Below are 56,085 nucleotides of genomic sequence, written 5' to 3'. Positions count from 1 at the left end.
ACTGGTTTATAAACATGATTTTGTCAGCTATAAGGCTCGCACGTTACTGGCTCTCGACCAGGTCAGCGTATGGACTATGCCGATGAGCTATGCCATAGATCGAGCAAAAGCAGCATTCGATGTTGGCGTTGAAACGGGTGACAGGACTTCGGCCTGTCTGGCTCTGCGCCATCTGATCATGAACTATCTGGCTCGTGGCGATCACCTTGATGGGGTTTACACTTCTATCACACGCGGGATGTTATTTGTCAGAAAGGCACAGTTCCGGGATGTGGAAGTGATTCTCGGCATGCAGCTGGACTATGTTATGTTTCTGAGAAAGCCACAGGGAAACTCGTTCAGTGGCGATAATTTTCTGACGCCGGTACCCGAAGTCGTGAAGCCTGAGCAGGCTGTTGAGCCAGTGTTTCTGATGCAGTTCTGGTTACGACTCTATAAGGCCATGGCATACTTTTTCGCCTGCGAATATGCACCAGCAACTCGCTGGTTCAAAGATGCCGGGCAGTTTACCGCATTTATTCCCGGGCATGTTCACATGTTGGATTATCATCTTTACAGCGCACTGTCACTAACGGTGCCTTTAAATACGGGGACCATGACAGAAGAGTTACGACATCAGTTGCAACTTCATCTTGAGCAGATCGTGACATGGTCGAACGAAAACAGCAGGACATTCTCCGATAAGGAGGCGTTGCTGCGTGCCGAACTTCATCGACTGGAGGGGGATACAGGCCTGGCCCTGGAGCTGTATGAAAAGGCCATGACGTTATCACGAGAAGGTCAGTTTCCGCATATTAACGCTCTTGCCTGTGAGCTTGCTGCGCGTATGGTATATGCACTTAACATGCCTTTTGCCGGTGATAGCTATATTAAGGGTGCCATCGCTGCGTGGGATCGGTGGGGCGCGGGGGCAAAAGTGCATCAGTTAGAAACGCAGTACCCGGCGCTGGCAAGTCACTCATCCCAGACTGCGCTGAGCACCGTACCCTTTGAGCAAAGTGCAGTTATCAGTGATCTGCAGAGTATAGTGACAGTTATGCGTGCGTTAACTGAAGAGATTAATCTGGACCGGCTCATCCATATTCTTATGGTAATACTCGTTGAGCGGGCCGGTGCTCAGCACTGTATGCTGATTCGTCTTATTGATGGTAACACTCCGGAAATCCAGGCAAGAGCCTCGACGACCTCCGAGGGCGTTAAGGTCAAAATTGTTCAGGAGTTGCCGAGCGCAACCGATCTCCCTCTTTCAATATTGTCAGCGGTTATCCGCACGGGCCAGGAGATCCGCACCGGGAAACCAGAAGTCTTCAGCCCGTTTAGCCATGATAGCTATCTGGTTGCATCGGGCGCGGCGGTGATGTGCGTCCCCATGTTCAGGCAGGCGCAGATGGTGGGAGTCATCTATCTGGAAAACCGGCTGATGCCTGATGTCTTTACCGCAGAGCATTCCAGGATAGTATCCATGCTAGGAGCTCAGGCAGCCGTGTCTCTCGAAACAGCCCGGCTTTATGCCGGGTTGCTCGAAGAAAACATACAGCGCAGAAAGATTGAAAAGCAGCTTCGTGCCAGCCAGACCTCTCTGATGCTGGGAGAAAAAATAAGTCATACCGGGACATGGCACTGGCTGATCGAACCCGATATCCAGTATATCTCTGATGAGTATAAGCGCATTATGGGATTGCCAGAGAGTCAGATGACAACCTCAATGGCTGAGTTTCAGAGCCGGGTGCATCCTGACGATCTTCCCCACCTGAAAGCGCAAATTGAGTCATGGGCACTTAAGGGCAAAGTGATGCAGGCTGAATTTCGCATCGTTCGTGATAACGGAGAGTGTCGCTATATAAAAGGCATCGGTGAGCCAAATGAAAACTGGCCTGAGGTCCGCGAGTATTTTGGCACCCTGACCGACATTACCTCCCAGCGTCAGGCGGAAGACGCGGTCAGGAGCGCTCAGATCGATCTTGCCCGGGTGGCCCGGGCATCGACAGTTGGGCAGTTGACCTCATCAATTGCACATGAAATTAATCAGCCGCTGATGTCGATTGTATCGAATGCGGGAGCCAGCCAGAGATGGCTGAAACGCGAACCCGTCAATCTGGAAAATATAAGCCAGGGGCTGAGTGAGATAATCCGGGAAGGTCAGCGGGCAGGTAATATTATACGCGGTCTTCAGGCTCTGACGCGCAATCAGATGACTGATTTTTCCCTCTCAAACATGCATCAAATTGTACATGACATCATCTTACTGGCCCGACTGGAACTTGAACGCCGGAACGTGTCTCTTGAACTAAATTTGGCGGCGGTCAACGACAGGATATTCTGTGAGAACGTTCAGATTCAGCAGGTTATGATTAATCTTGTGATTAACGCCATCGAGGCGATGTCCGTAAAAGCTGGCCCGCGCAATCTGCGGATTGCCACGTCTCATCCTTTGCCAGACATGATTCGAATTGATGTTGTGGATAATGGCACCGGTATGACAGATGAGGTTATCGACAAAATCTTTGATTCGTTTTATACCACCAAGCCGGAAGGGATGGGGATGGGGCTAACCATAAGTCACGGAATTATTAAACGACACGGTGGTGAACTCAACGCAGAGAACCGGGAGGAAGGTGGCAGTCTGTTCTGGTTCACCCTGCCTCTGCAATGCCAGAATATTTCTGATATCCGTCAGGAAGGGGATATGGGAGAATTGTCCGGAATAAGTCAATGCTGATAAGGGCTTTCAGGAGCTAGTTGTCATCAGTCAGCCCCAGTTTTTCCGACATCCGTACGAGTTCCGGGACAGACCTGACCATCATTTTTTCCATAACTCTGCGTTTGTGAACTTTCGCAGTAATTTCACTGATCCCCATTTCTGCGGCTATCTGCTTGTTGAGAAGCCCTCTGATAATAAACTTCATCAACTCTTTTTCACGAGGTGTGAGTGTATGATAACGACCCGTGATTTCCAGCTTCTCTCTGGACAAGTGGGCACTTTTTTCTGACAGTTTAAGAGCATCTTCAATGACTCTGATGAGTTCATCAGGCATAACTGGTTTGGTCAGAAATTCAAACGCACCTGCTTTCATGGCCCGGACTGTAATCGGGATTGTGCCATGGCCGGTGAGGAAAATGGTGGGGATAGAATGCCCCCGTTCGGTGAGATAAACATTGACCTCGAAACCATCCAATCCGGGCATGTTCAAATCCACTATCAGGCAGCCAGGGGTTTTGTATTCCGCCAGGTTCAGAAAATCGGAGGGGGAGGTAAAGGCTGAAATGTCATACCCCTCCGAACTGAGAAGGTTTTGCAGTGAGGTGACAACAGATTCATCATCGTCAACAAGATATACAGTTTTATCCATAGCAACTCATTATGACTGTCAGGTGTTCTGTTTTTTTACTGGCAGCTCAATATAACCCTTAATGAATTTACGCAACACCCTCAATCCTGACAAATTGTCACATTCATTAATGTTTTATGCCATTTGCACTTACAAATAAAATAGATTGCAGTGACCTGGTAGATGTGGCCACCTGAATCGCGGTCATATCACCGCCTCAGGCCCAAAAACAAGTGCTATCAAGAACCGCCCGGGCAACTCGCTGCTCACTTCAGGTTACTGGTTCCGAAAGAAAGAGGGCAGCCGCTGAGAATTGGCCGCGTTATTGTGGTGCCTTTTGCCAGCAGGAGACATTTGAGACATCAACGGCTGAAACAGACTTTACCGATCACTGCAGTACGCTTTCCGGAAAGGGCTGTGTGTCTGTGTCGGCACAAGGGCATTTACAGGGATTTTAGGCGGTTCAGGGCTTTATCGCTTGTACCGACCCCTGCTGTGAGGATGGTATAGAGCATATCGGAACAAGGTACAGGGAAGTGAAAGTGGCGAAACAGGGCGCTTCGCCACGCAGTGATTAGCCGGCAGTCATCTGTCGGTCATCAACATATTTACGCTGGTCAGGTGCCGGAGGCACGTACTGATACATCCATGTTTCGCTCAGTGTCTCTCCCTGCGAACGCAGGAACAGCCGCATGTTGACCGGTGCGGTAGAATCACTGTTCGGGTACCAGTCGAACAGAATCCGGTAGGCTTTGAGGGGTTCAACATACAGAATCTCAACCTGTTTAAAGGTGCCGGAGGAGAGTGTGATGACCGGTTCAATACCTTTAGGTGCAGCAGCCTGCAAGTCGCCACCGACAAAATCGACCGCGAAACGGCGGCACCAGACTTCCGGAAAATGTTCGCCCGGAGCCCAGCCTTCAGGAAAACCACCGATACCGGTTCGGGTAGCCGCGACCCGTGCCAGTGGACTTTGTACCGGCGGCAGCCCGCTCCAGTAGAGTTTATAGCCGAAACTCAGTTCGCTGCCGGCGGTGACAGGGGCTTCAGGTTTCCAGAAGCAGACAATATTATCCAGTGTCTCACCGGTGGTCGGGATTTCCATCAGGTTAATGGCACCTTTACCCCATTTGCCAACGGGTTCTACCCACAGGCTTGGACGTTTGTCATACCAGCCAATCACATCCTGATAGTCATTAAAGTCATGATCCAGCTGCAGTAAACCAAAACCACGCGGGTTTTCATCATTAAAACTGTTGAAGGTCAGGCGCTGAGGATTATTCAGTGGCCGGGCAATCCACTCTCCCTTGCCTGTCCACATGGCCAGACGGTCGGAATCGTGGATCTGAGGATGATAGGTGTTACACATCCGACGGTCATTGGTTCCGCAACTGAACATGCTGGTCATGGGTGCGATACCTAACTGTTCGATGGCTTTACGGGCATACAGGTTGTTTTCAACAGTCATTACCACGCGATCTTTTTCGCAATCAATGGTGAATTTAAAGGCCCCGGTGATACTGGCACCGTCCAGTAAGGCGTAGACTACGAAACTGGTGTCTTGCGGTTTTGGGGTTTCAAACCAGAATGCCGTGAAATCCGGGAACTCTTCGTGATTAGTGAAGGTATCAATTGCCACACCACGGGCAGATAAACCGTACTGATAAGTATCATCGACGGCACGGAAATAGCTGGCGCCGAGGAAAGATACGATATCGCGGCGCGCCAGTTCGGGCTTTTTAAACGCCCGGAACCCGGCAAAACCCAGGTCGTTTTTTCCCACCAGTTGTTTTACGTCAACATGCGCATTGTTATAGCTGAACAGCTCAGGGCGGAAGTGAATTTCCCTCGCCTGACGGCTGGAAGGGTCTACCGAAAACATCCTGATGCGACGTTTAAAGCCCATGCCAACATGGAAAAACTGTACATCCAGCTGACGGTCCGGAATATTATTCCACAAGGAGTGCCCGGCATCGTACTGAATAGCGTTGTAATCCTGTGGCGTCAGATTGGCCAGTGTTTCAGGTAACGGACCCGGAGCCCCTCCCCAGGGCTGTTTTGCCAGAGCAGCTGCCTGTTGTTTCAGTTGGTTAAAATCGAATTGCCGGGCATGTCCGTCGGCGATACCGTCAGCCGCCCAGGCGGAGTTTGCCAGCAGGGAAGATAATCCTGTCATGGTCCCGAGGGCGGAAACCGCCAGCGAGCCTTTCATAAACATTCTGCGATTCATACCGGAAACATTTTCCTTGGTTATTCTGGTGTATATTGGCTGCGGCGACAAAGTCACTGCAAATTGCGCCGGTGAATGGTGTTCATCCACTACGACAGGGCACCGCTTCTAAAATTCATTGCTAAGAAATTTATCAGAATAATCAGAGAAAAGGTGCATTTTCCAGCGGCCAGTCAGGTTATTTTACTTTCCGGACTCATGATGAGCGCAGGGCTTACTCTCCTGTGATGCTGAGATGGTCGTTTTCAATGGCCTTGGTTGCCTGAGCTTGTAATCACTCGCGGACAGTATTTTAATGAGTCTCTTTGTCAATTCCCATAGCCCGAAGCAGCCTGTGTCAGTGGCTGCAGCGGACTCAGCCACGTTAACTGTTCAGGAGCTGTAAGTTGAATATTGAAATGCTGTCTACCGGCGATGAAGTGCTGTACGGTCAAATCACCGATACCAATGCTGTCTGGCTGGCGGATACTTTTTTTTCTCACGGTCTGGTAATGACCCACCGCTCGACAGTAGGTGACCAACTGGATGCTCTGGTGGAAGAGTTACAGCAACGTAGTCTGCAGGCCGATGTGCTGATTGTTAACGGCGGGCTGGGACCCACCAGCGATGATCTGAGTGCCCGGGCGGCAGCCATTGCCTGCGGCGTTGAACTTGAACTGAATCAACAGTGGTTGCAGCGAATTGAAGCATTTTTCACAGAACGGGGGCTGACGATGGCCGCTTCTAACCGCAAACAGGCCGAAATTCCACAGCATGCCGAAATGATGGATAACCGGGTAGGCACAGCCTGCGGTTTTGCGGTGACCCTGAATAATTGTCGGATCTTTTTCACCCCCGGGGTGCCGTCAGAATTTAAGGTAATGGTCACCGAACAGATTCTGCCACGGCTGGCTGAACAATTCGGCCTGCCGGAGAAACCCCTCTGCCTGCGACTGACGACTTTTGGCCGTGGCGAAAGTGATCTGGCGGCGCAACTGGACAGTTTAGTATTGCCACAAGGCGTCTCTCTTGGATACCGGGCAGCCATGCCAGTGGTGGAAATTAAACTGACCGGACCCGGCAGTGAGACGGTAGCCATGAACAACTGCTGGCAAACTATCCGTCAGCAACTGGCTGACTGGATTCTGTTTGAAGGAACTGAAGGGCTGCCGGCTGTACTGGCACGTGAAATCAGCCAGCGTGATTTAACCCTGTCGGTGAGTGAGAAATTTACGGCCGGATATCTTCACTGGTCACTGGCATCGGCCGGTGTGCCGTTGCAGGGCGGTGATTTGCCGGCCGCGGGCGTCGAGAACCTGACTGAACTGGCAGAGCGCACGGTACTGTTGGCTGAGCATCAACAGGCATCTCTGGCTCTGGCCGTCGGTGAACTGAATAACGAGTCGCTGGGGATTTGTCTGGTGACTCCACAGGGTACTGAAGCACAGCAGCTAACCTTTAATACTCAGCGACACTCGCTGTTAGCCCGTCAGGAGCTGATCAGTACGGTTGCGATGAATATGCTACTACGTTGGCTGCAGGGGAAAAATTCTCCGGCCAGCCACAGCTGGCTGGAAGTGACCGGTCATTTACTTCTTCCTTAATCTCTTTGGCAGCGTGCCGCTGCTTTTCCTGAAAGGTTGTGACAATGCAGATAAATGATATTTCATTTGGTGTGACCGACTGGCAGACAGTACCCGGAGAAAATCATGCCGGTGAGCAAGGGATGGCTGTCTGGAAAACCCGGCAGTTTGGTGATATCCGGGTCAGAGAAGTGACTTATTCTGCCGGTTACCTGGCCGATCACTGGTGTAAAAAAGGCCATATTCTGTTCTGTCTGGAAGGTGAGATGGTCACTGAACTTGAGGATGGCAGGACATTTACCCTGAAAGCCGGTATGAGCTATCAGGTGGCGGATCACGCCGAGGCACATCGTTCCTCAACGGTCAGTGGTGCACGGTTATTTATTGTCGACTAATGGGCGGATGAATCCGCTATCGCCGGTTTGGTCCGGCGATAGCTGCAGGCTAAAGTTCCAGTTCAATATCGCCGACGGGTCGACAGCAGCAGGGTAAAATTTCACCCTGGCCGACAAATGCCAGCGGTTCACTACGATAGCAGACCTTGCCTTTGCGTAGTTTCAGGCGACATGATCCACAATAGCCTTCCCGGCACTGATACTCTACCGGCAGCTGATGTGCTTCAAGTGCGCTCAGCAGGTTAGGGTAGGCGTTTTCAACACACTCAAGCTCACGCCCTGAGCGGCTGAGCAGGATGACACTGGACTTATCCATTATTAAAGCTGGAAGTCGTTAAAATCATCAGCACCGACTTCAGAGTCGATTTGACCGACCAGATAAGAACTGACTTCCACTTCCTGTGGAGCAACCTGAACGTTGTCCGAAACCAGCCAGGAATTGATCCACGGGATCGGGTTGGAACGGGTCTGGAATGGCAGATCCAGTCCGACAGCCTGCATACGGATATTAGTAATATATTCAATATACTGGCAGAGAATATCTTTGTTCAGACCAATCATTGAACCGTCACGAAACAGATATTCAGCCCACTCTTTTTCCTGAATGGCGGCTTTCTTAAATAACTCATAGCATTGCTCCTGGCATTCAGCAGCAATCTCTTTCATTTCCGGGTCATCTTCACCGCTGCGCATCAGGTTCAGCATATGCTGGGTGCCTGTCAGGTGCAGAGCTTCATCACGGGCAATCAGACGAATAATTTTGGCGTTACCTTCCATCAGTTCACGTTCAGCAAAAGCGAACGAACAGGCGAAACTGACATAAAAACGGATAGCTTCCAGCGCATTGACACTCATCAGGCACAGATAGAGCTGTTTCTTCAGGGTACGCAGGTTAACAACAATCTCTTTACCGTCCACCTGGTGGGTGCCTTCACCCAGCAAGTGCCAGTAGTTGGTCATCTCGATCAGATCATCATAATACCCGGTGATGTCTTCAGCGCGCTTAAGAATTTGTTCATTAGTCACAATATCGTCAAACACCAGCGCCGGGTCGGTCACGATATTCCGGATGATATGGGTGTAAGAGCGGGAGTGAATAGTTTCAGAAAACGCCCAGGTTTCAATCCAGGTTTCCAGCTCAGGAATAGAGACCAGCGGCAGTAATGCCACGTTCGGGCTGCGGCCCTGAATAGAATCCAACAGCGTCTGATATTTCAGATTGCTGATAAAAATGTGCTTTTCATGCTCAGGCAATGACTGATAGTCAATCCGGTCACGGGCAACATCAACTTCTTCAGGACGCCAGAAAAAAGAGAGTTGTTTCTCGATCAGTTTTTCGAAAATATCATATTTTTGCTGATCAAAACGGGCAACATTCACCGACTGTCCAAAAAACATCGGTTCTTTTAACTGGTCATTTTTGTTTTGCGAGAATGTGGTATAGGCCATAAGCAGACATCCGATAGATACAGGCTAACGTTTTAGCGGTTAAATAGCTAAAGTCAGGGGCCGGTGACGGCCCCTGGCAGAGGTTTAAATCTTGCAGGCGCCGCCTTCACAACCGTCATCGGCGGGTGCCAGGTCATCCTGAGCATCTTCAGCACCGTCACGGGTGTTCTGGTAATAGAGCGTCTTAACGCCAAATTTGTAGGCGGTCAGCAGGTCTTTTAACAGCTGTTTCATTGGGACCTTACCGTTAGCAAACCGGGAAGGGTCATAGTTGGTGTTTGCCGAAATCGACTGGTCGACAAATTTCTGCATCACACCCACCAGTTGCAGGTAACCGTCGTTCGATGGCATTTCCCACAGCAGCTCATAGTTATTTTTCAGCTCTTCATAATCGGGTACTACCTGACGCAGTATACCGTCTTTAGAGGCTTTAATACTGACATGCCCGCGCGGTGGCTCAATGCCATTGGTTGCATTGGAAATCTGAGACGATGTCTCTGAAGGCATCAGCGCAGACAGAGTCGAGTTACGCAGGCCATAAGTTTTGACAGATTCTCTCAGTGATTCCCAGTCCAGATGCAATGGTTCATTACAGATAGCATCGAGATCCGCTTTGTAAGTATCAATCGGAAGCACGCCGGCCGCATAAGTGGTTTCATTAAACCACGGGCAGGCACCCTGTTCTTTAGCCAGTTCGTTAGAAGCTTTCAGCAGGTAGTACTGAATAGCTTCAAAGGTTTTGTGTGTCAGGTTATTCGCGCTACCATCAGAATAACGTTTACCGTGTTTCGCCAGGTAGTAAGCATAGTTAATCACGCCAATACCCAGAGTACGACGACCCATTGCTCCGCGTTGTGCGGCAGGGATCGGGTAGTCCTGATAATCCAGCAGGGCATCCAGAGCACGTACCGCGAGCACCGCCAGATCTTCCAGTTCATCAAGATGACTGATGGCTCCGAGGTTGAATGCCGACAGGGTACACAAAGCGATTTCGCCATTCTCGTCGTTGACATCTTCCAGCGGCCGTGTAGGCAAGGCAATTTCAAGACACAGGTTTGACTGACGCACAGGAGCAACTGCCGGATCAAACGGACTGTGGGTGTTGCAGTGGTCAACGTTTTGAATATAAATACGTCCGGTTGAAGCTCGTTCCTGCATCATCAGTGAGAACAGTTCTACCGCTTTAATCCGTTGTTTACGGATGCTGCTGTCCTGCTCATATTTGACATACAGGCGTTCGAATTCATCCTGGTCAGCAAAGAAGGCATCATAGAGGCCAGGCACGTCCGACGGGCTGAACAGGGTGATGTCTTCGCCTTTGAGTAAACGCTGGTACATTAGTTTGTTGAGCTGCACGCCGTAGTCCATATGACGAACACGGTTTCCTTCCACACCACGGTTGTTTTTTAACACCAACAGGCTTTCTACTTCCAGGTGCCAGAGCGGATAGAACAGTGTGGCCGCACCGCCACGAACGCCCCCCTGGGAGCAGGATTTTACTGCTGTCTGGAAGTGTTTATAGAACGGAATACATCCGGTGTGGAATGCTTCCCCGCCGCGAATCGGGCTACCCAGCGCACGAATACGACCGGCATTAATTCCGATACCAGCACGTTGTGAGACATATTTCACAATGGCACTGGACGTGGCATTAATTGAATCCAGGCTGTCACCACATTCAATTAACACACAGGAGCTGAACTGGCGGGTCGGGGTACGGACACCCGCCATAATTGGAGTTGGAAGTGAAATCTTAAAAGTGGATACCGCGTCGTAAAAACGCTTGATGTAATCAAGACGGGTTTCACGTGGGTATGCCGAAAACAGGCAGGCAGCCACCAGAATATACAGGAACTGCGCACTCTCATAGATCTCACCGCTCACACGGTTCTGAACCAGGTATTTGCCTTCCAGCTGTTTTACTGCGGCATAAGAGAAGGTCATATCGCGCCAGTGGTCAATAAATCCGTCCATTTGCGCAAACTCTTCTGCCGTGTAATCTTCCAGCAGATGGTTATCATATTTACCGCGTTCGACCATAGCAGTGACGTGGTCATACAGCGCCGGAGGCTCAAACTGACCGTAGGCTTTCTTACGCAGGTGGAAAATTGCCAGTCGTGCCGCGAGATACTGATAATCCGGAGCATCCCGGGAAATCAGGTCCGCGGCTGCTTTGATGATAGTTTCATGGATATCGGAAGTTTTGATTCCGTCATAAAACTGAATATGTGAGCGTAACTCGACCTGCGAGACCGAGACATTGTGAAGACCTTCTGCTGCCCAATCGAGTACCCGGTGTATTTTATCGAGATTGATTCGTTCCTGGCTTCCATCGCGTTTCGTAACGAGCAGACTTTGGTTCATGTCGCGTTTACCTATCTATGCATGAGTATCAGTGAGTTATATATTTCGCGTAGTTATGCACAGCATTTTCTTTGTGAATAAAACTGTGGATAACCACTACATGTAGGGGCTGTGTAGAAAATATATAACAAGATAGGCTTTATTCTAGTGACTTCCCCGGACTTAACAAGAGGAAAAATAGATGGTGAACCGGCTTGTAATTTTCGAATTTTTCCCCAGGCCGCATGAGTAAAGGCACTCTCTGATGTCAATAATCGAAAGAAAAAATTTCTTTTTGCGATCGGTCGCCGGTTTTTCATTCAGCAGGGGGAGGCGGGAGGTCATTTATCTGTCTAAAGCCATCAAACAGGGTGACAGTCACTGCATCAGCCTCCGGCAGGCATATTTTGTCGTCCTGCCGGAGCGTTTTCAGGCAAAAATCACCAAAGGATGATGATCAGACCTTTTCCGGACAACTGGTGTGAATCATATAGTTAACATCCACGCCATGTCCCAGCCGGAACTGGTGAGTCAGCGGATTGTAATGCAGCCCGATCATCCCTTCTTCACGTAACGGGGTTTCGTCTACCCAGTTCAGCAGTTCTGCCGGTCGGATAAACTTTTTAATATCGTGGGTACCACGCGGAACCATACGTAAAACATATTCAGCACCAAATATGGCCATCAGCCAGGCCTTCGGATTACGATTAATGGTAGAGAAAAATACCTGACCACCCGGTTTTACCAGTCTGGCACAGGCATGAACCACCGAGCGCGGGTCGGGAACATGCTCCAGCATTTCCATGCAGGTCACCACATCATACTGTCCGGCGAACAGACCAGCGTGCTCTTCAACGGTACGTTGCACATAATCCACGCTGACACCACTTTCCAGTGCATGCAGGCGGGCGACTTCCAGAGGTTCGGCTCCCATATCGAGCCCGGTAACATCGGCGCCTTCACGGGCCATGCTTTCCGCCAGAATTCCGCCGCCGCAGCCAACATCCAGAACTTTCTTACCGAACAAGCCCTGGCTATTTTGGCTAATATAGCCGAGGCGCAGGGGATTAATACGGTGCAGAGGCTTGAACTCGCCTTCCATATCCCACCATCTGGAGGCCACTGCTTCAAATTTGGCAATTTCCTGATGGTCGACATTCTGCTGTTTTTCCGCTGAAGGCATATTCATGGGTATCTACTCCTGACAAAATTTTCCCGAGTATAAACGCTTACCGAGCTTGCGGCACCCTCCGCTTGTCTATCTGCGTAACTAATCTGATGCTAAGGTGCACCGCAGGGCGGGAATGTGATATGATTTGGGGTCTGAATAGTCGGCAATATCTAGAGGGATATCGGCTCCATGAGCGACTTAGCAAGAGAAATCACCCCGGTTAATATCGAGGAAGAATTAAAAAATTCTTATCTTGATTATGCCATGTCGGTCATCGTTGGCCGTGCGTTACCTGATGTGCGAGATGGTCTGAAACCAGTACACCGTCGTGTGCTGTTTGCCATGAACGAACTGGGTAATGACTGGAACAAAGCCTACAAAAAATCTGCCCGTGTTGTCGGGGATGTCATCGGTAAATACCACCCGCATGGTGACTCTGCGGTCTATGAAACCATTGTTCGTATGGCACAACCGTTTTCACTTCGCTACATGCTGGTTGACGGTCAGGGGAACTTTGGTTCGATCGACGGTGACTCCGCGGCAGCAATGCGTTATACCGAAATTCGAATGTCCAAAATTGCCCATGAATTACTGGCTGACCTGGACAAAGAGACTGTTGATTTTGTACCTAACTATGACGGTACAGAACAAATCCCGGAAGTTATGCCGACCAGGGTGCCGAACCTGCTGGTAAATGGTTCTTCCGGAATCGCGGTTGGGATGGCGACCAATATACCTCCGCACAACCTTAATGAAGTGATTAACGGGTGCCTGGCGCTGATTGATGATAGTGAAATCACTGTCGAAGGGCTGATGGAACATATTCCTGGTCCGGATTTCCCGACCGCCGCCATAATTAATGGCCGCAGGGGGATTGAAGAAGCCTACCGTACTGGCCGCGGTAAAATTTATATCCGCGGTCGTGGTGAAGTCGAGACTGATGCTAAAACCGGCCGTGAAACGATTATCGTGCATGAAATCCCTTATCAGGTGAATAAAGCACGGCTGATCGAAAAAATTGCTGAGCTGGTTAAAGAGAAGCGTATTGAAGGTATCAGTGCACTTCGTGATGAATCAGATAAAGATGGTATGCGCATCGTTATTGAAGTAAAACGCGATGCCGTCGGTGAAGTGGTTCTGAATAATCTTTATTCTCTGACCCAGTTACAGACCTCTTTCGGTATCAACATGGTGGCGCTGCATCAGGGCCAGCCAAAGATTATGCCGCTGAAAGATATTCTGGAAGCTTTTGTCCGCCACCGTCGTGAAGTCGTTACCCGGCGTACCATCTATGAACTGCGTAAAGCCCGCGATCGTGCGCATATCCTTGAAGGCCTGGCCATTGCATTGGCGAATATCGATCCGGTGATCGAATTAATTCGTAACGCCCCCTCTCCGGCTGAAGCAAAAGCGGCATTGATCGCCAAAGCCTGGGACCTGGGTAACGTTGCTGCGATGCTGGAAAAAGCCGGCGATGATGCTGCCCGACCGGAGTGGCTGGAACCTGAATACGGAATTCGTGACGGTGCTTACTACCTGACAGAGCAGCAGGCTCAGGCCATTCTGGATTTGCGTTTGCAGAAACTGACTGGCATGGAGCATGAAAAACTGCTGGATGAGTACAAACAGTTACTCCAGGAGATTGCTGAGCTGATTTTCATTCTGCAGGACTCGAATCGTCTGATGGAAGTGATTCGTGAAGAGCTGGTGGCTGTCCGTGAACAATTCGGAGACGAACGTCGAACAGAAATCACCGCTAATTCTGCAGATATCAATATTGAAGATCTGATTAATGAAGAAGATGTGGTCGTTACTCTGTCACATCAGGGCTATGTCAAATATCAGCCACTGACCGACTATGAAGCACAACGTCGTGGTGGGAAAGGTAAGTCTGCCGCCAGAATTAAAGAAGAAGACTTTATTGATCGTCTGCTGGTGGCAAACACCCATGATACGATTCTTTGTTTCTCCAGCCGGGGTCGCCTGTACTGGATGAAGGTCTACCAGTTACCGGAAGCCAGCCGTGGCGCCCGTGGACGGCCCATCGTCAACCTGCTGCCGCTGGAATCCAATGAGCGTATTACGGCGATTCTGCCGGTACGTGAATATTCTGAAGGCCTGAATATTTTCATGGCAACCGCCAGCGGCACGGTGAAGAAAACGTCACTGACCGAATTCAGCCGCCCACGCAGTGCCGGTATCATTGCGGTAAACCTGCGGGATGACGATGAACTGATTGGTGTGGCGCTGACCGACGGTAACGATGAAGCCATGCTGTTCTCAGCTGCCGGTAAAGTCGTACGCTTCTCTGAGCAGGCGGTCAGACCGATGGGACGTACCGCTTCCGGTGTCCGCGGAATTAAACTGGCTGAAACTGACAGGGTTGTATCGCTGATTATTCCGCGTGAAGACGGGGCAATTCTGACCGTGACTCAAAACGGTTATGGTAAACGTACTGCAAATCAGGAATATCCGACCAAGTCCCGTGCGACTCAGGGGGTTATCTCGATTAAAGTGACAGATCGTAATGGTCCGGTGATTGGTGCAGTTCAGGTGGTCGACAGTGATCAAATCATGATGATCACTGATGCCGGAACGCTGGTAAGAACCCGTGTATCTGAGGTCAGCGTGGTGGGTCGTAATACCCAGGGCGTCATTCTGATTCGTACTGCGGAAGACGAGAATGTGGTAGGTCTGCAACGCGTGGCCGAACCGGTTGAAGAAGAAGAACTGGATGCTATTGATGGTACAGTGGCAGAAGGGGATGACGATCTCGCCCAGGAACCGGAAACCGATGATGATGCTGAGCCCGAAGACGAATAAATCTCTGCGGGTTGCAAAGTAGTAAAAAGAGGCATCGCTGGCGATGCCTCTTTCATTACCGGCTATTATCACCGCATTTACCTTGGCCGGACCTGTTAAACATGACGGTATGTGTTAGTCTTACTCGTATCAGAGATTGCTGTAACTTTGTACTGATGATCTGCCGGGACTGTTCCCGATATCATTTCATTTGCGTCGGCCTTTTGCAGTGAGTTCCCATTGAAATACCTTGTCTCTTTTCGCACCACGCTACGGGTTTCCCGTTATCTGTTTCGTATTCTGGCACTGTTACTCTGGTTACTTGGGGGGCTGCTGAGTGCATTCTATCTGCTGAATGTTCTGCACGAAAAAGAGTCTGATATCCGGGAGCAGCTGTCCGCGAATTATAATCAGGCAGGATGGTTTATTGCCCATACCAATGAGGCGATGCGAGAACTGAAATACATCACTGAAGGGCAACTGAATAAAACGCCGGATGATGACACTACCTTTACCCTGAGCAGTGGTAACAAAAACTTCTCACCTCAGTTTTCCCCCTTATTTAGTGATGATGACTGCACAGCAATCAACGCTGACTGGAGGGCTACGCTAAATACGTTGGGCGGTTTTTTGAATTACTGGGAAAGCCAGTATGTCTCTTCTTATGAAATGAGCCGGATTTTTCTGCTGAACAGCGGCAGTAATTGCCTGGCGACTTTTTCATTCAGTACCAGTGAAGTCAATCAGGATACCAGTACTAATTCTCTTCAGGAAAATGTACTGCGATTTCACAATAGCAGTCCTGCCGAACAACGTAATCCGGTGTACTGGATTGAGCCGGGTAATCAGCCCGGAGTCGGGGCTTTTTACATGATGATGCCGGTCTATACCGGTAACCAGCCGGTGGCGTTACTGAGCTTTGAACAGAACCTGCGGTTAGATGAACTGGTGACACCCGGCGGAGCTGCGGTCACTACATCGATTATCGATGATGACGATCAACTGATGCTCTCGACTGACAGAACAGTCAGCAGCCATATGTTTGATAATCTACCGGATGACAAACAATGGTTTGGGTATCTGGACGGTTATCAGCAACTGGTGCTAAAGCAATCACTCGCGCCCAGCCCGTTCAGCATCATCTATTCTCTGCCCACCGGACTGTTGTTTAATCAGATGAAACTGATGATCATCAATGCGATTTTACTGAACATTTTCAGTGCATTAATACTCATCGCGCTGGCTATGATCTTTGAACGCCGTATGTTATTACCGGCAGAAGATAATGCTGTCCGGCTGGAAGAACACGAGCAATTTAACCGAAAAATTGTCGCTTCGGCGCCGGTTGGGATTTGCATTTTGCGTACCAGCGATGGCAGTAACATACTGAGCAATGAACTGGCTCACAATTATCTGACGTTACTGACCACAGAAGATAAACAACGGCTGACAGAAATTATTGGCGGGCAGCAGGTGAACTTTGTGGATGTGCTCACCGGTTCAAATACCAATCTGCAAATCAGCTTTGTGCACAGCCGTTATCGTAATGAAAACGTGGCTATCTGTGTTTTGGTCGATGTCAGTGCCAGGATAAAGATGGAGCAGTCGTTGCAGGAAATGGCGGATTCTGCGGAACAGGCCAGTCAGTCTAAATCGATGTTCCTTGCGACCGTCAGCCACGAGTTGCGTACTCCATTGTACGGAATTATCGGCAACCTGGATTTGCTGAAAACTCGCGAAATGCCTAAAAGCTCTGAAGCACTGGTCAGTGCTATGACTAACTCTTCTGATCTTCTGCTGAAAATTATTAATGATATTCTCGACTTTTCTAAAATTGAATCTGAGCAGTTAAAAATTGAGCCGGGGGCGTTCTCGCCACATGAAATGGTCGGTCATATCATCTCCAACTATTTATCACTGGTGGTAAAAAAAAGACTGACGCTATATTGCCTGATAGAGCATGATGTCCCGTCTTCGTTGTATGGCGATGCCATGCGATTACAGCAGGTGGTTTCTAACCTGCTGAGTAATGCGATCAAATTTACCCATACCGGCTGTATTATTCTGCATATATATCAACAGCAAGGGTATCTGGCATTCCGTGTTCGTGATACCGGGGTAGGTATTCCGTCACGCGATGTTTTACGCTTGTTTGACCCGTTCTTCCAGGTTGGCACGGGTGTACAAAGGAATTTCCAGGGAACGGGCCTGGGTCTGGCTATCTGTGAAAAACTGATCAATATGATGGACGGTGATATTGAAGTGGAATCAGAGCCAGGTATGGGTAGCCAGTTTACAGTACGCATTCCTGTCTATCAGGGAGTATGGACGGCGACTGACGACGATCTTGCCGGCAAAAGGGTACTACTGATGCTAAAAAATAGTACCTTTGCTGAATATCTGCAGCGGCAGTTGCAGGCCTGGTCGATGATAATCCTGACCAATCCGCAACAACTGACGGCAGATGACATTATTCTCACGGATTGTGACCGCGGAGGAGATGAAGTCTGCAAAGCCCGGATCTGTTTTAGCAGTGAATATACTGACTTCCCCGGAGAGATTCAGCCAGGGGTTTGGGTGATTCCAACATCGATGCCACATGAAATCCCTGAACTGTTGAAACGTATTTTCCGGCCGATCAGTGAAGTGAAACTATTGTCTGAACAGTTATCAGGTAGTGCAGCCGGGGTCAGTAACGAAGATATCCTGATTCTGGTGGTCGATGATCACCCGATAAACCGGATGCTATTGTCCGGTCAGTTACATACTCTGGGGTATCAGGTAAAAACGGCTCAGGATGGCGTAGATGCTCTGAATGTACTGAAGCGCATTGAGGCTGATATTGTGCTCAGCGATGTGAATATGCCGAATATGGATGGCTATAGCCTGACTCAGACGCTACGGGAGATGGGGTTCCGGCGGCCAATTGTTGGGGTTACCGCGAATGCATTAGCCGACGAGAAGCAGCGCTGTTTGCAGGCGGGGATGGATGACTGTTTGTCGAAACCTGTGACCCTGCAGGAACTAAAAACCATTCTTACCGGGTACGCTCAGCAGGTCAGGACCGGACGGTCAACGGGTGTTTGACCGGAGAGAATAGCCCACCTGCCGCCAGGGCAGGGGGCTTACTCGCTTATCAGTCTTTAGGCAGTGTCGCGCTGACAGAAGAAAGATAGTTCAGCAATGCGATATCGTTATCGACACCCAGTTTCATCATGGCTGATTTTTTCTGACTGCTGATGGTTTTGATACTGCGGTTAAGTTTACGGGCAATTTCGGTGACCAGAAAACCCTCGGCAAATAACCGCAACACTTCACTCTCTTTTGGTGATAGTCGTTTGTCTCCGTAACCCCCTGCACTGATTTTTTCCAGCAACTTTGCCACAGATTCCGGGGTATATTTTTTCCCCTTTTGCAGTGCAGCCAGGGCTTTAGGCAAATCAGTCGGTGCGCCTTGTTTCAGTACAATACCTTCAATATCCAGATCCAGTACTGAACTCAGAATTGCCGGATTATTGTTCATGGTCAGAACAATGATGGCCAGGTCAGGGTAATGGCGTTTGATGTACTTGATCAGGGTGATTCCATCGCCGTATTTATCTCCCGGCATTGACAGGTCGGTAATCAGTACATTGGCTTCAAGTTTAGATAAGCTATTGATAAGGGTAGTCGAATCTTCAAATTCACCGACCACATTCACCCACTCCAGTTGCTCCAGAGATTTACGGATCCCGAACAATACAATCGGGTGATCATCGGCAATAATTACGTTTAAGTTATCCATTTTTTTGGCTACCTTACTGCAACAGTGTTTGGACGTAGTGTTCAATATCACTGGTAGTATTTTTAATGTTTAAATCGTTGCGCTCTTTAATAAAACGCTCCAACTGTTCACACAGTGTTTTGCCATCTTCCAGACCCAGCATAGCAAAAACACCTTTCAGGCGGTGAGCAGTCAGGGCGAGCGCAGCATAATCTTTATTATCGAGCTCAAGATATAATTTGTTGACATCATCGGGCACAGTATCCTTAAATATCTGAAAATACTCGGGTTCACTGAGTAATTGTTCCCTTTCTTTTTCAGGAGCATCCTCCATCTCGTCCTTGGTCATTTGTTTTTCAATCAGTGTCAGCAATGCTTCCAACATTGCCTGATTCAGATTGTAATTCACCTTGTATTGCTGTGAGGTGATTGCTGAGTAGCCAGGTTCTGAACCGGTGATCAGCAGTGCCCATCCTGACAGCCTTGCAGGTACATCGGTCACCAGAAAATCGAAGTCCTGACCCGGTACTCTGTCGTCGGCAATCAGGCACTTGGCTCCCCAGAACTCCAACTGTCGGCTGACAATTTTATAGATATCATCAACCACCACATCAACCAATACTGTTATTCCGTCCAGTATCTTCTCTTCTCTGAGAATGGTTGGCTGCTCTACGGGAAGAGATATCAATACACTAAAATGAGTACCGATATCTGGCTTAGAGATAATATCCAGCCGTCCGTTCAAATTCTGGCAAAACTGACGACAAAAAAATAAATCCATACTGTTGGATTTTTCATCGTTCAGCGTGCTGACTTCTCCGCTGAAAGGAAAATCAGCATTTGCCAGCTCATTCTTATTCAGACCCTGACCAGTATCTACAATATTTATCAATAGTCGATCAGTATGTTCCGGGCTTGCGCTAATTCGGACAGAAATTTTGCCCCAACGGGTGGTTCCGAAGGAATACCAGAGCAGTGTCAGCAGAATTTTGCGTAAGATCTCCCGGTCACCGACCCTGACTTCATCCGCCGGACGCAAATTATTGACAATGATCTCCAGACCGCGCAGGTTCATCGCCGGCAGAATCTCCATGGCAATGTCATCCAGCAGTTGCTGAAGCAGGAAGGGTTGCAAATCAGGTGACCATTGATGATTTTCCAGCTGGTTCAGCAGAATAGTATTATCGGTCAGCCTGACCAAATGTTCTGCGGAATCGATCAGCGATTGCCAGACGGAGGAGGGCAGAGAAGACTGCACCTGCTGAATTTGTTGCGACAAATGCTGGAGTGGTTCGCGGAATGCATTACCAATATTGTCGAGTAGCTGGCGGCGCATCTCATGATTCTTATCCAGAATTCGCTGAGCATTTTGCAGCTTCTTATTGACCAGTATCTCACGGTCCTGATTACGGATCATAAAAAAGCAATACTGAGGCGAACACTGACTCTGTTGGTGTCTGACCTCGTAGACTTCATTATTGATAGTCACCTGCAACATGCCCTGAACATTGTCAGACAGGGTAACGATTTTTTGCAGATTGAGGTGTGGGATTAGTTGTGATGCTGTCTCATTGCTGACTACTTCCCTGTGTGCATTAAAATCATAGATAAGGAAACCCAACGGCAGACTTTCCACCATCTCTTTATTCATTCTGCGTAACAGATCAACTTCCGGGTCAGCAGATTTCTCTGCCGGCGCTGGAGCATTCCGCAGTAATATGCTGGCCGTAAGGGAGAGTATCAGCAGCAACAGACACAGGCTTAATGAGAAAGAGAAATGGTGCAATGTGGCGGCGAGCAGAGTCATTAATGACAGGTTATAGGTGACGACCAGCGGAGCGCCGCTCAGAGAAGATGCCAAATTGACCGAAGCGGAGGCCAGATTGACCCGGTCTGAACTACTGCTGCTGTCTGAGTTACCGGATGAATTCTCGATACTGTGAAATACTAAGCGGGAAGCATCAAGTTCAGCGCTCAGCATATCCTTCACTGGCAAATCAAACGCCACCACGGTCGCCAGATGGCCTGGTTGATTAAAGGTGGTTCTGATAGTGAAGTAGTAATCATTGCTGTCAGGCATGTGTCGCAACGCAGAAAAACTCTCACGCTCATCCAGCATATTTGCCTGTTGCAGCATTTCGGCTCTGCGGGCCGATACCAGTCCGGTAATACTTTCACCATTATAGCGGCTAATCATATCCTTTAATGGCAGGGTTGAAATCATCGTTAAGCTGTTGTCCTGGCCATTCAGGTAATACATAGACCAGGTGCTTTTCTTTAATGCCCACAGGGTATCAAGAAAATCAGATGCCTTGCGTGCCCCTGTCAGTGTATTGCTGTCGTGAGAACCAAAAATGAGCGCTTCTGTTCTTTGTTTATCTTCATCGGGTGCATAAATATCCGGGCGTAACCGGGTTTCCTGGATTGTGGCGTTATCATCATTATCACTGTCGGGCGCAGAGTTTTGTGCCTCATAGATTTGCCAGGTGGCAAAACGGTAATTATCAATCCGTAACTGAGCTTCCCGGACAAAGTTTTCCAGAAGAGCCTGCTGATGACGTAACTGGACGCCCAGGCTGTCATAGATGATACCCAGCATAATAGCGACAACAATCACGCTGATAAATATCATTGATTTAAATAACTGGTTAGGCAGCAGGGCAATTTTTTTTCCGAGCATAAAGATACTGGACCTGAGATAAAATGACATTTCACACAGAAGGCGGGCAGTTGACAGTGGCAGTCAGCAGGACATCTCAGACAGCGACTTCGTTACTTTACAAATACCAGACCGGAGGCGGTATAAGCAGGCCCGGAACGATTAGCGTAAACCATGGCTAAAAATATCCTCAATGACCCTGGAAGTAAAGCTAACGGCCGAAATAAGCCCTGATATTTCTTTGCTGTCGGGTAAAATCTGACCTGCCAGCGCGTGGTTTTTTTCTGGATAATAAAATCCGAATAGTAAAGGTTTTTTGGATATTGTTATCAGAAAATACCGAAAAAAACACTGCCATAATTAGGACATCTTCTGCCGATAAACTGTATGCCTGTTCAGATGCTGGCAGCGAATATTTAAAATCAGCTGGCAGGGATAATTTCACCCTGTGATATTTTCACCAATAAATAATAAACCTCTGATGATTAGTCGAAGGCATAGCCAGAATTCAGTGAGATCAGTGCCGTACGGGTAGGTGCCTGTTATCAGGTAAAAAAAAACCGGACACGAAGTCCGGTAGGGAATAATTAAAGCAAAACTCATTCGGGGTGAATGAAGGTAATAATAAAATAAATGATGATAGCAGGAACAATTATATTCCTCTCTTAGCAATTTAATTTATCATTCAGTGCTGTAATTTTTAACATTCAGGCACTATTGAGAACATTTTACTTTTTTGACAAATAGTGCGCAATTCTTTTCATAAATAAACTTTTGGTTGATTTAACCTTTAGTGCTCATTAAAAAAGAACCTGGAGTAAAAAAGTTCTGTGGAATTTACATTTTGAAATTAATCGGAAATAAATTGAAGCAGATTAGCTCTTTTAGTATCATTTAGACGATAGATTATTTTTTGCTCTAAATTAACATGACATAGAAAGCAGTAACTTTACTTTTTATACTATTTTCCTGAGTCGATGTCTGACGTTACGGGTCTCATTCGAGGGTAATTACATGAAGCTTAGCGTTCTTTCACTGATGGTTCCTGCACTGCTCGTTGCAGGTTCTGCCAGTGCTGCTGAAATTTATAACAAAGATGGCAACAAATTAGATCTTTTCGGTAAAGTTGACGGTTTGCACTATTTTTCAAGCGATGATGGTTCAGATGGCGACCAGTCGTACTTACGTTTTGGTTTTAAAGGTGAAACTCAGATCAGCGACCAACTCACCGGTTATGGTGAATGGGAATATCAGGTTGCCCTGAACAATGCGGAATCTGATGGTAGCGCAGATACTTATACTCGTGTTGGTTTTGCCGGTCTGAAATTTGATAATGATGGTTCTTTAGATTACGGCCGTAATTACGGCGTTCTGTATGATATTGCTGGCTGGACAGACGTACTGCCTGAGTTCGGTGGTGATACCTACGGCGCTGATAACTTTATGTTCCAGCGTTCCAGCGGATTACTCACCTATCGTAATACTGACTTCTGGGGACTGATCAACGGCCTGAATATTGCTGTTCAGTACCAGGGCAAAAATGGCAGCTCCAGTGAAAGTGTTAACGGTCGTGATGTGTTAGGACAGAACGGCGACGGATGGGGGATGAGCGCGACCTATGATCTCGGTCAGGGCTTCTCGCTGGGTGGTGCTATGTTCTCCTCTGACCGTACTGACGAGCAGAACACCTATACTACAGGCGGCAACCATATTCTGGGGCAGGGGGATAAAGCTCAGGCTTACACCGGTGGTCTGAAATATGACGCCAATAATATCTACCTGGCCGCAATGTACACCCGGTCTTATAACGCCACCCGTTTTGGCGGGAGTGATTCAACGGCTTATGGTTATGCGGATAAAGCGGATAACTGGGAATTAGTCGCTCAGTATCAGTTTGACTTTGGTCTGCGTCCATCACTGGCATTTGTTTCTTCGCGCGGAACCAGCGTTCAGGGTTATGGCTCTCAGAACCTGAAAAAGTATGTTGATGTGGGTGCAACCTACTACTTCAACAAAAATATGTCGACCTATGTGGATTACCAGATTAACCTGCTTAAAGACAACCAGTTCACTGACGATGCTGGCATAAATACTGATAACATCGTGGCTACAGGCCTGGTGTACCAGTTCTGATATAACAACGGGGAATGGATAGTGTCCATTCCCCGTCTTTTCCGCTGTTAAGTTTCACGTTTACATCCTGCGTTTTTCGACTCCATAGCGATTAAAATTTTCCGCCGCATCTGCATACAATTGCTGATGGCTACCTTCCAGTGCAGATCCTGCCTGGGTAAATACCGCAAACGATAACCATTGTGTCCACAGTAGTTTTGCCTGTTGCCGGACAGAGGAAGTTTTTTTCATCTTTGCACCTCGCCAGTTGTTAATCTTGCGTAATATTCTGTGCAAAATATGTGCCAGCCAATAGCACGGATATTCACGGTACATCCACCGGCCTTTTGTTAACATAGCGCCTCTTTTTAGTGCGCGCCTGCGCTGTTATGGCCGGTGGGTTTACGGCAAGCTTTTTATATTTATTCCGGGATGCAAATTTCATGAACGTTTTTTCCTGCAGGAGTCTGTTGCTCTGTTTAATCCTCGTCTTAGCCGGATGCGATAATTCAGGTTCTTCCACAGAACAGAATCTGATTATGGCCGGTAAGACCATGGGAACTGTCTGGCGGGTATCGGTTGCCGATGTGCCTGCATCCCGCCGTGATCAGTTACAGAAACTCATCCAGCAGCAACTAGATCATGATGATCAGGAGTTGTCCACATGGAAGCCGGACTCGGCTTTATCCCGGTTCAATCAGTATCAGGGGTCTGATCCATGGCCGGTCAGTGAGGCTATGGCAGATATTGTGACAATGGCGCTGCGTATTGGCGCGAAAACTGGTGGAGCGATGGATATCACAGTCGGGCCGTTAGTTAATCTTTGGGGCTTTGGTCCGACAAAAGCGCCGCAGCATACTCCGACACAGGCACAGATCGATCAGGCAAAGGCGTTGACCGGACTGCAACACCTCAAAGTGATCCAGACGTTTAAAGGACAGGCATTACAGAAAGATTTGCCAGGATTGTATGTGGACCTTTCCACCATGGGAGAGGGGTATGCAACAGATCATCTGGCAAGACTCATGGAGTCACAGGGTATCACTAATTACCTGGTTTCTGTCGGGGGAGCTTTGCTCTCCCGGGGGCATAATGCTCAGGGCAACCCCTGGCGTGTAGCCATCGAGAAACCCACTGACCTGGAAAATGTGGCGCAGGCAGTGGTCAATCTGCAGGGGCATGGCATCAGTACTTCCGGGAATTACCGCAATTATTACGAACTGGATGGGCACCGGATCTCGCATATTATTGATCCATCGACCGGCAGGCCGATAGAGCATAAACTGGCCTCAGTCACAGTCATTGCTACTACGGCCAGTGAGGCTGATGGCTGGGATACCGGTCTGATGGTTCTGGGAACCGAAAAAGCCAAAGCACTGGCCCTGAAACAGCATCTGGCTGTGTTTTTGATTAGCCGTGAGGGTGATAAATTTGAAACCTGGGCTTCACCATTGTTTAAAACCTTTTTGATATCCGAAGAGAAATAATCTGCAGAGGACATGATGCTGGACCTGTTTGAAGGTGAAGCGCCGTGGCAGGAGACGCTGGCAGAAGATGCGGTGATCCTGCGGCGTTACGCAAAAGAAGATGATCAATGGCTGTTTAGTCAGATCCTGTCGATTGCCAGACAGCAGCCATTTCAGCATCGGATCACTCCGGGAGGGTTCCGAATGTCTGTTGCCATGACCCATTGCGGGGCCCGTGGCTGGGCGGCCGATTTATCGCAGGAGAAAGCAGGTTCACCCAGGCCACAGCTTCCGGAAGCGTTACGTGATTACGCTTCCCAAACAGCGGCCAGCGCAGGGTTCAGAGGATTTCTGCCTGACTCCTGCCTGATGAACCGCTATGTTGTCGGCAGTAAACTCTCATTACATCAGGATAAAGATGAAAAGGATTTGCGTCAGCCCATAGTGTCCGTGTCACTGGGGTTACCGGCCGTGTTTCTGTTTGGTGGTTTTGAACGCAGCGATCCCACCACCAAAGTGATGCTGGAGCACGGTGATGTGGTCGTTTGGGGAGGAAGATCACGACTCCGGTTTCACGGGATTCAGCCCCTGAAGCCGGGCTGGCATCCTTTGACGGAAGAGTTTCGCTATAATATGACGTTTCGTTGTGCCGGCTGACGGCGGGTCACTGATTGATCCAGGTAAAAACACATTGTCTGGTCAGGGCAAAGCGGGCTTGAAAGCACGTACTCTGCGGATAACGTGTTGAGAGTGTCTCGTCCAGCTGCAGGGTAGCAGTTTGTTGCTGTTCATCAAGAGCCAGTAATCGTACCTGCAGAAAATCAATATAATGTCGAACCTCCGGCCACAGAGCCTTATATAAACTTTCTTTCAGGGAAAATAACAAAGTGGTGGCCTGTGCCAGAGGCAGAGAAAGCGAACTGAGCAGTTTTTTTTCACCATCATCCATTAGAATGTTACTGGTTTCTTCGGCCAGTTCCTGATTCATCCAGTGTTCAACATCAATACCTACGGCCCTTTTTTCGGTATCGGCAAGTGCAAAGACCAGTCCGGCAGTATGCGAAAGTGATGCGGTAAATGCGGAAGGCCAGCAGGGAGCACGATCAGCATCGTTGGTCAGGATAAATTCAGCCACGCCGCATAATGCTGCAATTTCCCGGACCAGCCAACGACTGGCGAGATACTCCGCCTGACGTTTGCGTGCCGCACGCTGAATCGCTGGCGGGCAGGGGATCCTAAGTATAGCAAACAAATCCGGAGTAAAGGCCTGCATATCAAAAGCTGCACAGGCGATGAACGGGGAAGAGGACGTCAGCGCTGCCCGGGTAATAAATTTACCTGCAGGCAGAGCTAACGGATGGCTTACAAACGCCGGAAATTCGGCAGATGATATTGTCATGACTGGATGTATTGTCAGCTTCAGGGGAGCGGAAAGGACCGGCGCTCCCTCCACCGGCGCCCGGATTATAGTACAGCCGACTGAAAATGACTTAACAGATAGCGCTGCCGCCCCTGAGAATCAAAATTATGGGTTGCCAGCCAGGAGTTAAATGCCGGCGACAATCTTTGCCATTCACTGTCGATGATCGAATACCATGCTGTGTCCCTGCTACGACCTTTGTAAACCACAGCCTGGCGGAAAATACCCTCAAAACTGAATCCCAGACGTGAGGCTGCTTTACGGGAAGGGGCATTAAGATGATCGCATTTCCATTCATAACGCCGATAACCCAGCGTTTCAAAAACATGCTTCATCAGCAAACACTGAGCTTCAGTGGAAAGAGGGGTACGCTGCAGTCGCGGGGAGAACATCACATGTCCCACTTCCACCACGCCGTTGCCGGCATCCGCCCTCATCAGAGACAGAGAACCGATAGCTTTTCCTGTCTTGTTATCTGTTACCGCAAAATGCAGCGGATCCTGACTTCGGGCCGCATTGGCAATAAATTGCTGAAATGGTTCGAAAGAATCAAAAGGACCCGCAGCCAGGTAAGTCCACAGACTGTCGCTGTCATCCGAACAGTGGAAAGCCTGATATAACTCTTGTGTATGTCGGTCCGCATCCAGTGGCTGTAGTTGGCAATACTGGCCTGCTAAAGTCACCCGGGAAGGCAATGGCCTTGGCTGCCAGCCATCAATGATCTGTCCAATCGGTTGTCCGTACTGATTGATTCTGTCAGACATCAGTCATTACTCTGTCTCTGGTGGTTCGGATAGTCACTATACCATATCAGTAGCAGATGATTTGAGCAGAATAACAGAGAACATCTGCGAAAATACCGTGAGCTATCTGCTCATCACTCCTGAAGGGATGGTAAACTGACGCTTACAGAAGCCAAAACCGTCATACAGGATCTGAATCCGGGAAATAGTTAATGACTCTTGATGATATGCGCATATTTGTCACCATTGTAAACACCGGCAGCTTTACCAGTGCGGCGGAGCGTTTGATGTTGTCAAAACAGTTTGTCAGTCGCCGGGTGGCGGCACTTGAAACCGGACTGTCCGCTCAGTTACTGGTACGAAATACCCGACGGTTATCGGTCACTGATGTCGGACAGGTTTTTTTTCAGCATGCCAGCCGTATCCTGGATGAGGTCAGGCAGGCTGAAGAGGCTATTTCGTTGCGCCAGAGTCAGCTGGTGGGCAGCTTCAGGATTAGCCTGCCACATACCTACGGGCTGAAACATATTGCGCCGTTGCTTTCCCGCTTTCAGCATCAGAACCCGGCAGTCAACCTGAATATTGAGATTAATGACCGGTTTGTCGATTTAGTGGGGGAGGGATTTGATATGGCGCTCAGAATCGGTGTTCTCGCCGACTCCAGCCTGATCGCCCGCAAGCTGGCTGTTTTACCCATGGTTATCTGTGGTAGCCCGGAATATCTGCAACTGGCAGGACTCCCCGCTGAACCGAATGAATTAGCCAGCCATCGCTGTTTGTTGTACGGAAAAGAAGGTCTGCATGGCTGGAATTTACCGGTTCAGGGGAAAAACCAGTTGTTTCCGGTGAAGGGACCAGTATCCAGCAATAATGGTGAAGTCCTCAGGGAATCTGCAGAAGCCGGGCTGGGGCTGGCTCTGCTGCCCCGTTTTATTGTGGAAGAGGCGATACAGGCAGGGCGTCTCATGCCGGTACTGGCTGATTACACGCCACCGGGACTCACGCTAAACGCCATGTATCCTCAGCATCGCCAGCACAGCCCGGTGATTCGCGCTTTACTGTCATTTATTAGTGAACACATCTCTTCCGAGCCAGTACGTAAGGGCTGAACGCTGCATCACGACAGGCGATAGCCTGTCGAACCAGTCAGCCTGACTTCAGCCAAAATTTTGCTTATCATAGACAAAAAAACTGAATGATATTTCAGGACAGGCTTTGTATCTTATTTTCAGCCGAAAACCCTGATTATTTGGCGGTGTTTTTTTGCATATCACCCTGAAATTCATGTGATTTATATTATATTATTCACTCACATTTTTATGATTTCTCCCTGACTTATCTATGGTGAATACTGAATTTTTACGATAATTGTCAACCTGAGTGTGATAATAAGTAATGTTTAAGAGTATTGATGTTCAGTATGGTTGATGTAAGATATCTTCATTCCGCAGGCAGTCGGATCAGTCGTAAAGGCAGCTGCTTCCGGTTAAGTTACAGGTAAGGTTATGATGTCAGCGCGGTTGAATAAGGCAACGTAAACAATATAGGGCTAAGTTCAATGCAGCACTTTGGTGGGCTCGTTTTCGGGACACATCATTGATGGTAGCGAAAGTAGCCGGAGACTCTGAAACCGGCGACAAGTGATAACTTTGGGAATTTAAAAAATTTTGCTTATAAATACACTTTCCAAACCGGAAAGTCGGGGGATAAGCGCTTTAAAAGGTGAGGTGATAAAATGCAATATCTGTCATTAGAAAAATATCGTAATGGTCTGCTGCTGCTGACTCGTGTACTGTTAATGATTCTGTTTGTGTTATTTGGCTGGCAGAAGCTGACCGGATTTGAAGGGACCATCGGCTATATGGCCTCTGTTGGTGCTCCGTTACCCTCTGTGGCTGCAGTGATTGCGGTAGTGGTAGAACTGGGATTTGGTATTCTGATTATCCTCGGCTTTTATACCCGTCCGCTGGCGATTATTCTGGCCATTTATACCGTTGCGACTGGTTTGTTGGGTCACCAGTACTGGCATATGACAGGCATGGAACAGTACGGTGCGATGATTAACTTCTACAAAAATATCAGTATTGCGGGTGGCTTCCTGGCGCTGGCACTGGCCGGACCTGGTAAATATTCGATTGACCGTAAATAATTTCCAGTTCTGAGATTAAAACCGGGGTATCCCCGGTTTTTTTTACCTAAAATAACGGGAGAGAGATAATGCAGCCGACTAATTTGTTGCAGCTCGAAAAACGCTGGCGTCATTATCGTGAACCGGTGTTGCTGGCAGCCTCCGGAGGAGCGATTGATACTATCAGTTTTATTGCGCTGTTTGGTCTGTTCACCGCTCATGTGACCGGCAACCTGGTGGTGGCCGGCGCCTCTCTTGCTGGCAACAGTGACGGTATTCTGGCTAAATTAGTGGCCATCCCGGTATTTATGTTGGTGGTGGCAGTGACCACCCATATTATTCAGTCCAGAAAAACATTAAGTGCCGGTTTACTGGCCAGCTTATTTGGTGCTGAGATTCTGTTACTGGCATTATTTGCCCTGGCAGGGTTACTTTATCAGCCGTTTGCCGATGCCGGCGATATCCATGTGCTGATTGCAGGTATGTTAGGGGTGATGGCCATGGGGATACGAAACGCCACCAGTCGTCTGTTACTGGCTTCGACCAGCCCAAGCACCATGATGACGGGAAATGTAACTCAGTTGACCATTGATATAATGTCGTTGATTAAAAACCCTGGTCCGGAAAACCGTGCGAAACTGGTAAAATCATCGACATCGGTGGCTGGATTTACAATTGGGGCAGGGGCAGGAGCAGTGGCCTACATCGTGGCGGGCTTCTTTAGTACACTGTTGCCGATTCTGTTGATTGCGGTTGTCGCGGTGTGGGAAATCCGCTATATGCTCTCGCAGTCAGCGCCCGGTCCTGTCTGAAGAGTTCCCGCCGGACAACCGGCGGAAACCCTTAAAATTCACTCACCAGCCACATATCTGATTCATCGAACATCTCTTCGAGCAAACGGTTGAGTTTTTCACGATCACTTTTGCTGGCATCGCTATTCAGCCCATTGTTTTGCATGGGCTTTACCCTAACTTCCGCCTCCGGGAAAATATGGTGTACCCGGCGGGTCAGTTCTTCCAGGATGATCTCTCTGGCATTTTCCAGACCAGCGACATTGCGTTTATCGTACACTAATTCTACAAACATAATTGCTGCACTCATAACTGGATGTATAACCAGTAATTTAGCAGTTAGCCTGACAATATGCAGCAATTTTTTATGTGGCAGATAAAATTATTGCTGTTGATGCCTGCTGGCGAGCAAAGTCAGACAGTCCGTGTCAAAGAAGGGAGCTCAGAGTGCTATACCCAAAGGTACAGGGATATTCTATGCTGTAAAACACAGTATATAAAAACCGCGGGCTAATTCTTAGACCCATACGGCATCCTCTGTATTCGGCAAATTTCTCAGGTTGATACCGTAAGACCGGATGACTTTTCTGCCAGAAGATGATGGGGTGGACCTCAGCGATTTTTCCAGGGGCGAGTGACTTTAATCCTCTGTTAATCGCAGGCATAAAAAAGCAGCCATAACAGGCTGCTTTTTAAGGGATTATTTGGTCGGCACGAGATGGGTTGAATTTAGCTTGTAAGTGATTGAATTATAAGTTACTGATTGGGTTCAATGCTGAAACCTAGTCCCAAATCTAGTCCCATAGATAATTCTTACCCGTATTTTCCATCATTTTTATGCCTCGGTATATCCATGCCATCCAGTGAGTAAATTCCCTCATATTTTTTATTGGTTAGATCCCCACGGTCAGCCATCGAGTAACAACATCCCCGTAATATCCCCGTCAAACCTTGCAGTAATCTTATCGCCTCCACGGGGTAGGATAGTCAGTTGTCAGTTCACTACCTTTTTGCGTGGTGTGTCGGCGGGGTGGCGGTCGTTTTTATCAACGGAATCAGCCAACTCAATTTTGAGCCGGGTTTTAAATGTGCGCTAAACACACAATAAGAAAGCAAGGATTAGAACTGCGCTACCGTTACCCGAATTATGGGTATCGCCCTATAGCCTGTATGAGCCTCCGATTTCGGTGCTTCCTGCTCTGTGCGTTACTAACCGTAACTCTCAGAGAACGAGCTAAGGCAACATCCTGCCTTTGCCAATCTCATTGGCTATCAACTAACAGGGTAAGCAATATTTACTCAGTCCCTGCTTTGGATCACCAGCTAACAGGGTAACTATCGGTAACTCTGTTGTGAGACTCTGCGAGTGGTTGGCAAGCTACCGGAATCCCGGTATTACGGAAGTATCGTAAATCTAACTACGGAATTTTCGCAGTTATGCTCTAAGCCCGAATCAGGGCTTTGCTACCGTTACGGGAATCCCCGTATCAATACCCACAAATTAGTGGTTTTGCACTTTACGGATAAAACTGCCGCCTGATTTGTCGGTAGGTGGTGAAGCTACAGAAATAGCTTCGCTGTCTTACGCTGTCTTACAGTGCTAAAATGTCGTTCTGTCTCCCTCATGCTGGTGGTCATAATGAGCAAGTCCCTGTCTGTAACCTTCCGTATTCCTGCTGAACTGGTTGAATCGTTCTCCTCTGCTGTGAGTGAGTCCGGCGCTGACAAAACAGCATGGCTGATAGACGCTGTGCGGCAGAAGTTAGGCCAGCCAGAAAGTAATCCCGATCACCGGATTCTGTCACTGGTTGAGCGCATGGAAACGGCGGCCGCTGCGTTGATGGGTGGTAAACAGGGCATACCTCCGCGCCTCTACAATGAGACTGCGGTGATTCAGATAGTGGCCGCCACGATACAGGAAGGTTTCGATAACGGCCGCATTATCGCGGAACGGCTTAATGAGGCCGGTTATCAGACGAAAGCAGGTAAAGCATGGGATAAGGACATTTACAGCGCGTGGAAGCGTCAGAAGGGAACCGCTACGAAAATAGCGGCGGTCATTGGGTGAATGATTAGCGGGTTATTATGGTCAGACAGGGTATATTTTATGGTCTCTCTCGTACCATATGAGATAGAAATGGCCTCTTAGTTCAATTCCCCAAGCTCGTTTTTTATTGCCCAGTCGAAACCGAAATATAGTTTCAAATTCGTCTAGCTCTAAATCAAACCAGCGTTGAATAGCCTCGTCACACAAATCACCTATATTATGGTCATGATGCATAAGGTGACTTGTATCTGAGACCATGCGCTGTATTTCTGCCCAGTCTAACCCTTCGAGGTTGTTCAGATTGCTTGTTATAGGGTCTAACCATTCCTCGTCAGACCATTTCCTAGGCTCGGTTAAGTCATCACCACATCGCCAGCTCCAGCTCCCATCACAATCAGCGCTTCTAGCGCACCATGTCATTTTTAAGCCATATCTTGAACCGCTATGGTTTGATATGGGTTGTTTTGGGACTTCGAGGGATCCAAGAGTTGAGCCAATTATGGGGGTTTTGCCTGTATCAGGTAGAAATTCTATTTTTGGCGTGTTGGATACATATAGTTCTTGGTGGGAAGCTGCAAGCCGTACTGATTTTAATTTTTTCTTATCAGCTTTGGCCTGCTTTCTTTCTTCACGCGTGAGTTTTTGATTCATTTACAGCGATGAATAGTATTCAGCCATGGATGCTTTGCTGATTATGTCTGAGCACGAACTCATTGGCTCCAAATCACCTCTAGCCTCAAGCCAAGGTGCCTCTTTGTGCGTTAGATTACTGAGCCACTGAGCGGTTTTATCACCATAAAATTCCAGGACTTTATCTATGGTTTCTTTGTGAGCATCACTCAAAGCGGATGTATCACCATCACGGAACAGTGAACTATTTACTTTGAACATCCCCCGGTGTTTGGCGTATAAGCACTTGTTCACCGGACCATTTGCCCACGCTTCAAATTCTTCTGGAAAAATTTCGTCCTCGTCCCACACCAGCGCCCAAGCCTGACTGTAATAAGCCAGCTTTTGTAATTTCATTGATGTGATTTCGCCAGTTTTTTCAAGGATATACTTGGCGGCGTCGATTACGCTAGCCATAGCTAACTCCCACTTTTCAGAGTAATATTTATCTATTAGATAATTAGTCTACACGTGGTTGCTAGCTTCCAGCAATGACTATAATAGTTATAAATATTAATGTTTCGTTAAGTTTTGCTTAAAATTTAGCCTCGGGATTTTATCTTGGCGGGCGTGGCTTCTTCCACTGATAGGGCTGCGCTTCCATCGTTCGGCGGTATCGCTCCTTTGCTGCCAGGGCGTTTCTAATCTCGTTCCTGACCGTGTACAGCGTGTGCCTGTCCAGCTTCTCTCCCTGTATACGGGCCATCTGTAGTAAGGTCATTTCCAGTGCCTCACTGTCTAGCATGTCATCCCTCCGGTTATCATACCTACTGCGTACCTGGCTGCTAACACCAAATCTTTGCATGATGTCAGGTTTTATTAACCATTCATGGGGTAAGGCGCTTCCGCTCTTCCTGCCATCGGCGATAACCTGCCAACTGCCGGGCTTTACCTTCCTCTGTCTTTGCGCCGCTACTGGCTCCCCCGTGGTATTTGCATCTACCGTTTCGGTAAATATCTTTCCGTTTACAGGGTGTCCCCGCTCTGGTCTTTGCTTCACATCGTAAATCGGTCAGGTCATCGGGCATTGGGTCGTGCGTTGGCTTGTCGTGGTGTCTGTAGCCATTAGCAGCCCATCGCTTAAAGCTTTCATCACTGCGTTGATAATACTGCTGTAGCCTTTTAACCTTCCCGGCTCTGCTTTCCATCTGTTCGGCCTCAGTGGTAACTAATCGTGGTAATTAATTGTGGTTACTGGTTACTATCCCGCGCCAGCTTCTCAGCGATTGCCTGCCTGACGAATTCTGCGCGGTTCCTGCGGCACGGGTGGGATATATCGCCGTAACGGTGAGCGCCTATCAGGTCATCAACCTGTGCCACCAGCTTACTCTCAACTGTCACGATTAAACGTGTAGTTTCTACACCATTAAAATACCGGTTCGTGTTCTTTTTCTCGCTGGCTGGCATGGTTGCCCCTTTTATGGACTCAATAAAACATCAAAGGCAGGATTCTGCCTATGACCGGAATGGATAACCTGTTGATTTTGTTCCAAAGCATTTTTTAGTGCTCTGCTGCCTCGCGCCCGTACTGGTGCCTTAATCATCAAAGGCAGTTACTGCTAACGTGCCGCTAAATCATCAGATACCGTATCAAGTGCGTTTCTCAGTGCCTGACTGTGTGGGAATGTATACCCGGTGCGCCGGTGTTGTCTGGCTTCGATAGCCGCCGCCGTTCCGTCCGGTCTGTCTCCGGCGATTTCATCCATCAGGGCAGATATAACGGCAACGTCTGTCCGTGAGTCATCATTATGCTGGTGGGCTAACTGTGCCCGTAACCGTGATAGTGCGGATTTGGTTATCACTGGTCTTTCTCCCATTTCACACGGCGCGGATCACCTACAGGATATTCTTCCTGCCAGGCTTCGCCACCATTCTTCCCGAACGGTATATATGACCTGCTGGCGACGATAATTTCTCCCTCAGGTCCTGTATCTATGCCCACCAGCACAAGCCCGCTGATCCTCTCTTCCGGTGAAAGGTTACTTAACTTCGATTTCAGGTCATCCAGCGTTTTACGCATTGTCATTCATCATCTCCTGAACCTGCTGCTGTAGCTCTGCCAGCTCGCGGCGCATCTGGTCAATTTCGGCGACACGGGCGACACTGGCGGCTGCGTTAATGATTTGAGTACCAATATCAGGGGTAACTTCGCCTTTACTGATTGCGGCAAGTACAGACACGCTGAAGCGGGTTAAATCCGTGGTGTCTGCCATAAACTCGACTGTTGGAAGTGTAGCTTTGCTCACCGGGTCGCAACGGTCTGCCCATATCTTCAGGCAGGCTGTATCACCGGCTTTAATGCCTTCAGTAATCGAATCCATCGCCTCCGGCGTAAGCTCCATCAGTTGCCGCCGTATCTCCGCGCCTTTGCCTGGCCTCCCGTTCGGGTTTCCTGATTTCCCTTTCTGCCAACGGGTCGGGTGCTTTCCCTGTTCTTTCCTGCTATCAGGAGTCATGAATATTCCTTAATAAATCGTGGTAGCTATTATTCCATCAGGTAAAAGATATTCGCCTTATCACATCTTTCTCGGCTCAACGTTCTCGGCGGGTTCTCTTTGGTAAGTAGTTCTAGTGTTGATTGTCCGGCGGTCGTGAATAGCTTATACATCCGGTCGGTTACTGTGATTGAGTCGGGTAGTAGCGTAATGATTGAGTTATCGTAATCACGAGATACACCTGTGAACTGTAGGCCTGTTACCTTCATCCGGTCGCCATTTATATTTGACTGATAGCGGTCAAGGTGAACACTAAAACCTCCGCACTGAAAAGCATTAGCTGATAGTGAGTACAAGCCAATAAGTACGGCAAAAATACTTTTCATGCCTCCAGCTCCTTTAAAATGTTAAATCCCCGGCTCATGGAAGGGAACATGCAAAAAAGCATTCGGATTGAAGCGGGTGACAGATAATCACTATGTTCAGTCATTTTAGCCAGGGCGATAACCTCCCACCAATAACGCTTTATCAGTGCTAAGGAAATCGTATGCGCTCTGCCGTACATAGCGATCCTCTCATCCTCAGTGGCTCCTGATAGCCGATACTTATCGAGATATTCCCGGATGTCTGAATAGTCACCTTTCCCAGTCTTTTTCAGTAATTCATCTGCGGATTCACCTGTGTAAATATGCTCTGCCATAACCCCTGCGAAAAGAATTATCAGGCGGATAAGTATTTCGTCCTGACCATGAACAACACTATGAAAGCAGGCAGCCCGGCAACCTTCAGCGATGTTACCATTTGCTCCCTTTGCAACCCCGAATTCATCAGCCAAAACAATCTCAACATCATTAGCACCATTCAGCCATGCTGCAATAGCGTGACCCGCCTCATGAACGGCCATACGCCGATCCCATAACGGTTCCCTGCTGTTACGAATAATACGTCCCTCATTCATCGCTTAACCCTGCCAGTGCTATATCCATCAACTGGCGGGCAATGACGTGGATTGTAGGGGCGATGTTCAACGGGGACTTGCTCCGCTCCTGCTCCTGTATGGCTTGCAGTGCGGCGATTTGTTCGCGGCTAAGAAGTACCGGTTTTAGTGTCGCTGTGTTCATGGTTATTTGTCCATATTGGTTATATATACAGTTATTATAATCCCAATATGTGCAATGATTAACCTGCTTATGCCGATTTTTGAAACAATCTTATGATCGGTTAGATCAAACATTCTTATCGTCAGACACAAAAAAGCCGGTGTTACCCGGCGTTTGTTTGTTATGGTCTGTCGCCTTTCAGTCTGAACGCGCTACCATTCGGCCTGCTTAGTCCCATTCTGTCCTGTGTGGCGGTGGCTGCGCGGGTCACATCAGAGAAATTATCTACCGTTACCTTGGGCGGATTGACGTTCTCCGTTAGCTCGGCGCGATGTTTGATTATCCATTCCCGCTGTGCGTCCTGTTTGCAGTCGTCCAGTACAATGAGCCATCGTGACAATGCTCGGCGGTAGAGTCCGGACTGCTCCAGTTTTTCCGCCTTATCATCCCTTACCATTGTAAACCGCCTTAATAGCTTCCACTTTATCCTGCGCCACAGCCTGTTGCTCCGGTGTGACTTCTCCACATGGCACCCCGTTCATGTCGTACCGATGCCCACCAGCCGCCAGTGCTTTCTGATAACGGTAATTTGTCGTGTAACGTGCCAGTGCTGATTTAATCTGACCAATACCGAACGTTTCCCCGCGCTCTGTCAGGCTGGACACCATATCTGCCAGTATTCCAACTTTAAACGGCTTCGGATCATCTTTGCTCAGAAGGTCAGGGAAAAGGTCTATCAGCCTGAGCATCAGATTATGTTTGTGACGTGCGTTCTTCCTGGCTCTCTTGCTGCTCTTTTTGCTCGCCTGTATGGGCGTCTGCGGGGCTTTCTCTGCCTCTGCTGGCTTCGGTGCTGCCTTCCGGTTGAGGCTTAATGTCGTGCGCTTCTGCTCGTTCATAATTAAAACCCCGGTTAATCGTCAAAATGTGGCTGCTGGTAAATATCCCATCCGGGCGCGGCGTTCTGTGGCTGGCCTGACTGTTGCGGGCTGCTGGTGGTCTTTCTGCCGCCTGGCCTGACTGTTTTCGCACTAACGATACTGTCAGCGATAACCTGCGGCTGTTCTTTCTGTACGCCATCCTGACCTGACCACTGGTTAAGCTGCATATTCCCGGCAACGCTTATCATATCGCCCTTCTGGTGCTTTGCCAGAATGTCAGCCTGAGTACCGAAAGCGACTACACCCAGCCAGTAGGTCGCCTCATTGTTCTGTGCCGTGTGGCAGGGAAGTGCCACCGCCAGCCGTGCCATTGCCATACTTTTACCGTTTGCTGTGGTGCGGGTCTGTGGATCTGCTACTAATCGCCCGTAGGATGAAATCTGTGCGGTCATAATTATTCCCCTTTGTATTCGCTGTACCCAAGTTTGATTTTTAACCCGGAACGTAAAGGCCATTGATAAGCCATAGCACCGGTAGAGTGATTGCCGTCATCGCGCTGGGCTTGGGCTGCCGTCCAGTGGGCGGCATATTCAGTAAATTCTATCTGTGACGCCTGCCTCATCCAGTGGGTCAGCATCCTTAGCGTCATTTGCAGGCTTTGGATGTCGCCTTGTAAGGCGCATCGGTCTGTAAAGGATTTCAGTGATTCGCGTTCCTGATAGGTCATTTTCTGGCTTGATTCTGTGCTCATTGTCAGCCCTTACTTGAAATTTACCCCCGTGGGGAAAAGTTTTGGTGCCTCAAACTGTTCACCTGTTCACCAAACCCCCGTAAGCCTTGCTGTGCCTGGGTTTGAAGGGTGAATAGTAGTGTTCACCAACTGTTCACAAGTGTTCACCCATCCAGCGAAATAAACTTAAAAAGGTGAACAGTGGTGAACACTTGGTGAATAGTTAAAGAGTAAGTGTTCACCCTGTTTTCATGTTTTAAATCATTTAGTTACCCTAAAAAGGTGAACAGGTGAACACTTACCCCCCGGAAAAGTTTCCTACGGGTAGTCTGAATCGTCTTTGGTTCGTGGTACGGCAGGCAGCCAATCATCCGCGCTTTCGGCTAATTCCATGTTGTACCGGATGCCAGCTTTCGTCTTTGCCTTTTTGTATTCTGCCCCGTACTCCTTCATCACCTTCGGGAAATCCGAACCGAAACGGGTTAGCGTTAAGGGGCGTTCGAACCCGTGCGCGTCCATATAGGCAAGATAAGCGTGGAACAGGTAAACCCTCGGCGCTCTCGGTGAAATGTTCAGGTTTCCCATAAACATCCCGACAGCCTCGCCCAGCGCGATGATATGCCCGCAAAATCCATAAAGCGGGTCAGTGTGGCACTTCACGCTCATTGCCTCCTGTGACTCTCTCTGCTCGATAAGGAGCCTTTTGGCTTTGTCCTGGTCGGCAAATGTTGTTAGCAGGTGGCGGATCACAACAGGGATTTCCCGGCGAATTTTTGCCGCCAGTTCCGGGTCTTTATCAGCATCCGACACTGGAATGTTAAACGGAAATATTACCCGCCGTCTGGCAATGCCTCCGTTACGCTCGGTAAAGGTCATCGGCTCGTTATTGGTTGCCAGCACAACGGCGTTAATCACGGCTGAGAATTGCTTCTCATACTTACCGTCGATCTCCACGGCATCCCCGCCGGTAATGGCCTTAATGCCGGAACCCTCCCCGACATACCTTGTCTGGTCTGGCATCAGGATCAGGCTTTTTCCTATCAGTTGCGCCCGTCCCCGTGCGGTGTCCAGTGTCACCATACTTCCGCTGGCAGTGTTGTGTTCGCCTGCCAGTGTGGTAGCAATGCCACTGAAAACAGATTTTCCGCTGCCTCCTTCTCCGGTAATCTCGATAAATAGCTGCCAGTCACTGCGGTTCGCTAACACCATGAACAGGGCAGCTTTAATCCGTTCTGCCTTTTGTCGGTCTCCGGCTGTGGCGTGATTCAGCCACTTCGTGAAGTTGGGCGCATGAGTGCTGATAGTCTCTGCGGCGGCTGGTTCGGTGTAGGTGATCCCGTTGTGGTTCATCAGCCAGTTATCCGGGTTGTGCGGGCTAAACGTCTGTGTCACCAGGTCGTACACGCCATTTTCAAAACCTATCAGATTGTCTCGCGGCTCACCGATAGCGGTTAACTGTAGCTTCATCGTTCCCACAACGGACTTTATGCCTTTCTCTGTGTAGTCGGCTTCATGGTCTTCAAAAATCTGAACCATTGCCCGTTCAATTTCACTGTCAGAGACCTTAATCCAGGCGCCGCGCTCGTAGCTGTATACCGTCTGGCTTTCAGGGTTTACAGCCAGATTGTCCCACTGCGCGGACAATAAGCGGGCTTTTTGATTAGCAGGCATTCGGGCAATATCACCACCTGTTTTGCGACTGGCCTCTTTGCCGCCGTCAATCACCTGTAGCTTCGCGGTCATGTTTTCCCCCTGTGGCTGGTACAATCCATCGTTAAATGCTGCTGTAGCCGTTTCCAGTCCGTACTGTTGCCGGTAGTCGTCCCAGTCTGCTTTATGGTCGCCAGGCGGTAGTGTCACCCAGCCAGACACAGCCTGTGCCGTTCCTGTCGCTGCCAGTTTTCCCGTGTTTGGTTCGTCATCGTGATAGTCGTTATCTGCGGCAATGATGATTTCCGCCTGCGGATATTTCCCGCGCATCACCTCAGCCACAGGCAACAGATTGCCTGCGTCAATGGTTGCCACTGTTAAGGCATCAGGGCGCATCAGGTTAACGCTTAACGCTGTGGCGTAACCTTCGGCAAGGATGACGGCCTGCGGCTGCTGTGGTGCGTTTACGGCGTGATATGCGCCTTGCTTCGCTGAACCGTACAGGTGCTTTTTACTGCCTGTCTTTGAGATAGTCTGTGCTGCAACAATAGTTGCATCGGTATCTGTCAGGGGGAGAAGGATTGATCCATCGGGCAGACACTGAGTAATCACGCCATTCAGCCCCTTCGCAATCAGGTATTCAGACTCGCCCTCAGACGTTAATCCGGATAACCTCTGATACTCAGCACTGAAAGCCGTCCGGCGCTCTGCCTCAGATTCTGCCTGCTGCTGCCGGTATTTATGTTCCCGCTGTTGCCGTTGCTGTGCCAGTTGCTCACGCCTCTGGCTGGCTGATTTCTGGTCTGGTTCGGCTGTCCGGTAATCAATACCCAGCACATCAGCCACCAGCTTTGCGGCCTCTGTGGTGTCGCACTGATTAACTCTGCGGATCAGGTCGAGGCCATCACCTGCGCCACACTGATTGCAGATAAAGCTACCGCGCCCGTTGTCATCGAACCGGAACCGGTCTTTGCCGCCACATGCCGGGCAGGGTGAATGTTGACGGGGTGATTGAGGAACACTGACAGCCAGGCCAGCCATAACATAAGGCCAGTTACCCGCCGCTGCGGTGGTCACTTCGCGGATAAGGTCGATATTACGCATGTCTGCCCCCTGCGACTGTTGAACCCATATCACTAACCATGCTTTCCCATATCCCGCGCCCGACGTCTGTCAGGCACTTACCGTTAATGCATCGGGTCAGTAGGGCAATGCCGATATTTTCCCACTGTGCCGCCGGATAGCTTTCTTTCAGGGCTTCCAGCGCATAACCGTCTATCATGTCGCGCATCCCTTTGATGCCCCCAATCAGCTCTACACGGACAGTCTCACCGTTTGCTTCAATCGTGAAGTGCTCGCCATTGCTGGTGGTGGTCACATGGTCATACAGTGCCGCTGCGTATTGGTTAGCCAGCGCATTGAGCCGGAAATTCTGAGTAATCATGATTTAAGTCCCTTTAATTGAGGAAATTCCAGCCCTGCCATTTCTTCATCGGCTTTGTCCATTACTTCCGGGACGCCGTGTAAAAGGGTCAGAATGGCGGCGACTTTGTTTGCTTCTTCTGCGTCGCGGGTAAATTCCAGCCACATGGACAGGACAGACTGCGCCTGCTCAACCTGACGGGCAGCGTCTATCAGTTGGATAGTCATTGCCCGCGCTCCTTATCTACCCGTTCCTCTATCAACCATGAGGACACATTGCCGGTTAAGCGGCGTAGCAGGGTAAGTATTGCCTGTGCCTCGCTTTCACATAGCGGTGTATCAATACGCTCCCACATTAAAAGGATTGTTTCGGCCTGCTCCGCCATTTCTGCGACTTGTTCTAGGGTATGATCCAGGCTCATTGTCCGCGCTCCTTCTCTGCTAGTTCTTCGATAAGCCAGGCTGCGATATTGCCGGATAAGCGCCTTACCAGTGTCGCCATTGCTGATACCTCGCTTTCTGCCATGCGGCGCGGGTAGTCCTCCCACATCCTGCAAACGATTTCCGCCTGGTGCGCCATTTCAGTGACTTGTTCTAGGGTATGGTCGCGGCTCATTGGCATCCCTCCAGCGTTTTGGCGGCGATTGACTCGGCAAGGTTTAACAGTTCAAGTTGTAACTCGGTTTCTTCACCACTGGCAGTAAGCCACTGTGCGGCAGATAATAGGCTTTTAATTTTGCTCAGGGCATCAATAGCCCTGATACCGTCATTAATGGTTATCACTTCACTGCCTCCAGTCCGGGAATAGTTAACTGAATAAGAGCGGTAATGCGTTTGATGGCTGGGCGTAATACCTTCAACTCGCGCTTACGCTGTGTCATTTCTGCGCTGCCGTGCTTCCCGTGTCGCCAGTGGGATTTGTGCTCTGCTGCTGCCAGCACGTTCTGTGCTTCCTGTAACGGCATCGCTTCCAGTTCCTCAATGCTCGGAATGAGGACGGGGCGAATGTCGGAGAAATGCGGGTTAGGACGAAAGTAAGCCTCTACCAGTTGCTCTTGAATCTGCCATGACAGTTCATCAGTGAATGGCTTAACCAGTAGCAGATAGCCCATTTCAGTGATAACAATCCCGCCTCTGGTGTGTTTAGGGAATAGGTCATCAATCAACTGCCGACGTTTAATGCCCTCAGTTGGTTTTTCGCCTTTCGTCTGCCGACGTTTAACGTCGTTGGTTGTTTTTAACTCGCTGCGGATTTCGTCGGTGTTCAGATCAAAGTAATGCTTACCTTTGGTGAAGCGATCACGGTGGCGGCGAAAGGCTGCGGAGGCTGTGCCGTTCGTGCGTTGGTGCGCCTGGTCAATCATTGCGAAAGTCACAACACGCTGGCCTTTGTACTCCACCATCGGCAAGTTTTGATTGCTCAGGGTGATAGCGTTCATGCTCGCACCTCCTTGGTTTTGGCAATGCGAATCTGAGTGAAGCCTTCCTGTTGGGCTTGCTTCATTGCGTGGGCGGTGGCGTGTTTAACGTCAGAGGAAACAATCTGATAATTAATCCCTACGGTCAGGCCACGCTTATTAACGGCATAGCCGCGAACGTCAAAGTAATTACGCATGGCGCGCCTCCTCAACTTCCGAACCGTCCAGCCAGTGATACAGGTCGGTAACAGCTAGGCGCATCATGTCATTCAGCGCGATCAGGGTGCGTTTCTGATTCGGGCAGTCCTGAGCAATAACGCCATCAATGACGTTAATCACATCAAGTAGCTTTTCGGCCTTATCTGTCAGGTCGCACGGTGATTGATATAATTTACGCATGGCTTACCTCCTGGCGGATTCGGCCTGCAAAAAAGCAGATGTGATCTTTTGCCAGTGTTCGCCGTGCTTCGCGCTCTGTAGCTGCTGCGATATGGTGAATTGTGGCTTTGACGGTCGGGCAATCCCGGCGAACTGCGGCGATAATCCAGACGAATGACACCGGGTCAGTGCCTGAATTTTGGGTGAGCGAGTGCCGCCCTTGCGGGTGTGTGGTATTCTGCATTACAGCTTCCTCGATACTTTCGCTATCGGTGGTTGTTAGCCCTCGTTCGGTACTGGTAATACCGTTCGGGGGCGTTTCTTTTTCAGGCCGCATTGTGTTAGGGTACGTGCCTGTATCTATCAATCCTAACTCTGTGGGTACGTACATGTCAACGGTTAAACGTGACGTTAAAAAATCTGTATCAGGGAAGTCTCCAACCTTCCAGATAAGGATCACTCCCGAACTCAAGGCACAATTTGAGGCTGCGGCATCGGCTGAAAACATGAGCCTTGGTAACTGGCTTAAAACGCTTGGACGTAAAGAGCTTGAGCGATTAGGTATTGAACCAAAGGGCTGATAACCATTGGCAGTAGTCGAAAGGGTGGCATTCGCAGTGCTGCCCTTTTTTTTGGCCACAACAGAGTTATCCCCTCGCGTAGTGATGATGGGAAAACCTTCCCCCTGAAAACCACCAGCTACGGAAAATCTTTCCCCGTGCCGTTGTTTACATACGGGATTTAAGCGCATGTAAGACTCAATCATCGGCCGAACATTTGGCTGATGAGCACTAAGTTTTACTAAGCACTGAGCCAAAAATTTGGCTGAGAAACTACCTCCAGTACATCCCTGAGATTGAGGGATGTAAAACAGGCCAGCCAGTGAAGGGGATTTACTCTGGACGGTGATCATCTGTCACCTCCACATACTCAGCCTTGAATTTCTCCAGTGGTTGCTGGCATGGGTGCGGATAACCTTCACGCATAAACACGACACAGCCAGCACTCATACCCAAAGGCGTGACAATGTGCCCGTGGGAGTCTTTAAAGCGGCGCTTTGGCTTTTGTATAGTCATTAGTGCGCTCCCAGACGTTTGGATAACCAACGCTGTGACAGGCGCGATAACTCAGCTTTACGGTCGTGATACTCCATCCCCATATCAATCAGGGTGATATTGGTGCTTTCCAGATAGGACAGATGTTCCAACTGCTCCGCTGTCATGTGGTCGCGGGCGCGGTCTTTCGGGTGCCCGTTCATCTGCGCCCACTTATTGGCAGTAATTCCACCCAGAGCAATGCGGCTGATCATGTTACTTTCATTGCTGTAGTGCCGTTGCAAGGTATCTTTTCCCTGTTCAGCTCGGGCAGCATCCAGTGCCTGACACATTGGCTTAAAGTTACTGGCGGCACTGATACGGGCTTTAAGCTGCTGACGATAGCGGGCGGCAATTTCGGGAACACTGCGCTGCAATTCTTCTTCGCACTGGATGAAATATTTACGGACTGCCCGGCCTTGCTCGGTGCGCTCAACCATCGCCAGTTCTTTAGCCGTGTTGGTTGTGATCAGGTAATCATGTTCAAGTTGCTGCCTGGCTTTTGTGCTCGCCCGATTTGGCGTGCTCAAACTTTCGACAAGCACATAATCTTCACCAGCAATAAAGCCATACTGACCGATACGCCCCTTAATCCAGTTGGTGAAGTCACGGCCTACACCTAAAGTTTTATGAAGTGCTTTGGCGCTGACAATATTGGATTCACGCCCGCCAATCTGACCGGAAATAACCGGGATGAGGTCAGAGAAAACGTTATTACTAATATCGCTAAATCGATGTTCAGGCTGAGGGGCGGCCTCAGAAGTTAATCTGATATTTTTCATTTTTAAGGCTCCGTTATTTCAGGTTGGCAGTGTTCGGGAACTGGTTAATAAGCTGCTGCGAATACTCAGACGGCAGGCGACATTCTCCACGCTCTGTACGCCAGCGATTCACCAGCACAACGGCGCGTTCTGCGGCCTTGCGGTCAGCAATCCGGTAGCTGGTAAAGTTGGTGCTGTAGCCGTGGCGGGAAATGTATTTGACCGGCTCCCCGGACACGTCCACGCCATACTGATTACGGAGTTTGGCAACGTCAGTATGTAAACAGGTGGTGTAAAACTGCTTGCCTGTGCCGTTCTTTTCAAAGTCCTCAAACGTGCTGGCGTTAGTGTCCAGTGCGGTGATCCCGTTCGGGTGGGTCAGCATGTAGCCTGTGAATGTTTCAATCTTATACGGCGGCTTGATATTCAGAGGGGCAGGTGTAGAATCAATCCCGCGAATATCTGAATCAGCCACCTGTGCCGGGTGGTTTTTTTTCATCATCAGATAGCCCCCACGCTGTCACGTTCTGCAATGCGCTCGTTAAGCCACGAATCCACTTCATCAGCAAACCATCCCAGACGGCGTAAACCAATACGAAAACCACGCGGAAACTCGCCAGTGTTTACCATCTCCTGAAATGCGCTATCTGATTTGACGCGGATAATCTTTTTGACTTCTGCCTTTAATAAAATCTGTCTTTCGGTGTGGTTCATCGTTAACCCCGTAGTTATGTGCCTAACTGCTCAATACCGAAATATTAAAGCTCAGGGGGTTGGGAAATACTGGAAGTGGGAGCAAATAAAACTGGAAGCGAGCGCGGGATTTCCTAACGATGAAAGGTCAAATACTGGAAGTGGGTACTGATGCTGGGAAAAACTGGAAGTCAGAGGAGGGCTAAAATCGAATAATGGAAGCGGGGCGTTAAATCCCACTCAAAACTGGAAGCGGCTAGGCAGGATGTGTAAATGATTGGATGAATATTGGCAATGTGCTGGCTGGCTATTCGTGGTCTTGGGCAAATTGGCGTTCTGCCTCTAGGTTGATGTAATCCAGATTCAGGCTAGTTTTCAGCTTCAATGCCTCACCGATGATCTTCCGGCACTGCTCGGCATCAATAGACATCCCTTCGCCGAAGTCGCACAAGGAGTTATAGACATCTCTGGCTAACGCCAACTTATTAATTCCTGTTGCTCTAACATGTTTCCCACTAAGTTGCCCAATGAAAGTGGCTTGCCCTGCGATTATTTCAAGAAGCGTGTCTCTTCCTCTAAAACTATTACCAGCCTCTATAGTTGGCGGCATGGGTTCCAGTGGATCTATATCCTGTGGGATGGATTCATCAGTAACTCCTGGGATTATTATCTCAGCCAAAATGTGACTACGCACTTCATCAGGCATGACTTTGGCTATAGCTTCTCTATCAAAGCCTATAGAATAGAAGTCATCATCTGACCAGTAGCTACCTTCCTCACCATCTGCCGGATGATTGAAAGGGAGGCAATTATGAGATCTCAGTTTTAAAAGCATAGCCGCCAAAATATCAATATCCGGCTCCCAATTTGAGACGCGACAAAGCTCATAAAAGTGATCCATAGTCACCAGATGGGGCAGCTCACGCGCGTTATCGGTTCGTTTTAATCTCATTAGCAACCAGTCGGCAACAATAGAATAATTGCTGCGCCCCTCGTTAACGTGCCATACCGACTCGGCTAAATCAGCAAGGCTGATAAACGTTTCGGCGGCATCAATTACTTCCGATTCAATATCTAACACGGTTCCCCTCCGTATTATCCCATTAGGAGCCACGCCAGCCGTTGGGTACGGTTTTCGGGAGCTACCCTAGACGCGGCTTATTTCTTACTAATAACCTCGGATTATTATACTTCGGTTTATGTTGGTTTTGTAGTTTTACTGTTGATTTATACAGCTAGTTTACTTCTGATACTCACAACGCCATTGGCTAAAGTTGAACCTGTCGCCGCTGCCTCCAGCGTATCTGCCCACCAGCACATTAAAACCTTTCTTCTCTCTAGGTAGTTGCTCCGGTTGTATGCCCGGCGCACCTCGTCTTTGTCTGTATGTGACAGGGCAGACTCAATCACGTCAGGGTCGAATCCTGCGCTATTGGCGGCGGTGCTGAATATAGACCTGAATCCGTGAGCGACTAACACGCCACGAAAGCCCATACGCCGTAGTGCGGCATTTGCCGTTTGGCTGTTCATCGGCTGTTTTGGGTCTTTCAGGCTTGGGAAAACATAATCACGGTGTTTACTAATCGGCTTCATTTCCTCAAGGATTGCCACTGCCTGCGGTGGTAGCGGGATGATATGGTCGCGGCGCATTTTCATCCGTCCGGCAGGGATAGTCCACGTTTTCGCTTCAAGGTCGATTTCATCCCATCGGGCAGATGATGCCTCGGCAGGGCGGGTCACTGTGAGTAGCTGCCATTCGATTAACAGACGGGTCTGCCTTTCAATGCTAGCAATTGATAGCGCCCGCATTAGTTCTGGCAGTCTGTCCGGTGTGATAGCTGGCATTGGCTTCTTAGTCGGAACAGGGAAAGCCTTACGGACATTGGCGGCGGTGTTTACCTCAATCAGGCCGCTGTTGGCTGCGTAGTCCATTACCTCATTAACGCGCTGCAAAACACGCTTCAGGGTCTCAAGGTTGCCCCTCGCTCTAATTGGCTCAAGCACATTAACGAATATGCGGGCGGTTAGTTCTGTTACTGGACGGTCGCCAATCTCTGGGAATATGTATTTTTCCAGTGATCTCCAAATATCCTTTGTTGTGTTGGCGGCTAGGTTCTGCGCTTTCTTCAATTCGTACCAGTCATCGGCAACGTTTTTAAAGGTATTGCCTGCGCGTAGCTGTTCTGCTTCTTTCTGCTGGGTTCGGTAGTCCTGCGGATCAATGCCTTTTGCCAGCATAGCCCGCGCATTGTCTCTGGCAGCCCTTGCATCCAGTAACGAAAAGTCAGGGTAGTTTCCCACGGTTAATGTCGTGCGCTTGCTGGTGGCGGGTCTGTAGTAGCGTATCTGCCACGTTTTAACGCCGGACGGTTTGACCAGTAGAACCAGGCCGCCGCCATCCAGTAAGGACATTTCCTTATCGGTAGCTTTGGCATTCTTCACCTGTGTAGCGGTGAGCGGGGCAGTTTTTTTAGGCATGGGACTAGCTCTTTTGGGACTATGCGAAATCTAGTCCCTAATCTAGTCCTAAAAAAACCGGCTGTAAACGGTGATAACCAAAAGCTACAGACAACAAAAAACCCGCAAACTCAGTGAGAATGCGGGTTCTTGTGGGGTTTCCATCAGTAACCGGTACTAACAGAATAATGATTTGGTCGGCACGAGAGGATTTGAACCTCCGACCCCTGACACCCCATGACAGTGCGCTACCAGGCTGCGCTACGTGCCGACGCTGGACTCACATAGTACGTATAATTTTGCAGATTGCAATATCTGCAGGCGCTAACTGACTCATAAATAATCAGTTTGCGATAAAACGTTTTTCTTCCGTCAGGACCTGTAACAGCAAGCCCAGCTCCGGTCTTTGGTTGCGCAGTCGCTGACCCTCGGCATTGTAAGTGGTGTAATTCCCGTCATTATCCAGTACCAACGTAGAATCCGGAGTAGTGATGATCAGACGGTTATTGTTATCGCTGGCGGTGACCCAGTGATGCCGTTGTTGCGGGCTAAACAAATCCTCGCCCTGGGAGTAATTTTCTGGCGCTGTAGTGACGTGCAGCAGACGCTGCATCAGCGTGGTCATAATATCCTGGTGCTCGGTGAGATTTTCCACCGACTGTGCAGGAGTGGATGGCCAGTGTACGACTAACGGTACCTGTAACCGCTGGCGGTTACCATCACTATTATCATCTCCGCCTAATGCCACACCACGGCGTGCTGTAATAATCACTACCGTATTGTCCAGTTTCCCCTGTTGCTGCAGGACAGAGAGAATCTGACCAATTTGCTGGTCGGTAACGCCGGCGGTGCGGTCGTAATTTTGCTGGCGGGCTGCAGGGGTATTACCACTGGCATCAACTCCGTCCAGAGAAACCCAGGAGAACCAGGGGGCAGTCGCCCCCTGCTGCTGCTGTAGCCAGTCCTGCCATTGCGCCACGGTCTGTTGATCATTTTGCTTTTTGGCCGGTGGCAGAGAATAATCGGCCAACAGTGCCTGGCGATATAATGGCTGGTTAAACCCTTCTGAAGAGAATAAACCAAACTGATATCCCTGAGTATTCAGAGCACTTAATAACGCCGATGGTGTCCGGCTGGACAGAATCCCATCCATATAGCTGGATGAAATACCATAAAACAGGCCAAACAAGCCGTTCTCGTTGTTCTGACCGGAACTGTAATGGTGCATAAAACGCACATTCTGGCTGGCAAACTGACTCAGAATTGGAAAGTTTTTAGCCACAGACGATTCATTAATGCCGTTGACAGTAATCAGCAACAGATTGTGATGGGTGGCATTTTTTTCAAAACTGATATCGCTCAGTGGGTAAGCTACCGACACGGCATCCGGATCACCTTGCTGAATCAACCGGCGTTGATATTCTTCCGGGTCCAGTAAACCATGTTTTTCCAGGAATCGTCGGGCGGTCATCGGATACGACAACGGCAGATTGGCCTTCTGCATGGTAATGGGGCGATAGAAATTAGCGTCCGCCCAGATGTACATCAGATGGCTGGAACAGAAGGCGACGATAAATAACACGGCCAGTGGTTTGCCGAAACTTCGACGGTTAAGGCTCCGCAGTTTCTGCCAGCTCCAGGTAGCCAGGAGTATCTCGACAAGAAACATCAACGGGACTGCAATAAACATTAATTGCCAGTCGCGTGTCATCTCACTTTGTTGTGGATTGACCACCAGATCCCAGACCACCGGATTCAGGTGGAGATGAAAGCGGTCAAACACTTCGCTGTCTACCAGCAGAAGTGTCAGCCCGCTGGTGGCCAGAATCGCTGACAGTGCCCGCAACAATCGCTGTGACATCACGATAAAGGTTAGCGGGAAGATAATCAGCAAATAGACGGCAAATACAATAAAACTGAAATGACCGATCCAGCTACAGTAAGCATAAATTCTGCCCGCCAGTGAGGCAGGCCAGTCAGTGACCAGCAGATAACGGCTGCCAAGAATAAGCGCAAAAAAGATATTAAACAGGGCGAACCAGTGGCCCCAGCTTATCATCTGGGAGACTTTTTCCCTGTAGCGCTGCTGGTTGTTTACCATAGTGATCAGATCATATCATTATTAATGTGCATGATCTTCGCGGACAGAAGCCTGCAGGGCTTCCGCGAAGGAACGAGCCAGTGTATGGCGTTGTGCGGGAGAAACACTGGAGTTGATCAGGTTGGTGACCATGTTACCTAACACCATCAGTGAAAGGTCGGTCGGGGCCTGGTTTTTTTCCAGCACTTCTGCCAGTTCTGCGAGGATCTGTTCCACGCGTTCGTCACTATATCGGGATGATTGAGGCATATTATCAGTTAACTAAGTCGTAAAAGGCGGACATTCTACTGCAAACGCCGTTTTTTTTCTGCAATTTTATTGTTTGTTTATCTTAAGCACTTAGGCAATTTTGTTAACCTCTGTTGTAACGTATTACCGCTGTTTTTTCACTGTTTTTCGCATCCTTGCGGTTTTACTTCTTATGTGCTCTATGTCAGAGAGTCTGTAGTGCTGTACCAGCGATTTGCATTGAAAGACGGGCGGGGCAATGGTTGAATACGCATCTGATTGAGAAGGAGAGTCTGCCATGAGTCTGGATATTGACCAGATTGTCGTACACCAGTTGATTAAACGGGGTGAAGACCAGCTTGAGCTGGTACTGCGCGATTCATTGCTGAGCGCAACGGAAGCCGTTGCTGAGATGCTGGAAGAATTACACCGTGTTTACAGCGCTAAAAATAAAGCTTACGGCCTGTTTAACGAAGACAGTGAACTTGCTGAATCACTGCGCGAGTGCCGTAACGGAAATCAGGACTTTTTGGCTTTCAGCCGCGCAGCCACGGGCCGCCTGCGTGATGAGCTGGCGAAATATCCTTTTGCCGATGGCGGGGTGGTGTTATTCGCCCGCTATCGTTATCTGGCCACCGAATATCTGCTGATATCTGTGCTGAACAGCCAGAGTAGCATGCGGGTCAATGAGAGTCTGGATATCAGTACTACTCACTATCTGGATATTAATCATGCAGATATTGTGGCCAGAATCGATCTTACTGAGTGGGATACCCGGCCGGAATCTTCACGCTATCTGACGTTCCTGCGCGGACGGGTGGGGCGTAAAGTGGCTGATTTCTTTATGGACTTCCTGGGAGCAGGGGTAGGACTGGATACTAAAGCTCAGAACCGCAGTTTGTTACAGGCTGTTGATGACTACTGTGATGAAGCCAGTCTGGATAAAAAGGAACGTCAGGATTATCGTCAGCAGGTCTATACCTACTGCAACCAGCAGTTACAGGCTGGCGAGGAGATAACCGTACAGGAGTTATCCGGTGAACTGCCATCGCTGGGGGAAAAAAGTTTTGAAGATTTCACCCGGCAGCAGGATTATTCACTGGAGGAAAGTTTTCCTGCAGATCGCGGAACTTTGCGTCAGTTAACTAAATTTGCCGGCAGCGGCGGGGGACTGACGCTTAATTTCGATGCAATGCTGCTGGGTGAGCGAATTTTCTGGGATCCGGCTACAGATACGCTGACGATAAAAGGTACGCCGCCTAATCTGAGAGATCAGTTACAACGCCGTACTTCAGGTAAATAGCGGTTGAAAACTTCAGAGATAAAAAAAAACGCCGCATTATGCGGCGTTTTTTGACTGGCCGTGCAATTAAGCGCGAACGAAGTCGATGTGTGCCAGTTTTGGCTTGAACGGGTGACGCTGAACAGCCTGAACTTTGACTTTGGTTTCTTTACCGTCAACAACCACAGTCAGAACTTCTGAGTAGAACTCAGGGTTGACCTGCATGTTAATAACAGCGTCATGATCCAGTTCGATAGCTACAGCTGCTTCGTTTCCGCCGTAAATAATGGCTGGAAATTTGTTAGCTGTGCGCAGGCGGCGGCTCGCACCCTTACCCTGCTCTTTACGTACTTCTGCATTAATAGTGAACATCTTAATTTCTCATTTTAATTCTGCTACAGGCGACCCAGCAACAGAAGGTTATCCCAATGTACTTTTACCGAATGTAAAAGTGCGCGGCATTATAGCCGCTTCCCTGGCAGCGGGCAAATAAATTCGGGACACAAGGGCTTAACGAAGCTGATTGGCCTTACGGTAACGCCCCTGATAATCAAATACTTTATGGCGTATTTGCCAGAAATGACCTTTCTTACGGGCAACAATAAAGTCGGGATGACGGAACAGTTCACCGCAACCGGCCAAATCCGTCGCATTCTGCCAGCGTAACTGGGTGCCAGGCGCTTTATGATGATGGCGGATAAACAGGAGTTCAAAAATATGGCGTTGTGCGGCGGTTTCCAGGCGAAACTGTTCGCTGACATCACTGCCATCTTCGTCATAATAGGTCACTTTCAGCCATTCCCCGCGATTATCCTGGCCCGGGTGCAGGGTCATTCCGGCACAACGTAACACCAGTGCATCCTTGAGTTTCAGCGCGGCCCTGAGCATATCGTCAGGGTCTGCCAGCACACACTGACACTGGTGACAGACTCTGGCAGCAATATCATTTTCCGCATTACACTGCGGACAGGATTTAAAACGAAACCTGAAATCACATTGCTGTCGTGGCTCGTCAGGAGGCTCAATCATTCCCTGGCATCGGCGACCGAAATGTTCACTGATGGTCCCGTCGGTCGTCATCTTTCCCCAGAAAGTATTCGCAAATCCGCAGGCAGGGCAAAATACCTGTACGGGCTGATTATCGCTGGCCCCTTTGGGGCTGCCAATTTCCGGGCTGTACAGGTCGTGGGGATTTCCGGCATAGTCGAGAATCAGGCAATCCTTCTTCCCTGCAGACAGACGCAACCCGCGACCGACAATCTGTTGATACAAACTCACCGATTCGGTCGGGCGAAGAATCGCTATCACATCCACATGCGGAGCATCAAAACCGGTCGTCAGAACGGACACATTGACCAGGTATTTGATCTGTTGTTGTTTAAATGCCTGCAGGGTTTCGTCGCGCTCTTTTGCCGGGGTCTCACCACTGATCAGTGCACTTTCCGGGGGTAACAATCCCAGAATTTCCCGGGCGTGCATCACGGTGGCCGCAAAAATCATGACCCCGAGCCGTTGTTCAGACAGTTCAATAATCTGCTGTATAATCGCCGGAGTGACTCTGCGCTGTTGACGAAGCTGTTTATCCAGTTCCCGCTCAGAGAACAATCCCTGTTGACCGTTGAACAGTGCCGAAAAATCATAATGCACTACCGGCATATCCACACGCTGTGGTTCCACCAGATAGCCCTGTTTAATCATATAGCGTAAGGGCAGTTCATAAATACATTCATGAAACATAGCCTGCTCGTCACCACGTACCATGCCGTGATAGTGAAAGTGATAAATCCAGCCTTTTCCCAGCCGGAAAGGGGTCGCTGTCAGACCCAGTAGTTTTAGGTCAGGGCGCCGCTGGCGCAGATAACTGAAAATGGTCTGATACTGGCTATCATCATCGTCGGCGATACGGTGGCATTCATCGACAATGACCAGTGAAAATTCAGCGTCAAACGCATCAAGGTTCCGTGCGACAGACTGCACGCTGCCAAAAACGACTTTTTCCTGGCTCTGTTTTTGCTGTAATCCGGCAGAAAAAATGTCCGCCGGCTGGCCCAGGGCCTGATATTTGGCATGATTCTGGGCCACCAGTTCTTTCACATGCGCCAGCACCAGAACTCTGCCCCGGGCTTTACGAGCCAGTTCAGCGATAACCAGACTTTTGCCGGCCCCGGTAGGTAACACAATCACTGCCGGTTGCGGATGCTGACGGAAATAACGAATGGCGGCATCCACCGCTTCCTGCTGATAAGGGCGTAAAGTAAAAGACATAAAACATCACTTTTGTAAGGAGTATCGCATCAGATGACATATCACCACTGACAGTCAGCTTAGGTTCACGTTATAATGGCAGAACGAAAATGGCGCTAAGCGCCATTGTATTTTCCCTTCGCTGCAACAGGCAAAAAGAAATTCATGCGACTTGATAAATTCATCTCTCAACAACTGGAAATCAGCCGGGCTATCGCCTCACGAGAAATTCGTGCACAAAAAGTCACTGTGGATGGCGAAATCGTTAAGGACAGTGCTTTTAAGTTAGAACCGGAGCATCAGGTTGAGTATGACGGTAACAGTCTGCAACAACAGACGGGCCCGCGGTATTTCATGCTGAACAAACCAGAAGGTTATGTCTGTGCAACGGAAGATGAAGAGCATCCGACGATTATCTATTTTCTTGAGGAGCCAATGGCGTGGAAGCTGCATGCTGCCGGGCGGCTGGATATTGATACTACCGGACTGGTATTACTGACCGATGATGGTCAGTGGTCGCATCGCATCACTTCTCCGCGCCATCATTGTCAGAAAATCTATCATGTGACGCTGGAAAATCCGCTGGATGAGCAGGTGGCAGAACAATTTTCCAAAGGTATTGAGTTACGTGGCGACAAAGATGTGACTAAGCCTGCTGCTCTGGAAGTCCTGAGCCCGACAGAAGTCTTACTGACCATAAGTGAAGGTCGCTACCACCAGGTGAAGCGTATGTTTGCAGCCGTTGGTAACCACGTCGTGGCATTACATCGCCAACAAATTGGCGAGATTGTGCTGGATGACGCGCTGGAACCGGGGGAATACCGTGAGCTGACCCGGGAAGAGATCGACAGCGTCGGGTTACCGGTCGAATTACAGAAAAAAATAGCGGGTCGTTAGTTATTTTCGCGGAGATACACCTTGAGGCTGATTGTTATTCTGGGTTTGCTGGCCATGCTGATGCCACTGTCTATCGACATGTATCTGCCGGCGATGCCACAGATTGCACGTGAGTTAATGGCACCCGATGGTAAGGTACAGATGACGCTGAATGCCTATATTCTGGGCTTTGCCGTCGGGCAGTTATTTTATGGGCCGCTGTCTGACAGTCTGGGGCGTAAAACCGTACTGCTGCCGGGAATACTTATCTTTATTCTGGCCGCAATAGGATGTGCGATGGCAGGCACCATCGACCATCTGATATGGATGCGACTGGTGCATGGGCTGGCAGCTGCTTCAGCAGGGGTAGTTATCAATGCGGTTATTCGTGACAGCTATTCCAGCGCAGAGTTTTCCCGAATGATGTCGGTGATGATGTTGATAACCACCCTGGCACCGTTGGTTGCTCCCATTCTTGGAGGGTGGTTATTACTTGCAGGTAACTGGCAGGCTATTTTCTGGGTACTGGCGGTTGCGGCAGCCATTGGATTCCTGCTGGTTACCTTTGTCATAAAAGAATCGTTACCGGCAGAAAAACGGCAACCACTGCATCTGAGGACTATTCTCAGTAATTTCATTATCTTGTTTCGTAATAAAAAAGTCTTCAGCCTGATGATGGCCAGCGGCTTTTCTTTTGCTGGCTTGTTTTCATTCCTGAGTTCCGGCCCGTTTGTGTATATCAATCTGTTTCACGTTTCTCCACAACACTTCGGCTATTACTTTGCGCTCAATATCGTGTTTTTATTTGTGATGACGTTAATTAATAGTCGGGTGGTGCGTAAAACTGGCCCCCTGTATCTGTTCAGAATGGCGTTAATTATCCAGTTTATTATGGGGTTGTGGCTGTTGTTGGTTTGCACGTTTCACTTAGGTTTTATCCCACTGGTGGTGGGTGTGGCTGCTTTTATCGGTTGTGTATCGATGGTAGCATCGAATGCGATGGCGGTAATACTTGATGAATTCCCACATATTGCCGGCACAGTCTCTTCACTTGCCGGAACTTTGCGTTTTGGTATCGGTGCTATTACCGGTGCGGTCTTGTCATTATTTAGCTTCACTTCCCCCTGGCCAATGGCCGGCATGATTGCCGGTTGCGCAACATTGTCGGTGCTACTCTTCTGGTATGCCTCGCGCCGTAAAGTCGCCTGACAATCACTGCCGGAAAAAGCCCTGTGGTAATCTCCCCATTTTTAACG

General features: G+C 49.2%; 61 protein-coding genes and 1 tRNA gene (1 of these 62 only partly in view). 16 read left to right on the top strand and 46 right to left on the bottom strand.

The genetic code is table 11. The annotated features are described in order from the left end of the window. A protein-coding gene (locus B3Z23_RS01540; RefSeq protein WP_294900641.1) for an ATP-binding protein crosses the window boundary here: on the top strand, positions 1-2,719 show its end. 2,900 nt of this gene lie to the left of the window's left edge; 2,719 of the gene's 5,619 nt are visible here — the last part of the coding sequence; its start codon lies off the left edge, out of view; its stop codon occupies positions 2,717-2,719. Between the two features lie 16 nt (positions 2,720-2,735). Here the strand turns inward: B3Z23_RS01540 and B3Z23_RS01535 are convergent, their stop codons facing one another. Together B3Z23_RS01535 and B3Z23_RS01530 are read right to left on the bottom strand one after the other, a co-directional pair. Then, positions 2,736-3,350 carry a response regulator transcription factor gene (locus B3Z23_RS01535; RefSeq protein ID WP_294900637.1) on the bottom strand — a complete coding sequence of 205 codons (615 nt, stop codon included), beginning with the start codon at positions 3,348-3,350 and terminating at the stop codon, positions 2,736-2,738. Between the two features lie 553 nt (positions 3,351-3,903). Then, positions 3,904-5,559: a glucan biosynthesis protein D gene (locus B3Z23_RS01530; RefSeq protein ID WP_294900634.1), complete on the bottom strand. Its 1,656-nt coding sequence runs from the start codon at positions 5,557-5,559 to the stop codon at positions 3,904-3,906. Positions 5,560-5,957: 398 nt separating this feature from the next. Here B3Z23_RS01530 and B3Z23_RS01525 point away from each other — a divergent pair, with 398 nt between their 5' ends. Further along, on the top strand, positions 5,958-7,142 hold the full coding sequence (locus B3Z23_RS01525) for a nicotinamide mononucleotide deamidase-related protein YfaY (RefSeq protein ID WP_294901068.1): 1,185 nt from the start codon (positions 5,958-5,960) through the stop codon (positions 7,140-7,142). 44 nt (positions 7,143-7,186) lie between these two features. Further along, positions 7,187-7,516: a DHCW motif cupin fold protein gene (locus tag B3Z23_RS01520; protein ID WP_294900631.1), complete on the top strand. Its 330-nt coding sequence runs from the start codon at positions 7,187-7,189 to the stop codon at positions 7,514-7,516. A 49-nt stretch (positions 7,517-7,565) separates the two neighbouring features. Here the strand turns inward: B3Z23_RS01520 and yfaE are convergent, their stop codons facing one another. The 4 genes from yfaE to ubiG form a co-directional block, all read right to left on the bottom strand. Next, a complete protein-coding gene (gene yfaE, locus B3Z23_RS01515; protein WP_038021693.1) occupies positions 7,566-7,832 on the bottom strand; it encodes a class I ribonucleotide reductase maintenance protein YfaE in 267 nt (88 codons plus the stop codon). 2 nt (positions 7,833-7,834) lie between these two features. Then, positions 7,835-8,965, bottom strand: coding sequence for a class Ia ribonucleoside-diphosphate reductase subunit beta (nrdB, locus tag B3Z23_RS01510; RefSeq protein ID WP_294900626.1), 1,131 nt, complete (start codon positions 8,963-8,965; stop codon positions 7,835-7,837). 84 nt (positions 8,966-9,049) lie between these two features. Continuing rightward, positions 9,050-11,329 (bottom strand): class 1a ribonucleoside-diphosphate reductase subunit alpha, encoded by a 2,280-nt coding sequence (gene nrdA / locus B3Z23_RS01505; RefSeq protein WP_294900623.1) that lies wholly within the window; start codon positions 11,327-11,329, stop codon positions 9,050-9,052. A 436-nt stretch (positions 11,330-11,765) separates the two neighbouring features. Then, on the bottom strand, positions 11,766-12,497 hold the full coding sequence (ubiG, locus tag B3Z23_RS01500; RefSeq protein ID WP_294900620.1) for a bifunctional 2-polyprenyl-6-hydroxyphenol methylase/3-demethylubiquinol 3-O-methyltransferase UbiG: 732 nt from the start codon (positions 12,495-12,497) through the stop codon (positions 11,766-11,768). Between the two features lie 171 nt (positions 12,498-12,668). Here ubiG and gyrA point away from each other — a divergent pair, with 171 nt between their 5' ends. Further along, entirely contained in the window at positions 12,669-15,302 is a 2,634-nt protein-coding gene (gyrA, locus tag B3Z23_RS01495) for a DNA topoisomerase (ATP-hydrolyzing) subunit A (protein ID WP_294900617.1), read from the top strand. Positions 15,303-15,521: 219 nt separating this feature from the next. Beyond that, positions 15,522-18,368, top strand: a complete 2,847-nt coding sequence (gene rcsC / locus B3Z23_RS01490) for a two-component system sensor histidine kinase RcsC (RefSeq protein ID WP_294900614.1) — start codon at positions 15,522-15,524, stop codon at positions 18,366-18,368. Positions 18,369-18,417: 49 nt separating this feature from the next. On the opposite strand, the gene rcsB is transcribed toward rcsC, so the two are convergent. Both rcsB and rcsD read right to left on the bottom strand, forming a co-directional pair. Then, positions 18,418-19,065: a response regulator transcription factor RcsB gene (gene rcsB / locus B3Z23_RS01485; protein WP_038021674.1), complete on the bottom strand. Its 648-nt coding sequence runs from the start codon at positions 19,063-19,065 to the stop codon at positions 18,418-18,420. Positions 19,066-19,078: 13 nt separating this feature from the next. Next, a complete protein-coding gene (gene rcsD / locus B3Z23_RS01480) occupies positions 19,079-21,724 on the bottom strand; it encodes a phosphotransferase RcsD (protein ID WP_294900607.1) in 2,646 nt (881 codons plus the stop codon). Positions 21,725-22,717: 993 nt separating this feature from the next. On the opposite strand from rcsD, the gene ompC reads away from it, so the two are divergent. Beyond that, positions 22,718-23,836, top strand: a complete 1,119-nt coding sequence (gene ompC, locus B3Z23_RS01475) for a porin OmpC (protein ID WP_294900605.1) — start codon at positions 22,718-22,720, stop codon at positions 23,834-23,836. A 60-nt stretch (positions 23,837-23,896) separates the two neighbouring features. Here ompC and B3Z23_RS01470 read toward each other — a convergent pair whose 3' ends face one another. Then, positions 23,897-24,067 carry a hypothetical protein gene (locus B3Z23_RS01470; protein ID WP_294900602.1) on the bottom strand — a complete coding sequence of 57 codons (171 nt, stop codon included), beginning with the start codon at positions 24,065-24,067 and terminating at the stop codon, positions 23,897-23,899. Between the two features lie 191 nt (positions 24,068-24,258). On the opposite strand from B3Z23_RS01470, the gene apbE reads away from it, so the two are divergent. Both apbE and alkB read left to right on the top strand, forming a co-directional pair. Next, positions 24,259-25,302 (top strand): FAD:protein FMN transferase ApbE, encoded by a 1,044-nt coding sequence (gene apbE / locus B3Z23_RS01465; RefSeq protein WP_294900599.1) that lies wholly within the window; start codon positions 24,259-24,261, stop codon positions 25,300-25,302. A gap of 15 nt (positions 25,303-25,317) precedes the next feature. Continuing rightward, complete coding sequence (gene alkB / locus B3Z23_RS01460; RefSeq protein WP_294900595.1) at positions 25,318-25,938, top strand: DNA oxidative demethylase AlkB; 621 nt, start codon at positions 25,318-25,320, stop codon at positions 25,936-25,938. Between the two features lie 7 nt (positions 25,939-25,945). Here the strand turns inward: alkB and B3Z23_RS01455 are convergent, their stop codons facing one another. Together B3Z23_RS01455 and B3Z23_RS01450 are read right to left on the bottom strand one after the other, a co-directional pair. Continuing rightward, on the bottom strand, positions 25,946-26,680 hold the full coding sequence (locus B3Z23_RS01455) for a 4'-phosphopantetheinyl transferase family protein (RefSeq protein WP_294900592.1): 735 nt from the start codon (positions 26,678-26,680) through the stop codon (positions 25,946-25,948). Between the two features lie 65 nt (positions 26,681-26,745). Continuing rightward, positions 26,746-27,465 (bottom strand): GNAT family N-acetyltransferase, encoded by a 720-nt coding sequence (locus B3Z23_RS01450; RefSeq protein WP_294900589.1) that lies wholly within the window; start codon positions 27,463-27,465, stop codon positions 26,746-26,748. A gap of 191 nt (positions 27,466-27,656) precedes the next feature. Between B3Z23_RS01450 and B3Z23_RS01445 the strand changes: the two genes are divergently transcribed. The 3 genes from B3Z23_RS01445 to B3Z23_RS01435 all read left to right on the top strand — a co-directional run bounded on the left by B3Z23_RS01445 (position 27,657) and on the right by B3Z23_RS01435 (position 30,384). Further along, positions 27,657-28,553 carry a LysR family transcriptional regulator gene (locus B3Z23_RS01445; protein WP_294900585.1) on the top strand — a complete coding sequence of 299 codons (897 nt, stop codon included), beginning with the start codon at positions 27,657-27,659 and terminating at the stop codon, positions 28,551-28,553. 626 nt (positions 28,554-29,179) lie between these two features. Next, positions 29,180-29,593: a DoxX family protein gene (locus tag B3Z23_RS01440; protein ID WP_294900582.1), complete on the top strand. Its 414-nt coding sequence runs from the start codon at positions 29,180-29,182 to the stop codon at positions 29,591-29,593. Positions 29,594-29,661: 68 nt separating this feature from the next. Beyond that, positions 29,662-30,384 (top strand): YoaK family protein, encoded by a 723-nt coding sequence (locus tag B3Z23_RS01435; RefSeq protein WP_294900579.1) that lies wholly within the window; start codon positions 29,662-29,664, stop codon positions 30,382-30,384. A 31-nt stretch (positions 30,385-30,415) separates the two neighbouring features. Here B3Z23_RS01435 and B3Z23_RS01430 read toward each other — a convergent pair whose 3' ends face one another. Further along, complete coding sequence (locus B3Z23_RS01430; protein WP_038022674.1) at positions 30,416-30,658, bottom strand: DinI family protein; 243 nt, start codon at positions 30,656-30,658, stop codon at positions 30,416-30,418. A gap of 1,344 nt (positions 30,659-32,002) precedes the next feature. On the opposite strand from B3Z23_RS01430, the gene B3Z23_RS01425 reads away from it, so the two are divergent. Further along, positions 32,003-32,431, top strand: coding sequence for a hypothetical protein (locus tag B3Z23_RS01425; RefSeq protein WP_294900575.1), 429 nt, complete (start codon positions 32,003-32,005; stop codon positions 32,429-32,431). 21 nt (positions 32,432-32,452) lie between these two features. Here the strand turns inward: B3Z23_RS01425 and B3Z23_RS01420 are convergent, their stop codons facing one another. From B3Z23_RS01420 to B3Z23_RS01310, 23 genes are all read right to left on the bottom strand, one after another. Further along, complete coding sequence (locus B3Z23_RS01420; protein ID WP_294900572.1) at positions 32,453-33,061, bottom strand: hypothetical protein; 609 nt, start codon at positions 33,059-33,061, stop codon at positions 32,453-32,455. After that, positions 33,062-33,496 carry a Panacea domain-containing protein gene (locus B3Z23_RS01415; RefSeq protein WP_294900569.1) on the bottom strand — a complete coding sequence of 145 codons (435 nt, stop codon included), beginning with the start codon at positions 33,494-33,496 and terminating at the stop codon, positions 33,062-33,064. Positions 33,497-33,906: 410 nt separating this feature from the next. Beyond that, positions 33,907-34,107, bottom strand: coding sequence for an HGGxSTG domain-containing protein (locus tag B3Z23_RS01410; RefSeq protein ID WP_294901065.1), 201 nt, complete (start codon positions 34,105-34,107; stop codon positions 33,907-33,909). Between the two features lie 163 nt (positions 34,108-34,270). After that, positions 34,271-34,486, bottom strand: a complete 216-nt coding sequence (locus B3Z23_RS01405; RefSeq protein ID WP_294900566.1) for a ribbon-helix-helix domain-containing protein — start codon at positions 34,484-34,486, stop codon at positions 34,271-34,273. A 152-nt stretch (positions 34,487-34,638) separates the two neighbouring features. Continuing rightward, positions 34,639-34,881, bottom strand: a complete 243-nt coding sequence (locus B3Z23_RS01400) for a hypothetical protein (protein ID WP_294900563.1) — start codon at positions 34,879-34,881, stop codon at positions 34,639-34,641. Further along, positions 34,878-35,105, bottom strand: a complete 228-nt coding sequence (locus B3Z23_RS01395; RefSeq protein WP_294900560.1) for a hypothetical protein — start codon at positions 35,103-35,105, stop codon at positions 34,878-34,880. Before B3Z23_RS01395 ends, B3Z23_RS01400 begins: the two co-directional genes overlap by 4 nt. Beyond that, positions 35,092-35,535, bottom strand: coding sequence for a hypothetical protein (locus tag B3Z23_RS01390; RefSeq protein ID WP_294900557.1), 444 nt, complete (start codon positions 35,533-35,535; stop codon positions 35,092-35,094). The genes B3Z23_RS01395 and B3Z23_RS01390 overlap by 14 nt, the downstream gene beginning before the upstream one ends. Before the next feature lie 29 nt (positions 35,536-35,564). Then, positions 35,565-35,900 carry a hypothetical protein gene (locus B3Z23_RS01385; protein ID WP_294900554.1) on the bottom strand — a complete coding sequence of 112 codons (336 nt, stop codon included), beginning with the start codon at positions 35,898-35,900 and terminating at the stop codon, positions 35,565-35,567. Next, positions 35,897-36,472, bottom strand: coding sequence for a hypothetical protein (locus B3Z23_RS01380; protein ID WP_294900551.1), 576 nt, complete (start codon positions 36,470-36,472; stop codon positions 35,897-35,899). The genes B3Z23_RS01385 and B3Z23_RS01380 overlap by 4 nt, the downstream gene beginning before the upstream one ends. Then, entirely contained in the window at positions 36,465-36,635 is a 171-nt protein-coding gene (locus B3Z23_RS01375; protein ID WP_294900549.1) for a hypothetical protein, read from the bottom strand. The genes B3Z23_RS01380 and B3Z23_RS01375 overlap by 8 nt, the downstream gene beginning before the upstream one ends. Positions 36,636-36,795: 160 nt before the next feature. Continuing rightward, entirely contained in the window at positions 36,796-37,071 is a 276-nt protein-coding gene (locus B3Z23_RS01370; RefSeq protein ID WP_294900547.1) for a PerC family transcriptional regulator, read from the bottom strand. Beyond that, positions 37,058-37,513 carry a ProQ/FinO family protein gene (locus tag B3Z23_RS01365; protein ID WP_294900544.1) on the bottom strand — a complete coding sequence of 152 codons (456 nt, stop codon included), beginning with the start codon at positions 37,511-37,513 and terminating at the stop codon, positions 37,058-37,060. Before B3Z23_RS01365 ends, B3Z23_RS01370 begins: the two co-directional genes overlap by 14 nt. Positions 37,514-37,527: 14 nt before the next feature. Then, positions 37,528-37,947: a single-stranded DNA-binding protein gene (locus tag B3Z23_RS01360; protein ID WP_294900541.1), complete on the bottom strand. Its 420-nt coding sequence runs from the start codon at positions 37,945-37,947 to the stop codon at positions 37,528-37,530. 2 nt (positions 37,948-37,949) lie between these two features. After that, on the bottom strand, positions 37,950-38,246 hold the full coding sequence (locus B3Z23_RS01355) for a hypothetical protein (RefSeq protein ID WP_294900538.1): 297 nt from the start codon (positions 38,244-38,246) through the stop codon (positions 37,950-37,952). A gap of 297 nt (positions 38,247-38,543) precedes the next feature. Next, entirely contained in the window at positions 38,544-40,979 is a 2,436-nt protein-coding gene (locus B3Z23_RS01350) for a phage/plasmid primase, P4 family (protein ID WP_294900535.1), read from the bottom strand. After that, entirely contained in the window at positions 40,972-41,319 is a 348-nt protein-coding gene (locus B3Z23_RS01345) for a hypothetical protein (protein ID WP_294900531.1), read from the bottom strand. The genes B3Z23_RS01350 and B3Z23_RS01345 overlap by 8 nt, the downstream gene beginning before the upstream one ends. Continuing rightward, positions 41,316-41,525: a hypothetical protein gene (locus B3Z23_RS01340; RefSeq protein ID WP_294900528.1), complete on the bottom strand. Its 210-nt coding sequence runs from the start codon at positions 41,523-41,525 to the stop codon at positions 41,316-41,318. Before B3Z23_RS01340 ends, B3Z23_RS01345 begins: the two co-directional genes overlap by 4 nt. Continuing rightward, positions 41,522-41,719, bottom strand: a complete 198-nt coding sequence (locus B3Z23_RS01335; RefSeq protein WP_294900525.1) for a hypothetical protein — start codon at positions 41,717-41,719, stop codon at positions 41,522-41,524. The genes B3Z23_RS01340 and B3Z23_RS01335 overlap by 4 nt, the downstream gene beginning before the upstream one ends. A 190-nt stretch (positions 41,720-41,909) precedes the next feature. Further along, a complete protein-coding gene (locus tag B3Z23_RS01330) occupies positions 41,910-42,080 on the bottom strand; it encodes a hypothetical protein (protein WP_294900522.1) in 171 nt (56 codons plus the stop codon). Continuing rightward, on the bottom strand, positions 42,077-42,736 hold the full coding sequence (locus B3Z23_RS01325) for an ORF6N domain-containing protein (RefSeq protein ID WP_294900519.1): 660 nt from the start codon (positions 42,734-42,736) through the stop codon (positions 42,077-42,079). The genes B3Z23_RS01330 and B3Z23_RS01325 overlap by 4 nt, the downstream gene beginning before the upstream one ends. Then, positions 42,733-42,912, bottom strand: a complete 180-nt coding sequence (locus tag B3Z23_RS01320; RefSeq protein ID WP_294900516.1) for a hypothetical protein — start codon at positions 42,910-42,912, stop codon at positions 42,733-42,735. The genes B3Z23_RS01325 and B3Z23_RS01320 overlap by 4 nt, the downstream gene beginning before the upstream one ends. Next, entirely contained in the window at positions 42,905-43,114 is a 210-nt protein-coding gene (locus B3Z23_RS01315; protein WP_294900514.1) for a hypothetical protein, read from the bottom strand. Before B3Z23_RS01315 ends, B3Z23_RS01320 begins: the two co-directional genes overlap by 8 nt. After that, positions 43,107-43,430 (bottom strand): host cell division inhibitor Icd-like protein, encoded by a 324-nt coding sequence (locus tag B3Z23_RS01310; protein ID WP_294900511.1) that lies wholly within the window; start codon positions 43,428-43,430, stop codon positions 43,107-43,109. Before B3Z23_RS01310 ends, B3Z23_RS01315 begins: the two co-directional genes overlap by 8 nt. Positions 43,431-43,482: 52 nt before the next feature. On the opposite strand from B3Z23_RS01310, the gene B3Z23_RS01305 reads away from it, so the two are divergent. Next, positions 43,483-43,674, top strand: a complete 192-nt coding sequence (locus B3Z23_RS01305; RefSeq protein ID WP_294900508.1) for a toxin-antitoxin system HicB family antitoxin — start codon at positions 43,483-43,485, stop codon at positions 43,672-43,674. A 312-nt stretch (positions 43,675-43,986) separates the two neighbouring features. Here the strand turns inward: B3Z23_RS01305 and B3Z23_RS01300 are convergent, their stop codons facing one another. From B3Z23_RS01300 to B3Z23_RS01260, 9 genes are all read right to left on the bottom strand, one after another. Continuing rightward, positions 43,987-44,169: a DUF4222 domain-containing protein gene (locus B3Z23_RS01300; RefSeq protein ID WP_294900505.1), complete on the bottom strand. Its 183-nt coding sequence runs from the start codon at positions 44,167-44,169 to the stop codon at positions 43,987-43,989. Next, a complete protein-coding gene (locus B3Z23_RS01295) occupies positions 44,169-44,969 on the bottom strand; it encodes an antA/AntB antirepressor family protein (RefSeq protein WP_294900502.1) in 801 nt (266 codons plus the stop codon). The genes B3Z23_RS01300 and B3Z23_RS01295 overlap by 1 nt, the downstream gene beginning before the upstream one ends. 13 nt (positions 44,970-44,982) lie before the next feature. Further along, the gene (locus B3Z23_RS01290) at positions 44,983-45,450 is read right to left on the bottom strand and encodes a hypothetical protein (protein WP_294900499.1); all 468 of its coding nucleotides are present in this window, start codon (positions 45,448-45,450) and stop codon (positions 44,983-44,985) included. Next, complete coding sequence (locus B3Z23_RS01285; RefSeq protein WP_294900496.1) at positions 45,450-45,662, bottom strand: helix-turn-helix transcriptional regulator; 213 nt, start codon at positions 45,660-45,662, stop codon at positions 45,450-45,452. Before B3Z23_RS01285 ends, B3Z23_RS01290 begins: the two co-directional genes overlap by 1 nt. A 286-nt stretch (positions 45,663-45,948) precedes the next feature. Continuing rightward, positions 45,949-46,722, bottom strand: a complete 774-nt coding sequence (locus B3Z23_RS01280; RefSeq protein ID WP_294900493.1) for a hypothetical protein — start codon at positions 46,720-46,722, stop codon at positions 45,949-45,951. A 146-nt stretch (positions 46,723-46,868) separates the two neighbouring features. Further along, positions 46,869-48,119 carry an integrase domain-containing protein gene (locus tag B3Z23_RS01275; protein ID WP_294900490.1) on the bottom strand — a complete coding sequence of 417 codons (1,251 nt, stop codon included), beginning with the start codon at positions 48,117-48,119 and terminating at the stop codon, positions 46,869-46,871. A gap of 173 nt (positions 48,120-48,292) precedes the next feature. After that, positions 48,293-48,369, bottom strand: a tRNA-Pro gene (locus B3Z23_RS01270). 72 nt (positions 48,370-48,441) lie between these two features. Further along, complete coding sequence (gene yejM / locus B3Z23_RS01265; protein ID WP_294900486.1) at positions 48,442-50,199, bottom strand: LPS biosynthesis-modulating metalloenzyme YejM; 1,758 nt, start codon at positions 50,197-50,199, stop codon at positions 48,442-48,444. Positions 50,200-50,220: 21 nt separating this feature from the next. Beyond that, the gene (locus B3Z23_RS01260; RefSeq protein ID WP_038021639.1) at positions 50,221-50,448 is read right to left on the bottom strand and encodes a YejL family protein; all 228 of its coding nucleotides are present in this window, start codon (positions 50,446-50,448) and stop codon (positions 50,221-50,223) included. 277 nt (positions 50,449-50,725) lie between these two features. Between B3Z23_RS01260 and yejK the strand changes: the two genes are divergently transcribed. Next, complete coding sequence (gene yejK, locus B3Z23_RS01255; RefSeq protein ID WP_038021636.1) at positions 50,726-51,730, top strand: nucleoid-associated protein YejK; 1,005 nt, start codon at positions 50,726-50,728, stop codon at positions 51,728-51,730. Positions 51,731-51,796: 66 nt separating this feature from the next. Here yejK and rplY read toward each other — a convergent pair whose 3' ends face one another. Beyond that, on the bottom strand, positions 51,797-52,081 hold the full coding sequence (gene rplY / locus B3Z23_RS01250; protein ID WP_294900479.1) for a 50S ribosomal protein L25: 285 nt from the start codon (positions 52,079-52,081) through the stop codon (positions 51,797-51,799). 138 nt (positions 52,082-52,219) lie between these two features. Further along, positions 52,220-53,974 (bottom strand): DEAD/DEAH box helicase, encoded by a 1,755-nt coding sequence (locus B3Z23_RS01245; RefSeq protein WP_294900476.1) that lies wholly within the window; start codon positions 53,972-53,974, stop codon positions 52,220-52,222. Between the two features lie 144 nt (positions 53,975-54,118). Here B3Z23_RS01245 and rsuA point away from each other — a divergent pair, with 144 nt between their 5' ends. Beyond that, positions 54,119-54,850, top strand: coding sequence for a 16S rRNA pseudouridine(516) synthase RsuA (rsuA, locus tag B3Z23_RS01240; protein WP_294900473.1), 732 nt, complete (start codon positions 54,119-54,121; stop codon positions 54,848-54,850). 21 nt (positions 54,851-54,871) lie between these two features. Continuing rightward, complete coding sequence (locus B3Z23_RS01235; protein WP_294900470.1) at positions 54,872-56,038, top strand: Bcr/CflA family multidrug efflux MFS transporter; 1,167 nt, start codon at positions 54,872-54,874, stop codon at positions 56,036-56,038. Positions 56,039-56,085: the final 47 nt, after the last annotated feature.

Source organism: Tatumella sp. UBA2305 (assembly GCF_002345795.1).
GTDB classification, from domain to species: domain Bacteria; phylum Pseudomonadota; class Gammaproteobacteria; order Enterobacterales; family Enterobacteriaceae; genus Tatumella; species Tatumella morbirosei.
This window is presented reverse-complemented; position numbering and strand designations above follow the sequence as displayed.

Bases quoted from the DNA above. Each gene is read 5' to 3' on its own strand.
- B3Z23_RS01360 (WP_294900541.1), bottom strand. From the start codon at position 37,947: ATGACCGCACAGATTTCATCCTACGGGCGATTAGTAGCAGATCCACAG.
- rplY (WP_294900479.1), bottom strand. From the start codon at position 52,081: ATGTTCACTATTAATGCAGAAGTACGTAAAGAGCAGGGTAAGGGTGCG.
- B3Z23_RS01325 (WP_294900519.1), bottom strand. From the start codon at position 42,736: ATGAACGCTATCACCCTGAGCAATCAAAACTTGCCGATGGTGGAGTAC.
- B3Z23_RS01345 (WP_294900531.1), bottom strand. From the start codon at position 41,319: ATGATTACTCAGAATTTCCGGCTCAATGCGCTGGCTAACCAATACGCA.
- B3Z23_RS01310 (WP_294900511.1), bottom strand. From the start codon at position 43,430: ATGCGGCCTGAAAAAGAAACGCCCCCGAACGGTATTACCAGTACCGAA.
- B3Z23_RS01390 (WP_294900557.1), bottom strand. From the start codon at position 35,535: ATGACTCCTGATAGCAGGAAAGAACAGGGAAAGCACCCGACCCGTTGG.
- ompC (WP_294900605.1), top strand. From the start codon at position 22,718: ATGAAGCTTAGCGTTCTTTCACTGATGGTTCCTGCACTGCTCGTTGCA.
- B3Z23_RS01295 (WP_294900502.1), bottom strand. From the start codon at position 44,969: ATGAAAAATATCAGATTAACTTCTGAGGCCGCCCCTCAGCCTGAACAT.
- nrdB (WP_294900626.1), bottom strand. From the start codon at position 8,965: ATGGCCTATACCACATTCTCGCAAAACAAAAATGACCAGTTAAAAGAA.
- B3Z23_RS01320 (WP_294900516.1), bottom strand. From the start codon at position 42,912: ATGCGTAATTACTTTGACGTTCGCGGCTATGCCGTTAATAAGCGTGGC.
- B3Z23_RS01440 (WP_294900582.1), top strand. From the start codon at position 29,180: ATGCAATATCTGTCATTAGAAAAATATCGTAATGGTCTGCTGCTGCTG.
- rcsB (WP_038021674.1), bottom strand. From the start codon at position 19,065: ATGGATAACTTAAACGTAATTATTGCCGATGATCACCCGATTGTATTG.
- B3Z23_RS01430 (WP_038022674.1), bottom strand. From the start codon at position 30,658: ATGTTTGTAGAATTAGTGTACGATAAACGCAATGTCGCTGGTCTGGAA.
- B3Z23_RS01445 (WP_294900585.1), top strand. From the start codon at position 27,657: ATGACTCTTGATGATATGCGCATATTTGTCACCATTGTAAACACCGGC.
- B3Z23_RS01410 (WP_294901065.1), bottom strand. From the start codon at position 34,107: ATGCCCGATGACCTGACCGATTTACGATGTGAAGCAAAGACCAGAGCG.
- B3Z23_RS01435 (WP_294900579.1), top strand. From the start codon at position 29,662: ATGCAGCCGACTAATTTGTTGCAGCTCGAAAAACGCTGGCGTCATTAT.
- B3Z23_RS01395 (WP_294900560.1), bottom strand. From the start codon at position 35,105: ATGACAATGCGTAAAACGCTGGATGACCTGAAATCGAAGTTAAGTAAC.
- alkB (WP_294900595.1), top strand. From the start codon at position 25,318: ATGCTGGACCTGTTTGAAGGTGAAGCGCCGTGGCAGGAGACGCTGGCA.
- B3Z23_RS01375 (WP_294900549.1), bottom strand. From the start codon at position 36,635: ATGAACACAGCGACACTAAAACCGGTACTTCTTAGCCGCGAACAAATC.
- nrdA (WP_294900623.1), bottom strand. From the start codon at position 11,329: ATGAACCAAAGTCTGCTCGTTACGAAACGCGATGGAAGCCAGGAACGA.
- B3Z23_RS01370 (WP_294900547.1), bottom strand. From the start codon at position 37,071: ATGGTAAGGGATGATAAGGCGGAAAAACTGGAGCAGTCCGGACTCTAC.
- B3Z23_RS01535 (WP_294900637.1), bottom strand. From the start codon at position 3,350: ATGGATAAAACTGTATATCTTGTTGACGATGATGAATCTGTTGTCACC.
- B3Z23_RS01425 (WP_294900575.1), top strand. From the start codon at position 32,003: ATGAGCAAGTCCCTGTCTGTAACCTTCCGTATTCCTGCTGAACTGGTT.
- rsuA (WP_294900473.1), top strand. From the start codon at position 54,119: ATGCGACTTGATAAATTCATCTCTCAACAACTGGAAATCAGCCGGGCT.
- apbE (WP_294900599.1), top strand. From the start codon at position 24,259: ATGAACGTTTTTTCCTGCAGGAGTCTGTTGCTCTGTTTAATCCTCGTC.
- B3Z23_RS01300 (WP_294900505.1), bottom strand. From the start codon at position 44,169: ATGACTATACAAAAGCCAAAGCGCCGCTTTAAAGACTCCCACGGGCAC.
- B3Z23_RS01450 (WP_294900589.1), bottom strand. From the start codon at position 27,465: ATGTCTGACAGAATCAATCAGTACGGACAACCGATTGGACAGATCATT.
- B3Z23_RS01350 (WP_294900535.1), bottom strand. From the start codon at position 40,979: ATGCGTAATATCGACCTTATCCGCGAAGTGACCACCGCAGCGGCGGGT.
- gyrA (WP_294900617.1), top strand. From the start codon at position 12,669: ATGAGCGACTTAGCAAGAGAAATCACCCCGGTTAATATCGAGGAAGAA.
- B3Z23_RS01520 (WP_294900631.1), top strand. From the start codon at position 7,187: ATGCAGATAAATGATATTTCATTTGGTGTGACCGACTGGCAGACAGTA.
- ubiG (WP_294900620.1), bottom strand. From the start codon at position 12,497: ATGAATATGCCTTCAGCGGAAAAACAGCAGAATGTCGACCATCAGGAA.
- B3Z23_RS01275 (WP_294900490.1), bottom strand. From the start codon at position 48,119: ATGCCTAAAAAAACTGCCCCGCTCACCGCTACACAGGTGAAGAATGCC.
- B3Z23_RS01285 (WP_294900496.1), bottom strand. From the start codon at position 45,662: ATGAACCACACCGAAAGACAGATTTTATTAAAGGCAGAAGTCAAAAAG.
- B3Z23_RS01420 (WP_294900572.1), bottom strand. From the start codon at position 33,061: ATGAATCAAAAACTCACGCGTGAAGAAAGAAAGCAGGCCAAAGCTGAT.
- B3Z23_RS01405 (WP_294900566.1), bottom strand. From the start codon at position 34,486: ATGCCAGCCAGCGAGAAAAAGAACACGAACCGGTATTTTAATGGTGTA.
- B3Z23_RS01455 (WP_294900592.1), bottom strand. From the start codon at position 26,680: ATGACAATATCATCTGCCGAATTTCCGGCGTTTGTAAGCCATCCGTTA.
- yfaE (WP_038021693.1), bottom strand. From the start codon at position 7,832: ATGGATAAGTCCAGTGTCATCCTGCTCAGCCGCTCAGGGCGTGAGCTT.
- B3Z23_RS01385 (WP_294900554.1), bottom strand. From the start codon at position 35,900: ATGAAAAGTATTTTTGCCGTACTTATTGGCTTGTACTCACTATCAGCT.
- B3Z23_RS01305 (WP_294900508.1), top strand. From the start codon at position 43,483: ATGTCAACGGTTAAACGTGACGTTAAAAAATCTGTATCAGGGAAGTCT.
- yejM (WP_294900486.1), bottom strand. From the start codon at position 50,199: ATGGTAAACAACCAGCAGCGCTACAGGGAAAAAGTCTCCCAGATGATA.
- B3Z23_RS01340 (WP_294900528.1), bottom strand. From the start codon at position 41,525: ATGACTATCCAACTGATAGACGCTGCCCGTCAGGTTGAGCAGGCGCAG.
- B3Z23_RS01525 (WP_294901068.1), top strand. From the start codon at position 5,958: ATGCTGTCTACCGGCGATGAAGTGCTGTACGGTCAAATCACCGATACC.
- B3Z23_RS01260 (WP_038021639.1), bottom strand. From the start codon at position 50,448: ATGCCTCAATCATCCCGATATAGTGACGAACGCGTGGAACAGATCCTC.
- B3Z23_RS01365 (WP_294900544.1), bottom strand. From the start codon at position 37,513: ATGAACGAGCAGAAGCGCACGACATTAAGCCTCAACCGGAAGGCAGCA.
- B3Z23_RS01315 (WP_294900514.1), bottom strand. From the start codon at position 43,114: ATGCGTAAATTATATCAATCACCGTGCGACCTGACAGATAAGGCCGAA.
- B3Z23_RS01355 (WP_294900538.1), bottom strand. From the start codon at position 38,246: ATGAGCACAGAATCAAGCCAGAAAATGACCTATCAGGAACGCGAATCA.
- B3Z23_RS01290 (WP_294900499.1), bottom strand. From the start codon at position 45,450: ATGATGAAAAAAAACCACCCGGCACAGGTGGCTGATTCAGATATTCGC.
- rcsD (WP_294900607.1), bottom strand. From the start codon at position 21,724: ATGCTCGGAAAAAAAATTGCCCTGCTGCCTAACCAGTTATTTAAATCA.
- yejK (WP_038021636.1), top strand. From the start codon at position 50,726: ATGAGTCTGGATATTGACCAGATTGTCGTACACCAGTTGATTAAACGG.
- B3Z23_RS01380 (WP_294900551.1), bottom strand. From the start codon at position 36,472: ATGAATGAGGGACGTATTATTCGTAACAGCAGGGAACCGTTATGGGAT.
- B3Z23_RS01530 (WP_294900634.1), bottom strand. From the start codon at position 5,559: ATGAATCGCAGAATGTTTATGAAAGGCTCGCTGGCGGTTTCCGCCCTC.
- B3Z23_RS01245 (WP_294900476.1), bottom strand. From the start codon at position 53,974: ATGTCTTTTACTTTACGCCCTTATCAGCAGGAAGCGGTGGATGCCGCC.
- B3Z23_RS01415 (WP_294900569.1), bottom strand. From the start codon at position 33,496: ATGGCTAGCGTAATCGACGCCGCCAAGTATATCCTTGAAAAAACTGGC.
- B3Z23_RS01470 (WP_294900602.1), bottom strand. From the start codon at position 24,067: ATGAAAAAAACTTCCTCTGTCCGGCAACAGGCAAAACTACTGTGGACA.
- B3Z23_RS01335 (WP_294900525.1), bottom strand. From the start codon at position 41,719: ATGAGCCTGGATCATACCCTAGAACAAGTCGCAGAAATGGCGGAGCAG.